General features: G+C 69.1%; 48 protein-coding genes and 1 tRNA gene. 32 read left to right on the forward strand and 17 right to left on the reverse strand.

What is annotated here, in order from left to right:
- Positions 1-48: 48 nt before the first annotated feature.
- Positions 49-672, forward strand: coding sequence for a bifunctional 4-hydroxy-2-oxoglutarate aldolase/2-dehydro-3-deoxy-phosphogluconate aldolase (gene eda, locus OU415_RS24655; RefSeq protein ID WP_270951555.1), 624 nt, complete (start codon positions 49-51; stop codon positions 670-672).
- A 94-nt stretch (positions 673-766) separates the two neighbouring features.
- Here eda and OU415_RS24660 read toward each other — a convergent pair whose 3' ends face one another.
- Positions 767-1,039 (reverse strand): hypothetical protein, encoded by a 273-nt coding sequence (locus OU415_RS24660; RefSeq protein WP_270951556.1) that lies wholly within the window; start codon positions 1,037-1,039, stop codon positions 767-769.
- Between the two features lie 18 nt (positions 1,040-1,057).
- Positions 1,058-1,303 (reverse strand): zinc finger protein, encoded by a 246-nt coding sequence (locus OU415_RS24665; RefSeq protein ID WP_270951557.1) that lies wholly within the window; start codon positions 1,301-1,303, stop codon positions 1,058-1,060.
- 92 nt (positions 1,304-1,395) lie between these two features.
- On the opposite strand from OU415_RS24665, the gene OU415_RS24670 reads away from it, so the two are divergent.
- Entirely contained in the window at positions 1,396-2,232 is an 837-nt protein-coding gene (locus OU415_RS24670) for a helix-turn-helix domain-containing protein (protein ID WP_270951558.1), read from the forward strand.
- Positions 2,229-2,426 carry a DUF397 domain-containing protein gene (locus OU415_RS24675; RefSeq protein WP_270951559.1) on the forward strand — a complete coding sequence of 66 codons (198 nt, stop codon included), beginning with the start codon at positions 2,229-2,231 and terminating at the stop codon, positions 2,424-2,426. Before OU415_RS24670 ends, OU415_RS24675 begins: the two co-directional genes overlap by 4 nt.
- 78 nt (positions 2,427-2,504) lie before the next feature.
- Here the strand turns inward: OU415_RS24675 and OU415_RS24680 are convergent, their stop codons facing one another.
- Both OU415_RS24680 and OU415_RS24685 read right to left on the reverse strand, forming a co-directional pair.
- Complete coding sequence (locus tag OU415_RS24680) at positions 2,505-3,275, reverse strand: ABC transporter permease (protein WP_270951560.1); 771 nt, start codon at positions 3,273-3,275, stop codon at positions 2,505-2,507.
- The gene (locus OU415_RS24685; protein ID WP_270951561.1) at positions 3,272-4,255 is read right to left on the reverse strand and encodes an ABC transporter ATP-binding protein; all 984 of its coding nucleotides are present in this window, start codon (positions 4,253-4,255) and stop codon (positions 3,272-3,274) included. The genes OU415_RS24680 and OU415_RS24685 overlap by 4 nt, the downstream gene beginning before the upstream one ends.
- A 340-nt stretch (positions 4,256-4,595) precedes the next feature.
- Between OU415_RS24685 and OU415_RS24690 the strand changes: the two genes are divergently transcribed.
- From OU415_RS24690 to OU415_RS24700, 3 genes are all read left to right on the forward strand, one after another.
- A complete protein-coding gene (locus OU415_RS24690) occupies positions 4,596-5,024 on the forward strand; it encodes a MarR family winged helix-turn-helix transcriptional regulator (protein ID WP_270951610.1) in 429 nt (142 codons plus the stop codon).
- Positions 5,025-5,070: 46 nt separating this feature from the next.
- Positions 5,071-5,155, forward strand: a tRNA-Ser gene (locus tag OU415_RS24695).
- A gap of 70 nt (positions 5,156-5,225) precedes the next feature.
- The gene (locus OU415_RS24700) at positions 5,226-5,651 is read left to right on the forward strand and encodes a hypothetical protein (protein ID WP_270951562.1); all 426 of its coding nucleotides are present in this window, start codon (positions 5,226-5,228) and stop codon (positions 5,649-5,651) included.
- A gap of 93 nt (positions 5,652-5,744) precedes the next feature.
- Here the strand turns inward: OU415_RS24700 and OU415_RS24705 are convergent, their stop codons facing one another.
- On the reverse strand, positions 5,745-5,993 hold the full coding sequence (locus OU415_RS24705) for an SCO4226 family nickel-binding protein (RefSeq protein ID WP_270951563.1): 249 nt from the start codon (positions 5,991-5,993) through the stop codon (positions 5,745-5,747).
- Between the two features lie 175 nt (positions 5,994-6,168).
- On the opposite strand from OU415_RS24705, the gene OU415_RS24710 reads away from it, so the two are divergent.
- From OU415_RS24710 to OU415_RS24720, 3 genes are all read left to right on the forward strand, one after another.
- A complete protein-coding gene (locus OU415_RS24710) occupies positions 6,169-7,056 on the forward strand; it encodes an LLM class F420-dependent oxidoreductase (RefSeq protein ID WP_270951564.1) in 888 nt (295 codons plus the stop codon).
- Between the two features lie 94 nt (positions 7,057-7,150).
- Positions 7,151-7,438 (forward strand): putative quinol monooxygenase, encoded by a 288-nt coding sequence (locus tag OU415_RS24715; RefSeq protein ID WP_270951565.1) that lies wholly within the window; start codon positions 7,151-7,153, stop codon positions 7,436-7,438.
- Positions 7,439-7,483: 45 nt separating this feature from the next.
- The gene (locus OU415_RS24720; protein ID WP_270951566.1) at positions 7,484-8,341 is read left to right on the forward strand and encodes a M15 family metallopeptidase; all 858 of its coding nucleotides are present in this window, start codon (positions 7,484-7,486) and stop codon (positions 8,339-8,341) included.
- 9 nt (positions 8,342-8,350) lie between these two features.
- Here the strand turns inward: OU415_RS24720 and OU415_RS24725 are convergent, their stop codons facing one another.
- Entirely contained in the window at positions 8,351-9,031 is a 681-nt protein-coding gene (locus tag OU415_RS24725; protein ID WP_270951567.1) for a DUF899 family protein, read from the reverse strand.
- A gap of 145 nt (positions 9,032-9,176) precedes the next feature.
- Between OU415_RS24725 and OU415_RS24730 the strand changes: the two genes are divergently transcribed.
- Together OU415_RS24730 and OU415_RS24735 are read left to right on the forward strand one after the other, a co-directional pair.
- Positions 9,177-10,016 (forward strand): alpha/beta fold hydrolase, encoded by an 840-nt coding sequence (locus OU415_RS24730; RefSeq protein WP_270951568.1) that lies wholly within the window; start codon positions 9,177-9,179, stop codon positions 10,014-10,016.
- An 87-nt stretch (positions 10,017-10,103) separates the two neighbouring features.
- A complete protein-coding gene (locus OU415_RS24735) occupies positions 10,104-10,727 on the forward strand; it encodes a hypothetical protein (RefSeq protein WP_270951569.1) in 624 nt (207 codons plus the stop codon).
- 12 nt (positions 10,728-10,739) lie between these two features.
- Here the strand turns inward: OU415_RS24735 and OU415_RS24740 are convergent, their stop codons facing one another.
- Positions 10,740-11,351, reverse strand: a complete 612-nt coding sequence (locus OU415_RS24740; protein ID WP_270951570.1) for a cysteine hydrolase — start codon at positions 11,349-11,351, stop codon at positions 10,740-10,742.
- A 71-nt stretch (positions 11,352-11,422) separates the two neighbouring features.
- On the opposite strand from OU415_RS24740, the gene OU415_RS24745 reads away from it, so the two are divergent.
- On the forward strand, positions 11,423-11,782 hold the full coding sequence (locus tag OU415_RS24745) for a VOC family protein (RefSeq protein WP_270951571.1): 360 nt from the start codon (positions 11,423-11,425) through the stop codon (positions 11,780-11,782).
- A gap of 122 nt (positions 11,783-11,904) precedes the next feature.
- Positions 11,905-12,444: a DUF4352 domain-containing protein gene (locus tag OU415_RS24750; RefSeq protein WP_270951572.1), complete on the forward strand. Its 540-nt coding sequence runs from the start codon at positions 11,905-11,907 to the stop codon at positions 12,442-12,444.
- Positions 12,445-12,585: 141 nt separating this feature from the next.
- Here the strand turns inward: OU415_RS24750 and OU415_RS24755 are convergent, their stop codons facing one another.
- A complete protein-coding gene (locus OU415_RS24755; protein WP_408641909.1) occupies positions 12,586-13,791 on the reverse strand; it encodes an endonuclease/exonuclease/phosphatase family protein in 1,206 nt (401 codons plus the stop codon).
- Between the two features lie 142 nt (positions 13,792-13,933).
- Complete coding sequence (locus OU415_RS24760; RefSeq protein WP_270951574.1) at positions 13,934-15,409, reverse strand: M28 family metallopeptidase; 1,476 nt, start codon at positions 15,407-15,409, stop codon at positions 13,934-13,936.
- 212 nt (positions 15,410-15,621) lie between these two features.
- On the opposite strand from OU415_RS24760, the gene OU415_RS24765 reads away from it, so the two are divergent.
- Positions 15,622-16,599 carry an NAD(P)H-quinone oxidoreductase gene (locus OU415_RS24765; protein ID WP_270951575.1) on the forward strand — a complete coding sequence of 326 codons (978 nt, stop codon included), beginning with the start codon at positions 15,622-15,624 and terminating at the stop codon, positions 16,597-16,599.
- 160 nt (positions 16,600-16,759) lie between these two features.
- On the opposite strand, the gene OU415_RS24770 is transcribed toward OU415_RS24765, so the two are convergent.
- Positions 16,760-17,959: a cysteine desulfurase-like protein gene (locus OU415_RS24770; RefSeq protein WP_270951576.1), complete on the reverse strand. Its 1,200-nt coding sequence runs from the start codon at positions 17,957-17,959 to the stop codon at positions 16,760-16,762.
- A 211-nt stretch (positions 17,960-18,170) separates the two neighbouring features.
- Between OU415_RS24770 and OU415_RS24775 the strand changes: the two genes are divergently transcribed.
- The 6 genes from OU415_RS24775 to OU415_RS24800 all read left to right on the forward strand — a co-directional run bounded on the left by OU415_RS24775 (position 18,171) and on the right by OU415_RS24800 (position 25,450).
- The gene (locus tag OU415_RS24775) at positions 18,171-18,704 is read left to right on the forward strand and encodes a bacterial proteasome activator family protein (protein ID WP_270951577.1); all 534 of its coding nucleotides are present in this window, start codon (positions 18,171-18,173) and stop codon (positions 18,702-18,704) included.
- Positions 18,705-18,875: 171 nt separating this feature from the next.
- On the forward strand, positions 18,876-19,739 hold the full coding sequence (wzm, locus tag OU415_RS24780; RefSeq protein ID WP_270951578.1) for a galactan export ABC transporter permease subunit Wzm/RfbD: 864 nt from the start codon (positions 18,876-18,878) through the stop codon (positions 19,737-19,739).
- 13 nt (positions 19,740-19,752) lie between these two features.
- On the forward strand, positions 19,753-20,571 hold the full coding sequence (wzt, locus tag OU415_RS24785) for a galactan export ABC transporter ATP-binding subunit Wzt/RfbE (protein ID WP_270951579.1): 819 nt from the start codon (positions 19,753-19,755) through the stop codon (positions 20,569-20,571).
- Positions 20,568-21,482: a galactofuranosyltransferase GlfT1 gene (gene glfT1 / locus OU415_RS24790; RefSeq protein WP_270951580.1), complete on the forward strand. Its 915-nt coding sequence runs from the start codon at positions 20,568-20,570 to the stop codon at positions 21,480-21,482. The genes wzt and glfT1 overlap by 4 nt, the downstream gene beginning before the upstream one ends.
- A gap of 226 nt (positions 21,483-21,708) precedes the next feature.
- Complete coding sequence (locus tag OU415_RS24795; protein WP_270951581.1) at positions 21,709-25,014, forward strand: arabinosyltransferase domain-containing protein; 3,306 nt, start codon at positions 21,709-21,711, stop codon at positions 25,012-25,014.
- 166 nt (positions 25,015-25,180) lie between these two features.
- Positions 25,181-25,450 carry a hypothetical protein gene (locus tag OU415_RS24800; protein WP_270951582.1) on the forward strand — a complete coding sequence of 90 codons (270 nt, stop codon included), beginning with the start codon at positions 25,181-25,183 and terminating at the stop codon, positions 25,448-25,450.
- Here OU415_RS24800 and OU415_RS24805 read toward each other — a convergent pair whose 3' ends face one another.
- Entirely contained in the window at positions 25,451-25,939 is a 489-nt protein-coding gene (locus OU415_RS24805) for an LppP/LprE family lipoprotein (RefSeq protein WP_270951583.1), read from the reverse strand. It abuts the gene before it with no gap.
- 228 nt (positions 25,940-26,167) lie between these two features.
- Positions 26,168-26,608: a GtrA family protein gene (locus tag OU415_RS24810; protein ID WP_270951584.1), complete on the reverse strand. Its 441-nt coding sequence runs from the start codon at positions 26,606-26,608 to the stop codon at positions 26,168-26,170.
- A 200-nt stretch (positions 26,609-26,808) separates the two neighbouring features.
- On the opposite strand from OU415_RS24810, the gene OU415_RS24815 reads away from it, so the two are divergent.
- The 10 genes from OU415_RS24815 to OU415_RS24860 all read left to right on the forward strand — a co-directional run bounded on the left by OU415_RS24815 (position 26,809) and on the right by OU415_RS24860 (position 41,383).
- Positions 26,809-28,173, forward strand: coding sequence for an FAD-binding oxidoreductase (locus tag OU415_RS24815; protein ID WP_270951586.1), 1,365 nt, complete (start codon positions 26,809-26,811; stop codon positions 28,171-28,173).
- An 8-nt stretch (positions 28,174-28,181) separates the two neighbouring features.
- A complete protein-coding gene (locus OU415_RS24820) occupies positions 28,182-29,534 on the forward strand; it encodes an FAD-binding oxidoreductase (protein ID WP_270951588.1) in 1,353 nt (450 codons plus the stop codon).
- Complete coding sequence (locus tag OU415_RS24825; protein WP_270951590.1) at positions 29,531-30,292, forward strand: decaprenylphospho-beta-D-erythro-pentofuranosid-2-ulose 2-reductase; 762 nt, start codon at positions 29,531-29,533, stop codon at positions 30,290-30,292. The genes OU415_RS24820 and OU415_RS24825 overlap by 4 nt, the downstream gene beginning before the upstream one ends.
- A 375-nt stretch (positions 30,293-30,667) precedes the next feature.
- Positions 30,668-31,228, forward strand: a complete 561-nt coding sequence (locus tag OU415_RS24830; protein WP_270951592.1) for a DUF4232 domain-containing protein — start codon at positions 30,668-30,670, stop codon at positions 31,226-31,228.
- 150 nt (positions 31,229-31,378) lie between these two features.
- Complete coding sequence (locus tag OU415_RS24835; protein ID WP_270951594.1) at positions 31,379-32,014, forward strand: DUF4232 domain-containing protein; 636 nt, start codon at positions 31,379-31,381, stop codon at positions 32,012-32,014.
- Positions 32,015-32,260: 246 nt separating this feature from the next.
- Positions 32,261-35,398: an arabinosyltransferase domain-containing protein gene (locus OU415_RS24840; RefSeq protein ID WP_270951596.1), complete on the forward strand. Its 3,138-nt coding sequence runs from the start codon at positions 32,261-32,263 to the stop codon at positions 35,396-35,398.
- Between the two features lie 214 nt (positions 35,399-35,612).
- On the forward strand, positions 35,613-38,705 hold the full coding sequence (locus tag OU415_RS24845; RefSeq protein WP_270951597.1) for an arabinosyltransferase domain-containing protein: 3,093 nt from the start codon (positions 35,613-35,615) through the stop codon (positions 38,703-38,705).
- 2 nt (positions 38,706-38,707) lie between these two features.
- Entirely contained in the window at positions 38,708-39,724 is a 1,017-nt protein-coding gene (locus tag OU415_RS24850; RefSeq protein WP_270951598.1) for a glycosyltransferase family 2 protein, read from the forward strand.
- Positions 39,711-40,118, forward strand: a complete 408-nt coding sequence (locus OU415_RS24855) for a GtrA family protein (RefSeq protein WP_270951599.1) — start codon at positions 39,711-39,713, stop codon at positions 40,116-40,118. The genes OU415_RS24850 and OU415_RS24855 overlap by 14 nt, the downstream gene beginning before the upstream one ends.
- Positions 40,115-41,383 (forward strand): NAD(P)/FAD-dependent oxidoreductase, encoded by a 1,269-nt coding sequence (locus tag OU415_RS24860; protein WP_270951601.1) that lies wholly within the window; start codon positions 40,115-40,117, stop codon positions 41,381-41,383. The genes OU415_RS24855 and OU415_RS24860 overlap by 4 nt, the downstream gene beginning before the upstream one ends.
- A 50-nt stretch (positions 41,384-41,433) precedes the next feature.
- Here the strand turns inward: OU415_RS24860 and OU415_RS24865 are convergent, their stop codons facing one another.
- The 5 genes from OU415_RS24865 to glf all read right to left on the reverse strand — a co-directional run bounded on the left by OU415_RS24865 (position 41,434) and on the right by glf (position 48,182).
- Positions 41,434-43,002 (reverse strand): alkaline phosphatase D family protein, encoded by a 1,569-nt coding sequence (locus tag OU415_RS24865; protein WP_270951603.1) that lies wholly within the window; start codon positions 43,000-43,002, stop codon positions 41,434-41,436.
- A 152-nt stretch (positions 43,003-43,154) separates the two neighbouring features.
- Positions 43,155-44,114, reverse strand: a complete 960-nt coding sequence (locus OU415_RS24870; RefSeq protein ID WP_408641911.1) for a decaprenyl-phosphate phosphoribosyltransferase — start codon at positions 44,112-44,114, stop codon at positions 43,155-43,157.
- Positions 44,115-44,373: 259 nt separating this feature from the next.
- Complete coding sequence (locus OU415_RS24875; RefSeq protein WP_408641908.1) at positions 44,374-44,955, reverse strand: phosphatase PAP2 family protein; 582 nt, start codon at positions 44,953-44,955, stop codon at positions 44,374-44,376.
- Positions 44,956-44,977: 22 nt separating this feature from the next.
- A complete protein-coding gene (locus OU415_RS24880) occupies positions 44,978-46,939 on the reverse strand; it encodes a glycosyltransferase (RefSeq protein WP_270951605.1) in 1,962 nt (653 codons plus the stop codon).
- A gap of 1 nt (position 46,940) precedes the next feature.
- Complete coding sequence (gene glf / locus OU415_RS24885; RefSeq protein WP_270951607.1) at positions 46,941-48,182, reverse strand: UDP-galactopyranose mutase; 1,242 nt, start codon at positions 48,180-48,182, stop codon at positions 46,941-46,943.
- Between the two features lie 255 nt (positions 48,183-48,437).
- Here glf and OU415_RS24890 point away from each other — a divergent pair, with 255 nt between their 5' ends.
- Positions 48,438-49,685, forward strand: coding sequence for a glycosyltransferase 87 family protein (locus tag OU415_RS24890; RefSeq protein WP_270951608.1), 1,248 nt, complete (start codon positions 48,438-48,440; stop codon positions 49,683-49,685).
- Positions 49,686-49,955: 270 nt separating this feature from the next.
- Positions 49,956-50,978: a peptidoglycan recognition protein family protein gene (locus tag OU415_RS24895; protein ID WP_270951609.1), complete on the forward strand. Its 1,023-nt coding sequence runs from the start codon at positions 49,956-49,958 to the stop codon at positions 50,976-50,978.
- Positions 50,979-51,006 lie beyond the last annotated feature (28 nt).

Here is a 51,006-nt window from a genome sequence, read left to right on the forward strand (position 1 = left end):
GCGCCACCACGAGCCTCCGGCAAGCATCGAGAACGGATGAAATGCCTGATGAACACTGCAGCTGACGTGCTGGAACTCTCCCCGGTGGTGCCGGTCGTGGCGCTGGACGACGTCGAGCACGCCGTTCCGCTGGCCGAAGCGCTGCTGCGCGGCGGGATCCGGACCATCGAGGTCACCCTGCGCACCGCCGCCGGGCTGCCCGCGATCGAGCGGATCGCCGCCGAGGTCCCCGAGATGGTCGCCGGGGCGGGCACCATCACCGAGCTCGGGCAGGCGAAGCAGGCCGCCGACGCCGGGGCGCGCTACCTGGTCACCCCGGGCACCACCGACCGGCTGCTCGACGACGTCGACGCCTCCGGCGTGCCCTACCTGGCCGGGGCGGGCACGGTGTCCGAGGCGATGCGGCTGGCCGAGCGCGGGGTGAACGCGATGAAGTTCTTCCCCGCCGAGCCCAGCGGCGGCGTGCCGTTCCTCAAGGCGATCGCCGGGCCGCTGCCGCAGCTGCGGTTCTGCCCGACCGGCGGGATCAGCCCGCAGACCGCGCCGAACTACCTGGCCCTGCCGAACGTGGGGTGCGTCGGCGGCTCGTGGCTCGCTCCGAAGGACCTGCTCGCCGCGGGCGACTGGGCGAAGGTCGAGCAGCTGGCCCGCGAGGCCGCGGCCCTGGGTTGATCTGCCGTGGGGGGGGGGGGGGGGGCGCCCCCCCCGCCCGTCCGGCTCGCCGCCGCAGGTCGGGGGCATCGGCGGCGAACCGGGATTCAGGTGGTCAGAGGCGGCGGAGTCCGTCCAGCACGCGCTGCTGGAGCTCCTGCGGCGGCCCTGGACAGTCCGATGTGGACTCGGCTGGTTCTCGGAGCCGATGCCTGCCACCGCTTTCCCGTTGCCGGCGCTCGGCTTCCACGTGCGCAACGAGCTGCCACACGGTCAGCGCACCCTCACCGCCACCGGCGTGCTGCGGACGACGCGGCCGCCAGGTCAGGACCAGGTAACAGGCGAGGATCGCCGAGACGGAGCCGATCTGCGGCATCAGGTCCAGCATGTCGAGTCCTTCCGGAGTTCAGCGAGCGGTATCGGCGATCTGCCGCGCGGCGGAGTTGCATTCGGCGCAGGTGCCCCAGAGCCAGGCGACCTCGGAGTTGTCAGCGACGAGCTCGCTCCCGCACAACGTCAGAACCCCGGTCCCGCTCGGGTAGGCCAGCGCCCCATCAGGCCGCGCATCGGTACTCGCATGCCGCGCTCCACCAGCAGGAACCCAATGAAACGGATACATGGCCACCACCCGAACGAAGATCAGTTCGTGCAACGTCCCACGTATCGTCCCGCGATCATGTGGGACGTTTCAATTACTCGAATGAATGAAACGATCCGAGGAGCACCCCCACTTAGGCTGTGCGCATGGCCAACACCCCACGTGCGCGCGCCTTGTCCCGCCTCATGAAGGAAGCCCAGCGGAAGAGCGGCCTCTCGGTCCGTGAGGTCGCGGAACAGCTCGACTGGAGCAAGTCGCGCGTGTCGCGGGTGGAGAACGTCGCGCAGGGGATCAACGAAACAGACGTCGCCTCACTGCTAGCGGTCCTGGGTGTGACCGGCCACGATCGGGAGCAGCTGCTCCGCATGGTCCGAGAACTCGACGAACCGGTGTGGTGGGAGCTGCACAAGGACTTGCCGGACCAGCTCTCCGCACTGATCGACGCCGAGCAACGCGCCGTGCGCCTGACGACTGTCAGCCCGACAGTCATTCCCGGTCTGCTCCAGACCCGCGCCTATTCACGAGCGCTCTTCGAATCCGATGACCGCTCGCCCTACGAAGTGGAACAGGCGATCTCGCTGCGCCAGACGCGGCAAGGAATCCTGGATCGGACGTCACCGGCGAAGCTGATCGCATACATCGACGAACCCGTTCTGTGGCGGCCCGTCAAGCAGCCGAAAGTGCGTCTCGACCAGTTGCGCCACCTGCTCAAGCTCGGAGCCCAGCCCAACATCGTCGTCCAGGTCATTCCGCTGGATGCGGACTTCCACTTCGCCTTGAACGGCGTATTCACCCTGCTCGAGTTCGATGACGACGAACCTCACGTCTTCACCGAAGCTCCGAATGCTGGCTCTATGGTCACCGGTTCGGATGACGTGGCAGCCTTCCGCAAGGCAGTAGCACGTGTATCCGAAGTCGCGTTGAGCCCAGCGGAATCCGCCGAGCTCATCGCCAAGCATGCCGAAGGGATCGGCGAAGAGTGATCAGCGCAAAGATCGGCCCCTGGCGGAAGTCCAGCCGAAGCACTCAGCAGAGTGCGTGCGTCGAGCTGGCGATCGGCGAGTCGGCCACCTACATCCGCGACACGAAGGACCGCGACGGCGGCACATTACGCGTCCAGCAGACGGCCTGGGCCGGTTTCCTCGGCGAGCTCAAGGCCGGTCGTTTCGACCGGTGACAGCTCCGCCGCTGGTCAGGTCCCGTGAGTCTTTTGGGCTGCTATGGCGGCCCAAAAGACTCACGGGTCCCAGGCGGGCTAGTCGAGGGCTCGGCGGAGGAAAAACTTGATGCCGAGGGCGCCGAAGATCAGGCAGGCCGCTAGGAGGGCTAGGACGCAGATCCACGGTGGCATGTGCGGGACGTCCGGGAGCAGGGCTCCGCGCATCCCCTCGCTGACGTAGGTCAGGGGGTTGATCGCGCAGAGGACCTGGAACCAGCGCAGGTGGTCCAGCTGAGCCCACGGGAACTGGGTCGCTCCGGTGAACATCAGCGGAGCCAGGATCACCGCGAACATGATGTTGATGCGGCGCGGTGGAACAGCAGCGCCCACGGTCATGCCGACCGATGCACCGGCGAACGAGCCCAGCAGCATGCAGAGCAGGGCGAACGCGAGACCGCTGAAGTTCCAGTTGATCTCGCCCAGCATCACCATGCCGATCGGCACCATCAGCACCGCCGCGAACAGGCCGCGCAGCGCGCCGAAGAGCATCTTCTCCACCGCGACCCAGCTGATCGGCAGCGGCGCCAGCAGCCGGTCCTCGATCTCGCGGGAGAAGGAGAAGTCCAGCACCAGCGGGAACGAGGTGTTCTGCAGGGACACCAGGAACGCGTTGAGCGCGATCATGCCGGGCAGCAGGATCTGCGCGTAGCCGGGCTGGGCGTAGCCGAGTTCGCTGAGCACCTTGCCGAAGATGAACAGCAGCGCCACCGGCTGGACCAGCACCTGCGCCAGGAAGCTCGGCAGCTCGCGGCCCGTCACGAACACGTCGCGGGCGAGCACCGCGGTGAAGGCGCGCACCGGACTCATCGCAGTTCCCTCCCGGTGAGGTCGATGAAGACGTCTTCGAGGGTGGCCGCCCCCAACGCCAGGTCGCTGACCGAGATCCGCTGCTCGTGCAGGGTCTGCGCGACCGGCCCGAGCAGCGCGGCCGGCTCGACGCCGACGTAGAGCCGCAGCCGCAGCTCCGCCTCGCCGTCCGCCCCGGTGCTGCTGCCGATCTGCTCGACCCGCTGCACACCGTCCACATCGGACAACAGTGCGGAGATCCGGTCCGGCTCGTAGCCGTTCGGCCGCAGCGTCGCGTCCACCGTGCCGCTGCCCGGCAGCGATTTGATCAGCGCCTCTGGGGTGTCCAGCGTCAGCAGCTTGCCGTGGTCGACAACGCCGACGCGGTCGGACAGCTTCGCCGCCTCGTCCATGTCGTGCGTGGTGAGCACGACGGTCACGCCTTCGGCCCGCAGGTCGTTGATCCGGTCGTGCACGAACAGCCGGGCCTGCGGGTCCAGGCCGGTGGACGGCTCGTCCAAGAACAGCACCTCGGGCTTGTGGATCAGCGCGCGGGCGATCATCAACCGCTGCGCCTGCCCGCCGGAGAGGTCGTCGACGCGCGCCTTGGCCTTGTCGCCCAGGCCCATCCGGTCCAGCAGCTCGTCGGCGAGGCGATGTCGTTCCGCGCGCGAGATCCCGTGGTAGGCGGCGTGCCAGATCAGGTTCTGCCGGGAGTTGAGCGAGCGGTCCAGGTTGACCCGCTGCGGCACCACCGCCACCTTGCTGCGCGCGGCCACCGGGTCGGCGGCCACGTCCACTCCGGCGACGCGGGCGGTGCCGCTGGTCAGCAGCACCCTGGTGGTCAGGATGCCGACCGTGGTGGTCTTGCCCGCGCCGTTCGGCCCGAGCAGCCCGAAGATCTCCCCGGCGTGCACCTGGAAGCTGAGCCCGTCGACCGCGTTGGTCCGGCTCTTCGGGTACCGCTTGACCAGATCGGTCACTTCAACCGCTGTGGTCACATCCGCCTTCTTCCGCACCACGTCCACTGAGGACACGAGCCGCTACGACGTCCGGTTCGACCATGAGCAGCCCGACCATCCGCCGGCCGACTGGGATCGCGCCAGCGGAAGAGGGTCAGGTTGAGCACTGCGTGCCCCGTGCTGGAGCAGTCGCCGACCGGTCAAGCCCACCAGCCTGGTCAGCGGCATCAGCTGCGGATCTTGCTCCGCGAAGCCGGGCACACCGCGATGATATCCGCGCCGAACGATGGGACGTCAAACAATTTTCGAAGCACCCCGGAGCAGTCGGTAGCCTGATCAAGTGACAGACCAGGACATCCGATGGCTGAACGACCGCGAAATGGCAGCTTGGCGCGCCTACATCGTGGGCAGCGCACTGCTCGAGCACCACCTGAACAAGGACTTGCAGCTCAGCCACAACCTGTCGATCGCCGACTACGAGATCCTGGTCCGGCTGTCCGAACGCCCCGACCAGCGGATGCGCATGAGCGAGCTGGCCAACGACGTGGCCCACTCCAAGAGCCGCATGTCGCACCAGATCCGCCGCCTGGAGAAGGCCGGCCTGGTCCGCCGCGACGAATGCCCGGACGACGGCCGCGGCGTCCTGGCGGTCCTGACCGAAGAGGGCGCGGCGAAGCTCCGCGAAGCAGCCCCGAGGCACGTGGCGAGCGTCCGCGAACACCTGGTCGACATCCTGGACGAGCAGGAGCAGGAGGTCATGGCCCGGATCTTCGACCGCCTGACGACCCACCTGGGCGGAATCAAGTAGCGGCCCGCCTGCACCCCGCGCCCGCCCGGTTGGCTACGCTGCGCCTGGAAGCGTGGCAGAGCGGCCGAATGCACTCGCCTTGAAAGCGAGCGTCGCGAGAGCGACCGGGGGTTCGAATCCCCCCGCTTCCGCTCAATGACCAGCACGAACAGGACCCGTTGGGGATCTTCCCCGCCGGGTCCTGTTGGTCGTGGGAGCAGTGTGCGAACCCGCGAGTTGGTGCGGATCGCTGAGATCGAGCAGCTGCTGCCTGCACCATGGACAGCCATGGAGGTACGGGAGTTCGACGATCGCAAGGTGTGCAGCAGCGCGGACCAGCCCACGTTCATGGTCGAGCTGTGGTCGTGGGAAGTCGGTGAGCGCAATCCCCTTCGCGGGCTTGCATGCTGCACCTACACGCTGACCTCCTGCGATGTGCTGGAGGCACTGGCCTGGTGCCGTGAAAAGCAGCCGAACCCGGGTTGCTTCGTGCTCCACGCCGCGACCTGGACCAACCACGGCTACCTGGAAACGCTGTGGCTCGCCGGTGAAGCTCCGCAATCGACTGGCACCGAGCAGGCCAGCGCTACCGCCACCTTCGAGGCGCTCCCGTCGCTTCCGAGATCTGGTCGAAGGCCGAACGGCTAGAACCGCCGGGCCCTGTTGCGCCTGGTCTCAGTTTTGGTCTCAGCTGGGCCTTCTTCGGCTTCTCCCGGAGCCCCTCCCCCACATGTGAGCAGTTCAGGCCTGCAGGGGGACCCGGTACACCTCGTCCGTCGGGTGCCCGGCCCGTTGGTGGACCTTCTTGACGGCCTCCTCGTTCGGCGCTTCGGACAGGCAGAAGACGACGCCGCTGTCGGGATCGGCCCAAGCATGCTTGAAGTCGACGTTCTCCTCGGACTGGATCGCCAGATCCGCGCGATGGGCTTCAGCGAGCTGTTCCGAGGTCAACCCGGCCATGTCGTGATGCACATCCATGAATTCCGGCATCGGTGGCTCCCTTCAAGGTGGCTGCCAACGGGCAACTCGGGACCGACATCTCGATGGTCCTACTCCGCACCTCTCACCGCTGTTCGACCTTCCGCGGCGAATCCTGCGAGCCCCCCATCACCGACATGGGCTGATGCGGGCGCCTGCGGCTGGTTGCGCGGATAGCCTCGGCGGCATGGCTCAGATCAATTTCAGCTCGAGGGTCGGCGTTTGGTGGACCAGCGACACCTGGTCGATCCGCGACGTGCGCGCCCGCGCCCGCGAGATCGAGGAACTCGGCTACGGCTCGCTGTTCTACGGCGAGGCGTTCGGCAAGGAGTCGTTCACCCAGGCCGGTGCGCTGCTGGGCGCCACGGAGCGGCTCGTGGTCGGAACCGGCATCGCCAACATCCACGCCCGGGACGCCAGCGCCGCCGAATCCGGCTCCCGCACGCTCAGCGCGCTGTACCCCGGGCGGTTCGTGCTCGGCCTCGGAGTCAGCCACGGCCCGCTGGTGGAGCACCACGCAGGTACCTACGCCAAGCCCTTGGCCACCATGCGCGAATACCTGCGCCGCATGGACGAGATGCCGGAGCAGGTCGAGCCCGGTGCGCAGCGCCCGGCCCGGCTGCTGGCCGCGCTCGGGCCGAAGATGATCGAGCTGTCCGGCACCGCCGGCGACGGCGCGCACCCCTACCTGGTCACCCCGGAGCAGACCGCTCGCACCCGGGAACTGCTCGGGCCGGACAAGTGGGTGGTCAGCGAGCAAGCGGTGGCGCTGACCACCGACCGGGAGACCGGGCTGCGCCGAGCGCACCAGCACCTGCACATGTACTCGCAGCTGCCGAACTACCGGAAGTCCTGGCTGCGGCAAGGTTTCGACGAGTCCGACCTGGTCATCGGCGGTTCGGACAAGCTGGCCGAGCACATGGTCGCGATCGGCGACGCCGAGGCGATCGCCGCGCACGTCCGGCGGCACCTCGACGCGGGCGCCGATCACGTGGTGATCCAGGTCCTCGGCGACAACAGCGCCGACGACCCGCTGCCCGCGCTGCGCGAGATCGCCCCCGCGCTGGGGCTGTGAGCGCTCCGGGGGTCTTCTTCGGCTGATCGTGCGATGAGTTCGGGGGCTTCGGGTGGTCTACCTGGTGACGACGTCCTGTTCAGGAGGGATAGCTATGTGGATCATCGCCGGCCACCTCAAGGTCGATGCCGACCAGCGGGATGCTTGGGTTGCCGCACACCACGACCTGCTCACCCGGGCACGTCGAGCGCCCGGGTGCCTCGACGTCGCGATCACCGCCGATCCGGTGGACCCGGAGCGCGTCAACAACTTCGAGCGCTGGGAGTCCTGGGATGCGATCGAGGCGTGGCGGAAGGTCGCGGCGGCTCCCGACACGGGCGTGGAGATGCGGGACGTCGAAGTGATGGCCTACGAGGTCGCCGGTCAGCGGCCTCCCTTCTGAACGCTCGCACAGCGGCGGTGGCGGGACCGGGGCTAGCGTGGCGGGATGACCCGTGGTTCCCGGCGGCTCGCCTCTGCGGTGGCGTTCGTGCTGGTAGCGGCGGCGTGCGGTACGAGCGCGCCGCCCGCTCCGGCACCACCGGCGCCACCACCCAGCCCGCCCGCGACCACGGCGTCCAGCCCGACGCCCACGCCGCAGGTCGAGCACGCGCCGGCTGGTTTCGTGCGGCTGCGCGACGTCGATCCCTCGATCATCGAGGAGGTCCGCTACGCCACGCCGCACAACTTCACCGGCGATCCGGTACCCGGCTACGACGAGCCGATGTGCGTCGTGACGCAGCCGCTCGCCGAGGCGCTCCACGCGGCGCAGCAACAGCTCGCACCTCGCGGCTACACCCTCAAGGTCTACGACTGCTACCGGCCGCGACGCGCCGACGAGCGCTTCGTCGCGTGGGCGGAGGACGTCGGCGACCAGCGCATGAAGGCCGAGTTCTACCCGGGGCTGGACAAGTCGCGGTTGTTCGCCGACGGCTACATCGCCGCGAGGTCCGGTCACAGCCGGGGCAGCTCGGTCGACCTGACGCTCGTGCGGCTACCTGCCCGCCCCCAGCGCCCCTACGTGCCCGGTGAGCCGCTGACCTCGTGCACCGCCCCGGCCGCGCAGCGGTTCCCGGACAACAGCGTCGACATGGACACCGGTTACGACTGCTTCGACAACCTGGCGCACACCGACGCCCCAGGCGTGACCGGCGAAGCCGCGGCCAACCGGAACCTGCTGCGCGACGTGCTCACCTCGGTCGGCCTGAAGAACTACGCGAACGAGTGGTGGCACTACAACCTGCCGCACGAACCGTTCCCGGACCAGTACTTCGACTTCCCGGTGAACAGCGCGGCCTTCCGCTGAACGACCGCGCTAGTAGTCGAGGGAGGCGTACCAGTCGCCGCGACCTCTAGGGGTCAGGTCGAGGATGTGCCACACCGGGCTCAGCAGGTCTATGCCGCGTTCGTCGACCTCTTCGGACATGCGGGGGTGCGCCGAGTAGAAGTGGCGCACCTCGCCGCCGCCGTCGCGGGTGAACACCGACACCGTCGAGTCCTGGTTGCCCTCCTCGTCCTCGCTGCCCAGGTCGCGCTTGAAGGTGCTCTTCGCGGCGCTGAGGAGGCGCAGGTTCGTCCACCCGCGGTTGCGCGCGTGTTCGCGGAGCGCGGGCAGGTCGGCTGCGGCGACGATCGCGAGATCGGCGTTCTGCTCGACGTGGTGGGCGATTCCGTTGAACCCGTCGATCCACATGGTGCACATCGGGCACGGTTCGGTCTGCGCCTTCCCGTACATGAGGTGGTAGACGACGAGATCGCGATCGGGTCCGGTGAACAGCTCGCCCAGCCGCACCTCGCGCACCGGCTCATCACCGGCGTGCAGGTCGGCGGGGCCCTCCTCGAACACGTAGTCGTCGACGACGGGGCCCAGCGGTAGCCGGCGGCGCAGGTCGGCGACCCGCTCGCGATGCCGCATCAGCTCCATCTCGGCCTGGCGCAGCTCCTCGCGGGCGTGCACGTACTCGGCCGTCTCCCCGGTGAGATTGGTCTGGCGCATCGCTCTCCCCCCAAACGTGGCCCTGCCCCATCGTCTGCTCGCGCCCCGGGGCCCGCCAGGCTGAACCGGACTCAAAAGTGATTGCAAATCACAATCAGTCGATCTAGCATGGGTGTGATTGCAATTTGCAATCAGTGGAGGGGCCATGGACGTCCTCGAACTCGACGGTGTCGAGCTGGCGGTCGATCGCCGCGGACCCGACGGCGCGCCGGCGCTGCTGCTCATCGCAGGTGGTGGCCAGTCGATGGACTGGTGGACGCCCGAGTTCTGCGACCAGCTCGGCGCCGGAGAACTGCAGGTCATCCGGTACGACCACCGCGACACCGGCCAGTCGAGCACGTCCGCGCCGGGCCAGCCCGACTACACCGGCGACGACCTGGCCACCGATCCGCTGCGCATCCTCGACACTCTCGGCATCGCAGACGCGCACCTGGTGGGCATGTCGATGGGTGGCGGTATCGCGCAGAGCACCGCGGTGCGCGCCCCCTCGCGGGTGCGGTCCCTGACGCTCGTCGAAACCAGCCCCGCAGGCGGCGACCACGGCGAGCTGCCACCGCCGACCCCCGAACTCGCCGCGACCTGGGCAGAACCCGAGCCGGAGATCGACTGGTCCGACGAGGCCGCGGTCATCGACTACCGCGTCGACGTCGAGCGCCCCTTCGCCGGCCCGCTCGGGCTCGACGAGGCACGCGTGCGCGCCCTGGCGACGCGGGAAGTGCGCCGCAGCCGCAACATGGCGTCGACGATGGCGAACCACTTCATCGCCGAACCCGGAAACCCGGTGGACCCGGCCGAAATCCGCGTGCCGACCCTCGTCCTGCACAGCATCGACGACCCGCTTTTCCCCTTCCCCCACGGAGAAGCACTGGCCCGCGCAATCCCAGGCGCCCGGCTCCTGCGCCTGGAGGGAGTGGGCCACGAAATCCCACCACCTGCGGTGTGGAACGTGGTCATCCCAGCACTGCGCAAGCACCTGACGGCCTGACGAAGCGCCCACCCGTATCCCGGTGCGGCATAACGGGTTCGGACTTCCTCCCAGCGCGTGGGTTGACGAGCGGGCACACTCCGAGTGATGAGCTTCCGCGATCAAGTCCCGACCCACGAGCAGATCGATGCACTCGACGAAGAGTTGCAGGTCAGTGCTGGAACCACCTATGGCGTTGAGGTTTCGGCTGTGCTCGATTGGCTGCGCGAGGAGCGGCCGAACGGCGGAGCGCACCTGGCGCGCTTCCGGTTCGGTCCGCACCCGGTGTTCGACTGGTTCGCCACCCGCAACCGATTGCCCGAGTTGAACTGCATGCTCGACCACCCGGCTGTTCGCAGCGCTCTGCCGGAGGCGTTCCAACGGCCGTTCCCGCTCCCTGAAGCCGTGGAGCGCCGCCTGAAGGGCTGGAACCCCGGGGTGGCGATTCAGCTCAGCAGGGAGTGGGCTTGGAGCTTGTACGCAGGCGGTATGTACACATCCGTCGATCTGACCTTGTCCGCAGGTGAGCGGGACCAGCGAGCCCACCGGGCCATCAACGCGGCGGAAGCGTTGTACGCGGCCTTGTTCGGCGATCGGTACGCCACCGTCAACGTTTACAAGACGCCAGACCCGTGGTCCGCGTGGTTCCCCGGCCTGTTCAACATCACATGGGTGGCCTACGACCTGGACCAACGAGCATTGCTGCTGCTGTGCTTGACCGACATGGACTGACGGCGCTGGAAGTCAGGCCGGGGTTTCTCCGCCGGAGAGCCAGTGGAGGGCTTCGGTTGCGGTGGGGCAGCCTGCCGTGGTCAGGGCGAGGTTGGCCAGGGAGGCTTCGTGGGTTTGTTCGTCGGCTGCCGCTGCGCAGTCGCGGACCACCTGGACGTGGAAGCCGAGATCTGTTGCGTGGCGGGCTGTTTGCTCCACCGTCAGGTTCGTGGCGACTCCCGTGATGAGGAGGGAGTCGATGCCGCGGTCCCGGAGTCGCGCGGGCAGGTCGTTTCCGGCCAGACCGGAGAGCTTCTGGTTGTCCACCACCAGGTTCGGCTGGTCCGCCATCTGCTCGATCAGGGCTGCGCCCGGGGCGGCCGGGCGGAACGACTCCTGGGATTCGCCCACTGCCTGCATGAATCCGGTGTTGCGGACCAGTTCTCCCTCGTCCTCCGGGATGGTGAAGCGGGTGAACACCAGGGTCGCTCCCGCTTCGGCCGCGGCGGCGTGGAACCTCGTCGCCCGTGCGACGACACCGCTGCGGGCGACCGGCTCGGCCAGCATGGGGCCGAAGAAGCCCTCGGGCTCGATCACGTTGACCTGCCAGTGGAGTGCCAGCACGGCACAACTGCGCGCGTCCATCCGCCCGATTCTGCCCCAGCCCGATCCCGCTCGGCACGCGATTGTCAGGACTGCCGGGCACACTCCTCGGCATGTCCGCTCAGACCCACCACGCACTCGACTACATCGAGATCGGCGTCGACGACTTCGCCGCCGCAAAGGCCTTCTACGGCAGCGCTTTCGGCTGGACGTTCACCGACTACGGGCCCGGTCCGGCCTACGTCGGCATCAACGGCTCCGGCGGTGAAGTCGGCGGCTTCCGGCTGACCGATGAGGTTTCCGCTGGTGGGCCGCTGGTCCTGTTGTACTCGGACGACCTCGACGCGAGCGCTCAGGCGGTTCGCGACGCGGGCGGGTCCGTCGTGCGGGGACCCTACGAGTTCCCCGGCGGGCGGCGCTTCCACTTCCACGACCCGGCCGGGAACGAGCTCGGCGTCTGGTCCGCCGGGTGAGCGGCGCCCGGAGAACAATGTTCTCCTGGTTGCTTGAAATGGTTTTGGGATTTGTTCTTGGTGCGGTTCGGAATTCGCTGGCATCATTCGTCGAGTTCGTTTTCTCGACCTGATGAGGAAAAGTGAAGAAGTTCATCGCGCCGGTGGTCGGATTGATCCTGCTGGGCCTGGCCGGATGTGGCGCTTCCAGCGAGCCGACCGCTCCGGAACCGAACGCCCAGACCTCACCTGAGCAGGGAGAACCCCAGGCCGGAACGATCGAGGTCGGCGGCAAGGACGTCGCTTTCGGCGAAACCGCGGGCATCAGCAACGAGAACGGCGGGACGTACGCCATCACCGCCGGTCCGCTGCAGGACCTCGCCGAATTCTCGATTCCGCCGGAGGGGAAGTACGTTTCCGTCGACGTCGACGCGAAATTGATCAGCGGGACCGGCGGTGCCGTCGCTTCCGTCGATTTCATGCTGGTCGACGGGGCGGGCACCGAGTACCCGAGCGCTGCGCCGAACGGGGAGAGCCTGGACGGCGTGCTCTTCGCGACGCTCCTGACGCAGGGCGATGCTGACAGCGGGAAGGTGTTCTTCGACGTCCCCGCCGATGCCGCCGGCCTGAAGCTGGTCTACCAGCCGCTCACCGCCACCGAGCCGAGCGGCAGCTGGACCTGATCCCCGTTCTGCCTGGAACTGCGTGCAGTTCCAGGCAGAACCGTCAGCCGACGTGGGCGGCGATGGCGTGCAGGACCTTGCGGATCTCGGTGTTCTCCTCGATCGTGCCCGAACCTGCCTGCGGCAGACGGGTTTCCCGGATCACGGGACGACGTCGAGCCAGACGAGGTGGTGGTCCGAGGCGTCGTTGAGTCGGGACAGCTCGTCGTCCGAGGTCGGCCAGAACACCTCGGCGCGCAGCGGGACCAGCGGCGCGGACGGCAGGACGTAGTCGATCCGGAGGTTGCCCGGCGACTCGTCGTTGAAGTCGCCAGTGTCGAGGAACGGGTCACCGCGGTGGTTCTCGTTCGCGCCGCCCTGGGTTCCGCTCGCCTCGACCGCTCCGGCGCTGCCCGGCCGCGGGTCGATCACGCGCGGGGCCTGGAGCAGCTGGCGGATTCCGTTGCTGTCGCCGTCGAGCGGGTCGGAGTTCTGGTCGCCGGCGACGACGAACTGGGAACCGGGCGCCAGACCGCCGCGGATGCCCTGGTCGTCGTAGATGTAGTCGCCGCGCTTCGGCGTCACGTAGTCCGCCCAGAACCGGATCTCGTCCTGGTTGCGCAGGACGTTGCGCTTCTCCGGGCCGTCGAAGGCGGGCGGCGTCGGGTGCGAGGTGAGGAAGTGCACCGTGCGGCCGTCGACGTCGATCGGCAGGTCCCAGTGCGACTTCGAGGACAGGCGGACCTGTTCGAGCTCCTCCGGCGAGAACCAGTCCGCGGGTTCCGGGGTCGCCGGGTCGTCCGGCAGGCGCGCGCCCGGCATGTCCGCCCAGCGGAACTGCTGGAACGTGCGGGCCGGGCCGATCGGGTACTTCGACAGCACGACCATGCCGTACTGGCCGGGGAACGCGCCGAAGCCGTGGGCGTCGCCCGGGCCGCCGACGGCGCCGTCGTTGTCGAGGTCCATCCCGGACGGCACGCCGGTGTTGACCGGGGCGGTGTAGGCGTAGGGGTAGTCGATCGGGTCGGCGCCGTGCTGCCCGCGGGCGAGGTAGTTGGTGCGGAAGGCGCCGACCGCCGCGCCGCCCTCGACGTAGTCGAACTCGTTGAGCAGCAGCACGTCCGGGCGGGTCCGCTGCACCACCTCGGCCACCTCCTGCGCCTGCGGATCGTCCGGTGTGGACAGATCCGCCAGCAGCTCGCCCTCGGCGGAGCGGTTGAGCGAGGCGTTGAACGTCGCGAACCGCACCGGTTCGGCCGCGTTCGCGGTCGGGGTCACCAGTCCGACGGCAACCGCCGCCGCCACCAACGCGGCACGCTTCACGACATTCCTCCTCGTGCGATCAGCGGAACCGACCGCAGTTTCCATTGAAACTGCGGTCACCGGACTGCAGTTTCAATTGAAACTGCGGTCGGAGCACCAACGCCGGGCGCAACTCCGGTTGAACTTTCCGGTCCACCAACCGAGAACGTGCGGGGCCCCCGGAAGGCACCCCGCACGTTTCAGGTGGTCAGGCCAGGTTGTGGCCGTGGCCGACCTTCGGGCCGGCGCTCTGGACCGTCAGAGCGCTCTGCTGGGCGCGCAGCTTCGCGCGCTCCTCGCGGCTCTGCACACCGTTGACGCCCTCGGTGCTCTGCGAGTACGCCTGCACGACGTTGGCCATGCCCTTGGTCATCCGCTCCAGGGCAACGCGGTCGATGTTGGACAGGTTGTCGCCCGCGCCGTGGTAGTTCGGGTCGAACGCGACGCCCGCGGTGCCGCCCCACTTGGCGGCCTGCTCCTCGGTCTTGAGGTCCTCCACGCCGGTGTGCATGCCACCGGACGGGATGCCCACCGCGATGAACTCGCCGTAGTCGGAACGTCCGTTGAACTCGCTCGGCTCGGACTCGACGCCCTGCGCCGCCATCGCCGCGATGAAGTCGTTCTTGATCTGGCCCGAACCCACCGGACCCGAGGGACCACCGGTGGAGCCGTCACCGTCGTAGACGAAGTAACCGGCGTTCGGCGAGCCGATCATGTCGAAGTTCATGTACAGCGCGATGTCGAGCTGCTCTTCCTGGCTCAAGCTCTGCACGTACTTCGTCGAGCCGACCAGGCCGGACTCCTCCGCGCCCCACCAGGCGAACCGCACCGCGTTCTGGTTGCCCTTCGGGCTGCCGCCCAGCTTCAGCGCGGTCTCCAGCAGACCGGCGCTGCCGGAACCGTTGTCGTTGATGCCGGGGCCTTCCGGCACGCCGTCCAGGTGCGCCCCGGCCATCACCACGTTGTCGGCGCGCCCGGTCTTGGTCTGCGCCACCACGTTCCGGGTGGTCACGGACTCGAAGCGGGCCTGCACGTCGAGCTTCACCTCGGCACCGGCCTGACCGGCCAGCGCCTGGCCGACCTGCTGGGTGACGCCGGCGGTGGGGATGCGCCCCGCGTCCGCGTCGCCGAGGGTGCCGTTGAGCGGGCCTTCGACGTTGTTGTAGATGATCGCGCCCACCGCACCGGCCTCGGAGGCGATCCGCTGCTTGTCCGCGAAGGAGCAGGCGCCGCGCGAGATCAGCACGACCGTGCCCGCGACGTTGGCGCCGTCGTAGTCGGTGGCCTCGCAACCGGGGGTTTCGTCGACCGGCGCGACCGCCAGCGGCGCGGTCAAACCGCCCTGCGGGGTCGCCGGGGAGTACTCCAGCGCGTCACCCTCGACCGGCTGACCCGCGACCGCCAGGCTGAACGAGTCCTTGAAGTACGCCTCGTAGGTGAATTCCGGGGTCGTCACGTCGAATCCGGCGCGCTTCAGCTTGTCGACGACGTAGTCGACGCTGGCCTCGTAGCCGGGCTGACCGGACGCGCGGTTCCCGCCGTTCTGGTCGGCGATCCGCTGCAGCGCGATCAGGTGCCTGTTCACAGCGTTGCCATCGATCGACGAGCCGAGGTCCGGTGGGGCCGCGCTGACCGGGGTGACAGCGAGCATCGTCGCCGCGCAGCTCGCGGCCAGAACGGTCATCGCACGCTTTGATGTGATGGTTCGCAAACTCATCATGCTCCCCGTTTCGGGTGGTTTTCGTGGCGATAGCCTTGAGAAGATCACGCAACGAAGTCAAGGACTTACCGAGAAGCGTTAAGAACCAGGGATTATTTCCCGTTTTTCCCGCATTGTGCGACTCGTCCGATCGACCTGCACCGCCGGTTCACCCGACCCGGACTACCGTCGCGGACATGTACGCGATCGCGATCCGCGAGCCGGGCGACCCGGACGTTCTGGAATGGACCGAACACCCCGACCCGCGCCCGGGACCGGGCGAAGTGCTCATCGACGTCGTCGCCAGCGCGGTCAACCGCGCCGACCTGAGCCAGCGGGAGGGCAACTACCCGCCGCCGAAGGGCGCCAGCGAGATCCTCGGCCTGGAATGCTCCGGCACCATCGCCGAACTGGGCGAAGGAGTCGAGGGCTGGCAGGTCGGCGACGAGGTCTGCGCGCTGCTCGCCGGCGGTGGTTACGCCGAACGCGTTGCGGTGCCCGCCGAACAGGTGCTGCCCAAGCCCGCCGGGGTCGACCTGGTCGACGCGGCCGGGCTGCCCGAGGTGTGCTGCACCGTGTGGTCCAACGTGATCATGGAGGCCGGACTCCGAAGTGGACAGCTGCTGCTGGTGCACGGCGGCGCGGGCGGCATCGGGACCTGCGCGATCCAGATCGGCCGGGCGCTCGGCGCGCGGGTCGCGGCGACCGCGGGATCGGCGGAGAGCCGGAAGCTGTGCGCCGAGCTCGGCGCGGACCCGGAGATCAGCTACCGCGACGAGGACTTCGTCGCGGCCGTGAAGGAGCTCGGCGGCGCCGACGTCATCCTCGACAACATGGGCGCGTCCTACTTGGACCGGAACCTGTCCGCGCTGGCGCCGGACGGGCACCTGGCGATCATCGGCATGCAGGGCGGCCGGAAGGCCGAGCTGGACCTGGGCAAGATGCTGGTCAAGCGGCTGCACCTGTCGGTGCTGGGATTGCGCGGACGTCCGGTGGCGGGCCCTCACGGCAAGGCCGCGGTCGTCACCGACGTGCGGGAACGCCTGTGGCCGCTGGTCGAAGCGGGCCGGGTCCGGACCCCGGTCCACGACCGGATCCCGCTGCGCGAAGCGGCGCGTGCCCACGCGATCCTCGAAGCGGGCGACGTCCGCGGCAAGATCCTCCTCGTCCGCTGACCACTCGTGAGCGGCGATGGTGGCTCTTACCACCATCGCCGCTCACGAGACCTGTTCGAGTGACGACCTGTGGACAACTCGCCTCACCTGTGGAGAACTTCCGCGATTTCAATGGAAATCGGAGGTTCGATTTCCATTGAAATTGCGGGAGATCACCTGGTCAGGTGAGTTCGGCTACGGCTCGGACGAGCTGGTCGACTTCGGCGGCGTTGGTGTAGTGGGCGAGGCCCACTCGGACCGCGCCGCCGACTTCGGCCACGCCGAGGACCGCGAAGACGCCGTGGGTTCCGGGGTCGGCGAAGGCGCAGACGCCGCGCTCCGCGAGGTGCTCGACCGCGTCTTCGGCCTTCACACCGGACACCGTGAACGCCATGGACGGGACCCGGCGCATCGCGTCGCCGATGAGCATCACGTGGTTCAGCTTGCGGAGGCCGTTGGTGAGGTTCGCCAGGAGTCCCGCCTGGTACGACTTCACCGAACCCAGCGAGGTCAGCAGCCGTTCCCGGCGCGGGCCCACCGCCGAGTCGTCGAGCGCGGCCAGGTAGTCCACCGACGCCACCAGCCCGGCCAGCAGCGGGTAGGCAGGCGGGCCGAGCTCCATGCGCTCCGCGCCGCGCGCACCGGGTTCCAGCGCCACCGACGGGAGCTGGTCGAGCATCGCCGCGTTCTTGAACACCAGCGCACCCACCGGCGGACCGCCCCACGCGGAGGCGTTCACCGCCACCACGTCGGCCCCCATCGAGGTGATGTCCAGCGGCACGAACGGCGCCGCCGCCGAGGCGTCCACCACGACCAGCGCGCCGTGCTCGGCCGCCGCGTCCGCGGCCTGCCGCACGTCCGGCCGGGTGCCGACCGCGCCGGAAGCGGCGGTGATCGCCACGACCTTCGTGCGCGGGGTGACCAGTTCCTCGTACTGCCAGGTGGGCAGCTCGCAGGTCTCGATGTCGACCTCGGCCCAGCGGACCGTGCCACCGGAGCGCTGCGCCGCGCGCTGCCAGGGCGCGACGTTGGCCGGGTGGTCGAGTCGGGAGACGACCACGTCGTCACCGATCATCCACCCGTCGCCGAGCGCATCGGCCAATCTCTGCAGCAGCACAGCGGAGTTCGGACCCAGCACCACACCTGCCGGGTTCGCACCGACAAGGTCGGCAATGGAACGACGGGCGGCTTCCACGATCGCCTCGGCGCGCTGCGAGGCGGGGAAGATCCCGCCCGGACCGGATACCGGCGCCCGCAGCGCCGTCGACGCCGCAGTCGCCACTTGTTCAGGAACCTGCATGCCTGCCGGGGCGTCCAGGTGCACCCACCCGTCGCCGAGCGCGGGGAACAGCCCGCGAACCGCCGCGACGTCGAACGCCATGCAGCACACGTTACGTACGGGACGGGCGGTACCGGCTGCCGGGTGGCCGATATCGCATCAAAACCGGTCCCCGGACTCGACGCCGAACGCGGAACCCCGGACACTGCGAGCGCGCGCCCGGTGACGTGGTGCGTTCGGTCTGTGGTGGACCGAACAGGACGGACCGGTCACCGCTCACGCGAAGCGTTCCACGACCCGCCAGGATGGAGACATGACGCGCGAAGACAGCGAGGGCAGGCCGCAGGTGTTCGTGGTCGGCGAGGACGGCAAGCCGATCGGCGCCATCGCCGAAGGCGAGCAGCCCGAGCGCGGCGAGGACATCAACGAGCTGGTCGAGCAGCCCGCCAAGGTGATGCGCATCGGCACCATGATCAAGCAGCTGCTGGAGGAGGTCCGGGCGGCACCGCTGGACGAGGCCAGCCGCAGCCGCCTCAAGGAGATCCACCAGTCCTCCATCCGCGAGCTGGAGCAGGGCCTGGCCCCGGAGCTCATCGAGGAGCTGGAGCGGCTGTCGCTGCCGTTCGCCCAGGAGAGCACGCCGTCCGAGTCGGAGCTGCGGATCGCCCAGGCCCAGCTGGTCGGCTGGCTGGAGGGCCTGTTCCACGGCCTGCAGACCGCGCTGTTCGCCCAGCAGATGGCGGCCCGCGCCCAGCTGGAGCAGATGCGCCGCGGCCTGCCGCCGGGCACCACCACCGCCGGCGACGCCGACCCCGGTCACCCCCGCGGCACCGGTCAGTACCTGTGAGCACTCGGGGGCCGCAGTTTCAATTGAAACTGCGGTCCCCCGTGCCTGCGGTTCGCAGTTTCAATTGAAACTGCGGCCCCGGGGCGGACGGCGGAGGGTATTCCACCGGTTGCACGGTCGAGTGATGCCCTGGCCCGGAGCAGCCACCATCGATCGGTACTCTGGCTCACTGTGCAGTCCACGAGCACGGTAGACCGCCCAGAAGCTCCGCCCGAGACTTCGTCGCAGACCTGGCGGAAAGCCTTCAAGGACATCAGCGACGCCTACAGCCAGCGACAGCTGTGGGCGCACCTCGGCTGGCAGGACATCAAGCAGCGCTATCGGCGCTCGGTGATCGGCCCGCTGTGGATCACCATCAGCATGGCCGTCACCGTCATGGCGCTCGGCCTGCTGTACTCGCAGTTGTTCGAGACGAAGCTGGAAGACCACCTGCCGTACCTGGCGGTCGGGTTCATCATCTGGGGCTTCATCTCCAACTGCGTCAACGAGGGCTCCGAGGTCTTCATCTCGAACGAGGGGCTGATCAAGCAGCTCCCCGCGCCGGTCTCGATCCACGTGCTGCGGTTGCTGTGGCGGCAGGTGCTGTTCTTCCTGCACAACCTCGCCGTCTACTTCGTGCTGCTGATGATCTTCCCGAAGCCGCTGTCCCTCACGGTGCTGCTGGCCATCCCGGCGTTCGCGCTGATCGCGATCAACGGTGCGTGGGTGATCATCGTGGTGGGCACCATCTCGACCCGGTTCCGGGACATCCCGCCGGTCACGCAGAGCATCGTGCAGCTGATGTTCTTCATGACGCCGATCGTGTGGAACTACGACCAGTTCAAGACGAACCCGAACCCCGCGATCGCCGAACGCGCCCGGTTGGCCGAGATCAACCCGTTCATGCACTTCTTGGAGATCATCCGGCAGCCGATGCTGGGCAGCCCGATCGTGTGGCACCACTGGCTGATCGTCGGTGTGTTCACCGTCGTGGGGTGGGCAGTGGCCCTGGTCGTGCTGCGCAACTACCGCTCCCGCATCTCCTACTGGGTCTGAGTGAGGTCGAACTGTGGTCAGCATCGACGTCTGGAACGCTGCGGTCGACTTCCCGATCTTCGACGCGAAGTCCCGCTCGTTGAAGAAGGCCGTGCTCGGCAAGGCCGGCGGCAAGATCGGCACCGACAGCCGGGTGCCGATCATCGAGGCGCTGCACGACATCAACCTGTCGCTGCGGCACGGTGACCGGGTGGCCCTGGTCGGCCACAACGGTGCCGGCAAGTCCACCCTGCTGCGCCTGCTCAGCGGCATCTACGAGCCGACCCGGGGCAGCTCGCGGGTGGTCGGCAAGGTCGCGCCGGTGTTCGACCTCGGCGTCGGCATGGACCCGGAGATCTCCGGGTACGAGAACATCATCATCCGCGGTCTGTTCCTCGGCATGAGCCGCAAGGAGATGGAGAAGCGGATCGACGACATCGCCGAGTTCACCGAGCTCGGCGACTACCTGGCGATGCCGCTGCGCACCTACTCCACCGGTATGCGGGTGCGGTTGGCGCTCGGCGTGGTGACCTCGATCGACCCCGAGATCCTGATCCTGGACGAGGGCATCGGCGCGGTCGACGCGGAGTTCCTGGAGAAGGCCCGGGACCGGCTCAACGACCTGGTCAAGCGGTCCGGCATCCTGGTGTTCGCCTCGCACTCCGACGAGTTCCTGATCGAGCTGTGCAGCTCCGCCATCTGGATGGACAAGGGCGGCATGCGCGAACAGGGCTCGCTGCGCGAGGTCCTGACGCACTACAAGGGTTACGACCCCTTCGAGTACCTCAGCGAGGAAACCCTGGCCCGGATCGGCGAATCCGCGGCCACGATCGGGAGCAAAGAAGGCGCATGAGCACCGACTCCGCACAGCAGCTGCCTGCCGGGTCCGTAGTCGCGGTGATCGTCACCAGGCACCGTCGCGAGCTGCTGGCCGAGTCCTTGAAGGTCATCGCGAGCCAAACGCGGTTGCCGGACCACCTGGTGGTGGTCGACAACGGGCCGGACCAGTCCGCCGAGGACGTGGTGGCCGACTGCTCGATCCCGTCGACCTACATCGCCTCGCAGCGCAACCTGGGCGGCGCCGGCGGCTTCGCGCTGGGCATGCTGACCGCGCTGTCGCTGGGCGCCGAGTGGGTGTGGCTGGGCGATGACGACGGCCGTCCGGCCGACGAGCACGCGCTGGAGACGCTGCTGGACGTCGCCACCAAGCGGCGGCTGGCCGCGGTGTCGCCGGTGGTCGTCAACATCGACACCCCGGACAAGCTGGCGTTCCCGATGCGCCGCGGTCTGACCTGGAAGCGGCGGGTCAGCGAGCTCGGCGAGGGCGATTTCCTGCCCGGCATCGCGTCGCTGTTCAACGGCGCGCTGTTCCGCGCTTCGACGCTGGACGTGGTGGGCGTGCCGGACTACCGGCTGTTCTTCCGCGGCGACGAGGTGGAGATCCACCGGCGGGTGGTGCGCTCCGGGCTGCCGTTCGGCACCACGCTCCGGACGCGCTTCCTGCACCCGGACGGCTCGGCGGAGTTCAAGCCGATGCTGGGCGGCCGGTTCCACGCGCAGGACCCGTCGGACGCGAACAAGCGCTACTACACCTACCGCAACCGCGGCTACCTGATGTCGCAGCCGGGGATGCGCAAGATCGGGGCGCTGGAGATCGCCCGGTTCGGCCTGTACTTCGTGGGGCAGAAGCGCGACCCGAAGGCCTTCAAGGAGTGGCTGCGGCTGGTCCGCCAGGGCCAGCGGGAGCAGTTCTTCCGCCGTTGATCGTCGTCTCGTGAGCGCGCAGCGGGGTTCGGGCCCGGCTGCGCGCTCACGACGTTCCTGAACGAGTTGCGGCGCAACGGAAAACTGTCACCGACCGGTCACGAAACACTGAGAGTGACCTGAGAGCAACCTGAGTTCGCAGCTCACGGCGTTACCCGGGGTGGTGTTCTGCACACCCGCCGAGTGCCGCGGCAAGCCCCGGACCAGCAACTACTATTCTCCACCCGTGCTCAGTGACCAGGAGGAAAACCGCCGAACGGACGATGATCCGGCGCGCGCCGAGGTGAACACGCGGCAACCGTCCGCGAAGCGGCTCAAGCTGTTCGCGACGATCTTCGGACTGCTCGGCACGGTGCTCGCCCTGTCGGTGCCGTTCCTCCCGGTCAACTACGAGATCACCACGCTGAAGTGGCCGACGGCGGAAGGCACCAAGTCGGTGTCCGCACCGCTGGTGAGCTACTCGCCGGTGTGGCTGAAGGCCGACGTGCCGTGCGCCTCGGCGCGCAGCCTCGACCAGCGCACCAACGGCCCCGGCACCCTGCTGAGCACCAATCCGCCGTCCTCCGACTACGGCAACCTGACCGGCTTAGTCCTCCAGGTCGACAACGGCCACCTGACGCTGCTCAACAAGGGCCAGCAGGTCGGCACCGCGCCGCTGCCCGACGGCGACTGCACGATCGCGCTGAAGTCCGACGCCTACGAGACCACCGCCACCGCGGGCGGCGAGTCGCTGGCGGACCTGCACGGCGACCAGCGCCCGCAGCTGACCGGCATCTACTCCGGTCTCAACGACGGCATCGACAACGTGCACGGCCTGTCGTTCGAGGCCCGCGTCGACAACCGCTACGAGAGCCAGCCGACCACCCTCAAGATCGTCGTGATCGCGCTGGCCGTGGTGGCGTTCATCGGTTCCCTGGTCTGCCTGCGGCGGCTGGACGTGCGCGCCGGGCGGCGGCCCCCGAAGTGGGCCCCGGCCAAGTGGTGGAAGCCGACGTTCCGGGACGTCTCGGTGATCGGCTCGCTCGTCGTCTGGTGGGCCATCGGCGCCATGACCTCCGACGACGGCTACATCCTGACGATCGCGCGGGCGCGCGAGAGCTTCGGCTACGTCAGCAACTACTTCCGCTGGTTCGGCGTGCCGGAAGCGCCGTTCGGCTGGTTCTACGAGCTCTACGCGCTGTGGGTGCAGATCTCCACCGCGACGCCGTGGGTGCGCCTGCCCGCGCTGCTGATGGGCATCGTGTCCTGGCTGCTGATCAGCCGCGAGGTGCTGCCCCGGCTCGGCCAGCAGGTCCGGCGCTCCAACGCCGCCGGCTGGGCCGCCGCCGCGGTGTTCCTGGCGTTCTGGCTGCCCTACAACAACGGCCTGCGCCCGGAGCCGGTCGTGGTGCTGTTCTCGCTGCTGGCGCTGTGCGCCGTCGAGCGCGCCGTGGCCACCGGGCGGCTGATGCCCGCCGCGCTGGGCCTGGTCGTCGCCGCGCTGTCGGTGGGCGCGAACCCGCACGGCATGGTGTCCGTGCTGCCGTTCATCGCCGCGCTCAAGCCGCTGTTCCGGCTGGTGCGCAAGCGGGCCCAGGAGTTCGGCTGGCTACCGGTGCTGGCGCCGATCGCCGCGTCCGGGTTCATCATCCTGACGCTGGTGTTCTCCGACCAGACGTACAAGTCGGTCATGGACGCCACCGAGCTGCGCACCGACCTCGGCCCGAGCCAGAGCTGGTACGAGGAGCTCAGCCGCTACAACCTGCTGTTCAGCGCGACGCCGGACGGCTCGATGACGCGGCGCTTCCCGGTGCTGCTGGTGATCCTGTGCCTGGTCACCTGCGCGGTCGTGCTGCTGCGCCGCAGCCGGATCCGGGGTGCGGCGCTGGGCCCGAGCCGGCGGCTGCTGGCCATCACCGCGATGTCCTTCGGCGTGCTGGTGCTCACCCCCACCAAGTGGTCCCACCACTTCGGCATCTTCGCCGCGTTCGGCGGCGCGCTGGCCGCGCTGACGGCGTTGGCGACCAGCAGCACGGTGCTGCGGTCCAAGCGCAACCGCGCGGTGTTCGTCGCGATGCTGATGGTGATCCTGGCGTTCGCGGCCACCGGCCCCAACGCCTGGTGGTACGTCTCGGGCTGGGGCGTGCCCTGGTTCAACATGCCGCCGCAGCTCGCCGGCTACAAGCTGAGCACGATCTTCCTGGGGATCGCGGCGATCGCGCTGATCGTGGCGTTCATCGAGCACCTGCGCATCGACGAGAACAACCCCAAGGTCGTCGACGAGAGCTTCGGGCGCGAGGAGAAGCGCAGCCGCGCGCTGCGGCTGGGCACCGCGCCGCTGTCGATCGTGTGCGCGCTGCTGGTGCTGTTCGAGCTGGCCAACTTCGGCAAGGTCATCCAGAAGCAGTGGGGCAGCTACAGCATGGGCTCCGACAACGTGAAGCAGATCGTCGGTTCCAGCTGCGGCCTGTCGGACTACGTCTACGTGGAGACCAACCCGCAGTCCGGCATGCTGCGCGTGTCCCCCGAGCAGCCGAGCAAGGGCGCGCCGTCGCAGGACGTGCGCATCCCGATCCCGCCGACCCGGCTGGAGGGCAAGGAGGACATCGACCAGTACATGCGGGCCAAGATGGTCGGCTTCAACCGGCCGGGCCTGCCCGCGGGCGACGGCACCGACCCGGAGGAACCCGACTGGAAGCCGCCGCACCAGTTCGGCAACGACCGGGCGCCGGTGTGGGGCAGCTACGACCCGGCCGGCACCGGCACCGGTGAGCTGCGCACCCAGTGGTACGACCTGCCGGAGCGCGCGCAGACCGGCGAGGTGCCGGTGGTGATCTCGCTGGCCGGCAACGAGTTCGGCGCGAACTCGATCGCGCTGGAGTTCGGCCACGACACCCCGGACGGGTTCCTGGTCACCGCCCGCAAGTTCGTGGTGCAGCCGGGCGGCCCGGGCTGGCGCGACTTCCGCTACACGGTCGGCGGCCTGTCCGAGGGCGCCACCAAGATGCGCATCGTGGCCACCGACAACTCGCTGGGCCCGAACGGCTGGATCGCGGTCAGCGCGCCCCGCGCGCCGCAGCTGGTGAACATGACCGACTTCGTCGGCGACCAGCCGACGTTCGTGGAGTGGACCGGCGCGCTGGTGCACCCGTGCCTGCAGCTGCCGGGCGTGCACAACGGTGTGGCGGAGATCCCGAAGTTCCGGGTGTCGGCCGGCGCCGAGGTGCGCGAGATCGGCCAGGGCTGGTCGTCGCCGGACGCGGGCGGGCCGTTCGGCTGGCTCAACGTGGCGACCAGCATGCGCGAGCTGCCGACGTACCTGAAGAACAACATCCACCGGGACTGGGGCTCGCTGTACGCGGTGGACCCGTACGAGCCGGACGCCCTGCCCGCCCAGGCGGCGATGGACGTGCACACCGAAACGCACTGGGGCAACTGGACGCCGGGCCCGCTGTCGAAGACGGTCCACCTGCCGGGCGACGTCCCGAGCAGCGACGACCGCAACGACGTCAAGGCGTTCGAGGCTCCGGAGGAGCAGGAACCCGACCAGTGACGGCTGGGGGCTCCCGGGTTCGGGAGCCCCTCACCGGTACGCCGTGGGCGAAATGCGCTGGTCGGTCCTCCGCTGAGGGTGAAACCGGGTGTTGCGGCCGGGATCGGCGTGGTGCTCTGGGATCCGGGTCCTCGACCGTCGGGGACCACTGCGATTGGGGGTTCCCATGCCCGAACTGCGACCCGGCCTGGTGCTGCACCTCGCGGGCGTGAGCCAGCCGCTGCACATCGCGCTCGACCAGTCCGAGGCGGACGTGCTGCGCGACGTGCTCGCCGACCTGATGGCCAACGGCGAGACCAAGGCGCTCACCACCGCCGACGGCGGCAGCTTCGCGGTGAACTTCGCGCACGTGGCCACGGCGCACGTCGAGACGACGCGCTCCGACGCCAACGCCTACGGTGCCCCGGCCCGGGGCACCGGCTTCCGCCGCAACTGATCAGAAGTCGCCGGGGCGGTTCGGGTCGAAGCCGACCGGCGGATCGGCCTGGAGCTGGCCGCCGACCAGCCGGATCGTGTGCCGGGTCGGCGTGCCGCTCGGGCAGCAGCCCGGATCGTCGGCGTTGTAGACGGGGAACTCGACCCGGACCGCCGTGCCGTCCTGGGAGACGATGCTCACCAGGCCGACCTCCATCTTCTGCGCCAGCCGCTGCCCGTCGAAGAAGAACACGGCCTGGCAGCGGCCGTTCGCGCTGCCCGTGCACATCGCGTGGATGGCCCGGACCGGTCCGGCGAGCTCGCCCTCCGGCGGGGTCGGGGTGAAGCCGTCCGCCTCGATCTCGGCCATCGCGGCGGCGAGGTCGAACTCCTCGGCCTCCTTCGTCGACGGCGCCTGCGTCGTCGGCGCGGGCGGCGCCGGCTCAGGCGCCTGACCGCAGCCGGCGAGCAACACGACGAGCAGGGACAGCAGTCCCGCGGAACGACGCACCAGAACCTCCGAAACCCGCGGGCATCCCACCGGCCCGCTTCGTCCGGTTCGACGCGCGCCCCGGCCCACCCGTTCCCGCAAACCCGGCCCCGGGCACCAAAAAAGCTCCGTCTCCGCTGGTCAGGCCCCGTGAGTACTTTGGGGGGCTATAGCAACCCAAAGTACTCACGGTCTTTGACCAGGGGAAACGGAGCTTTCGCGCAGGCTTTGGCAGCGGTGCCGAGCCGGTCAGTCCCGGAAGACGACCCACTTGAGCATCACGAAGTTGATCAGGGTTCCGAGGCCCTGGGCGACGATCCAGCAGACCGCGTAGCGCAGCTGCGGGTCGAAGTCGGGCAGCGTCAGGTACAGCAGCTGGTTGGTGCCGACGTTGACGAAGAACGTCGCGGTGTAGACGACCGCGAAGCCGAGCGCCTTCGCCTTGGCGTTGCCGGTGCTCGCCCCGCTGAAGGTGAACTTCCGGTTGATCAGGTACGAGGCGGTGGTGCCGAGGATGAACGACACCGCCTTGGAGGTCCAGTTCGGCCAACCGAACGACAGCAGGAGCGCGTAGACCCCCGCGTCGATGATGGCGCAGAAGCCACCAATAGCGACGAATCGGATAAGCTGATTCACAACGCCTAGGCGCTTGGGCTCCGTCTGGTCCGTCTGGGCTTCGGCCACGGCCACTGGTTCACCTCGGGAATCGACGACAGGTCGTTCGGTGCCCAGGGCTTCTTCGCTCGGGCGCACCCGGCTGGACGCCGAAGACGCGGGAGTCCGGAACTCCGCGAACGTCCCGACGAGTGTAGCGATGACGCATCGCACATCACCGGAGACCGCGCGCACCCGCGGCGGTCGGTCGCCGTTGCGCGGATAGACTCGGCTGGGTGGGATCGGCAAACGACGAGCTTCAGACGCTGACGGGCTGGGGGCGCACGGCGCCGACCCAGGCGCACGTGGTGAGCACCCCGGACGTCGAGACGATCGCCCGAGCGGTCCTCGAGGCAGGTGAGCGCGGGGTCATCGCCCGCGGCCTGGGCCGCAGCTACGGCGACCCGGCGCAGAACGCCGGCGGCACCGTCATCGACATGACCGCCCTCGACCGGGTGCACCAGATCGACGTGGACGACGCCACGGTGGTCGTGGACGCCGGGGTCTCGCTGGACACCCTGATGCGCAGGCTGCTGCCGCACGGGTTGTGGATCCCGGTGCTGCCGGGCACCCGGCAGGTCACCGTCGGCGGTGCGATCGGCGCCGACATCCACGGCAAGAACCACCACTCGCAGGGCTCCTTCGGCAGCCACGTGCTGTCCCTGGACCTGCTCACCGCCGACGGCGAGGTCCGCACGCTGACCCCGGACGGCGAGGGCTCCGAGCTGTTCTGGGCCACGGTCGGCGGGATGGGCCTGACCGGCATCGTGCTCAAGGCGACGATCAAGCTCAAGCGCGTCGAGACCTCGTACTTCCTGGTCGACAACGTGCAGACCAAGAACCTCGACGAGCTGCTCGAGCACTTCACCGACGGCTCGGACGACAACTACGTCTACTCCGTCGCCTGGTTCGACTCGCTGGCCCGCGGCGACAAGATGGGGCGCGCACTGCTCACCCGCGGCAACTCGGCCAAGCTCGAGGACCTGCCGAAGAAGCTGCGCAAGGACCCGCTGAAGTTCAACGCGCCGCAGCTGATGACCACCCCGCCGATCTTCCCGAACGGCCTGGTGAACAAGTTCACCATCACCGCGTTCAACGAGGTCTGGTACCGCAAGGCGCCGACGAAGTTCGGCGCGGTGCAGAACATCACCCAGTTCTTCCACCCGCTCGACCTGGTCGGCGAGTGGAACCGGATCTACGGCCCGAACGGCTTCCTGCAGTACCAGTTCATGGTGCCGTTCGGCCAGGAGGCGACGTTCCGCCGCTCGATCGACAAGATCAGCGCCTCCGGCCACGCCTCGTTCCTGAACGTGCTCAAGACGTTCGGCGAGGGCAACCAGGCGCCGATGTCGTTCCCCCGCAAGGGCTGGACGCTCACCGTCGACATCCCCGTCACGCCGGGCCTGGACCGGCTGTGCCGGGAGCTGGACGACATGGTCCTGGAAGCAGGCGGCCGCCTGTACTTGGCCAAGGAATCCCGCACCTCGGCGGAGATGATCGAGCAGATGTACCCGCGCATCGAGGAATGGCGCAAGATCCGCGCCGCGGTCGACCCGGAGGGCGTCTTCCGCTCCGACCTGTCCCGGAGGCTTCACCTGTGACCCCAGCAATGGAAACCAAGGACCTGATGGGCTGGGCGCGCACCGCTCCTTCGCGGGCGCGCGTGCTCAGCACCACGGACCTCGACGCGATCGCGGAAGCGGTCCGCACCGCCGACGAGCGCGGCGTCATCGCCCGCGGCCTGGGCCGCAGCTACGGCGACGTGGCGCAGAACGCCGGCGGTGTGGTCGTCGACATGACGCGGCTGAACCGGATCCACGAGATCAACCCGGACACCGCGATCGTCGACGTCGACGCCGGTGTCAGCCTGGACCAGCTGATGAAGGCGGCGCTGCCGTACGGCCTGTGGGTCCCGGTGCTGCCGGGCACCCGCCAGGTCACCATCGGCGGCGCGATCGCCAACGACATCCACGGCAAGAACCACCACAGCGCGGGCAGCTTCGGCAACCACGTGGTGGAGATGGACCTGCTCACCGCCGACGGCCAGGTGCGCAAGCTGACCCCGGAGGGCCCCGAGCAGGAGCTGTTCTGGGCCACCGTCGCCGGCATCGGCCTGACCGGCCTGATCCTCCGGGCGAAGATCAAGATGACCCGGACCGAGACCGCGTACTTCCTCGCCGACGTGGACCGCACGGCGAACCTCGACGAGACGATCGAGCTGTTCAGCGACGGTTCCGACGAGAAGTACACCTACTCCTCGGCGTGGTTCGACACGATCTCCACCGGGCCGAAGCTGGGCCGCGCCGCGTTCGGCCGCGGCTCGCTGGCCACCGTCGACCAGCTGCCGCCGAAGCTGCGCGCGAACCCGCTGAAGTTCGACGCCCCGCAGCTGCTGACGCTGCCGGACGTGTTCCCGCCGCGGCTGGCCAACAAGCTGTCGTTCAGCGCGATCGGCGAGCTGTACTACCGCAAGACCCCGAAGCGCGGCCGGGACCTGATCCAGAACCTGACCGCCTTCTACCACCCGCTCGACATGATCGGCGAGTGGAACCGGGCCTACGGCTCCCAGGGCTTCCTGCAGTACCAGTTCTCCCTGCCCTACGGCAAGGAGGAGGACCTCAAGCGGATCACCCGCAAGGTCGCGCACTCCGGGCACGTCTCGTTCCTCAACGTCATCAAGAAGATGGGCGAGGGCAACCGGGCGCCGCTGTCCTACCCGCACCCGGGTTGGCTGGTGTGCCTGGACTTCCCGATCGTCAGCGGGCTGGGCCGGTTCTGCACCGAGCTCGACGAGGACGTCCTCGCCCTGGGCGGTCGGCTGTACACCGCGAAGGACTCGCGGACCCTGGCGTCGACCTTCCACCAGATGTACCCGCGGGTGGACGAGTTCCGGAAGATCCGCCAGACCGTTGACCCCGAAGGCATTTTCGCTTCAGACATGAGCCGGAGGCTTGAGCTGTGATCGACGCAGTTGGAAACCCCCAGTCCCTGCTGGTGCTCGGCGGCACCTCCGACATCGCGCTGGCGACGGCGAAGAAGTACGCCGAAGCCCGCCCGCTGCGGATCATCCTCGCCGACCGCCCCGAGGAGCAGGAGCGCCTGAACGCGGCCGCCGAGTCGCTGCGCAAGACCGGCAGCACGGTGTCGATCCTGACCTTCGACGCCCGCAAGCCCGAGACCCACGCCGAGGTCATCGACAAGGCGTTCGCCGACGGCGACGTCGACGTCACGCTGATCGCCTTCGGCATCCAGGGCGACAACGAGAAGGGCTGGACCGACGTCGAGGCGGCCCGCGCGGTGGCCGACATCAACTACACCGCCCCGGTGTCGCTGGGCGTGCTGCTGGCCGATCGGCTGCGCAAGCAGGGCCACGGCAACCTCGCGGTGATGTCCTCCCCGGCCGGTGAGCGGGCGCGGCGGTCGAACTTCGTCTACGGCTCGTCGAAGGCCGGTCTGGACGTGTTCTTCTCGGGCCTGGGCTACGCGCTGGAGGAGCACGGCGTCAAGGTGACCGTCGTGCGGCCGAACTTCACGCACACCAAGCTGACCGAGGGCATGAAGGCCGCGCCGATGGCGAACACCCCGGAGAGCGTCGCGAAGGCGATCGTGGACGGCGTCCGCAAGGGCAGCCCGGTGGTGTACGCCCCCGCGCAGTTCCGGTTCGTGATGACGATCCTGCGGCACGTGCCGCGCGCCATCTTCCGCAAGCTGCCGATCTGATCTGCTTCCCGAACGGGGTCACCGGGATCGTCCCGGTGGCCCCGTTCGTCGTTCCGGGCCCGGTAACGTTTTGGTCTTCCGGGCAACGTTGTGGGGTCCTGGAGCGATCAGCTGTGTGACGGCGCTGTTGCGCTGCCCGATCTTCCCGACGCGCTCCGCGCTGGGGGAAGCGCGGATGCCTGGAGAAGTGGGGTTCACCGGGCGCCCGCGTCCGTGGGCCCTCCACCTGCCCTGCTGTACGGAGGGCCCACGGAACGTCCGTTCGCCATTGCGCTGTGATGCGCATCACTCTCCCCGCATGGGAACTGCGACCGCCACCGCACGTCTTCCGAACGAGAAGCAGCTGACGGCACATGTTCAGGGGAGCTGGGGAAAATGCGCTTGCACACCACCGGAAAAGCACTGCTCGCGGCAGCGGTCTGCGTCGTCTCGCTCAGCGCGTGCGGGAACGCGCAGCAGTCGTCGAATTCGCTCCAGGTCGACAACGCGGCCAACGAGAGCAGCGGCCAGGGGCGCTCCGGCGGCCCCGCGGACTGCGCGGCGGACCAGCTGAAGCCGTCGTTCGTGCTCTCCACGACCGGTTCCGCCGCCGGCTACGTCTCGGTCACCAACGAGGGCTCCGAGCCGTGCGTGCTGGACAGCGACTACCCGACCATCGAATTCCTCAACCGGGACGCCCAGCCCGTCGAGGACGTCACCTACCTGCAGGGCGAGCCCGGCACCCATCCGCTCACGCTCGCGCCTGGCGAGGTCGCCGCCGCGGAGCTCGACTGGAAGGACATGGGCGACGACTGCGTGGCCCGCGTCTGGGCGATGGGCCTGAAGGTTCGGCCGGACGACCCGGCCGAGTCGGTCGACCCGATGCTCAACGACAAGCCCTGGGTGTTCGACCTGTGCGGCAACGAGGTCACCGCCGACGGCTGGCGGCGGGGCTGACCGCTCCGGCGCGCGCTGTTAGTCCGAGTTGAAAAAGGACGAACAGCGCCGTGATCCAGATCACCGATCAGTTCTTGGAACTGCGGCTGCGGCTGCGCGTCTATGGGTTCAGGAAGTGATTGAACCCACATGTTCGGGGGATTCGGAGAAATGCACTTACGCACCATCGGGAAGACCATCGCCGCAGCGACGATCTGCGTTGCTTCGCTCAGCGCCTGCGACCTTCCGCAGTCGCAGTCCCAGCAAGCACCGCAAACGCAGCAGAGCAGCAACACGTCCGGCGAAACTCCCAGCGAGCAGAGCGAATCGACGAGTTCCCCGGAATCATCCGAATCCGCGGAAACGAGCAGTTCGACCGATTCCGGCGATGACGTCTCCGCTTGCGATGTGGAGCGGATGAACACGTCGTTCCGGCTCGCCACGACGGGTTCGGTCGACGGTTATCTCGAGGTCACCAACGATGGCGGAAATCCCTGCACCCTGAAGAGCTCTTACCCGACGGTGGAATTCACCGGCCGGGACGGCACCGGTATCTCGGACGTCACCTACAAGCAGGGCTCGGGCGGCTCCGGCTCGGTCACGCTGCAGCCCGGCGAGACCGCCAGTTCGGACGTCGAGTGGCAGGCCAGCGGTGACCAGTGCGTCGCGCGGGTGTGGGCGCTGAACCTGTCGCTGCAACCGGGCGAGAAGCCGAAGTCGGTGGACCCGGTGCTCAACGACCAGCCGGGCCAGGTGTTCGACCTGTGCGGCCACGAGGTCACCGTCAGCGGCTGGCAGAAGGGCTGACCCAGCAGCGGATTCCGAAGAGGACCCCTGCCATCTCCGGCAGGGGTCCTCTTCGTTTTCCCGGCGTGCGGCGGACCTGCCGAAATGTGCTTTTCCCGCCGGAAGGGCAACCTCTTGCGTTGTGCCGATCGTCAATCGGCTGGACGAATTTCGGCGCGCGAAAGCGGTGATCGCGCAGTGCGTTCGCCAGGATGGCGGACGCACCGTTCAACGCCAGGAGGACCGTTGGAGCACCCGAGCAGCTCTGTGCAACTCGAGCCACCCGCCGAGACCAGGCCGGCCGCCGCGCCGACCGAGTCCCGGTTCGGGCGGTGGTTGGCGCACCTGCTCGCGCTCTGCGTCGGCGTCGTCGGCCTGGTCTGCGCGTTATCGCTGCCGTTCGCCCCGGTGTGGGTGGACCGCACCGAAGTGCACTGGCCCGGCCCGGAAGCCGAGACCACGACGGCGCTCTTCGCGCCGTACCGACCGGCGTCGTTCGAGGCGTCCGTGCCGTGCTCGACGATGCGCAACGCCCTCGACCGGCCGGGGCGGACCACCGTCCTCACCACACTGCCGCCGGGCAGCGACCGCGAAGGCCTGGTGCTGACCGCTGAGGACGGCAAGCCGAAGCTGCTGCTCGACCAGAAGCAGGTCGAGCTGCCGCCGAACGCCTGCCGGTTGGAGATCAGCGCCGACGCGCAGCGCTCGCTGGTGACCGTCGACGGCAGGCAGCCGATCGCGCTGCCCGGCCTCGCGGCGCCGGAGGTCTTCACCTTCGCCACCGACCTCGATCCCGGGCAGCTGACCGGGGTTTCGGTCACCGCCCGCACCTTCTCGTGGTTCGACACCTCGCCCACCGAGCTCAAGAGCGCGCTGATCACCGGCGCGCTGGTGCTCTCGCTCGTCTCGCTGCTCCTGCTCCTCGTGCACGCGCCACCGGTGTTCCGTTCCGTGCGAGTGGCGCTCACGCCGCTGCCGGTGGACGTCGGCGTCGCGGCCGTGCTGGCGTGCTGGCTCGTCATCGGCCCGCTGACCGACGACGACGGCTTCGCGATGATGACCGTCCGCAACTACGGCGACGCCGGGGACATCGGCAACTACTACCGCTGGTTCAACGCGTCGGAAACACCGTTCACCCTGGTCCAGCACCTGATGCGGTGGTGGTCGGCGGACGACCTGTCCCCGGTCTGGCTCCGGGTGCCCAGCGCGGTGGCCGGACTGCTGACCTGGTTCGCGGTCAGCCGCGGGATCGTCGCGCCGGTGTGCCGCGGCGCCCGGCGGTTCCCGCTGCACCTGGTCGCGGCGGTGTTCTTCCTGGCCTGCTGGCTGCCGTTCGGCCTGGGCATCCGCCCCGAAGCGTTCCTCGCGCTGGGCACGTCCGCGCTGGTCGCGGCGCTGCTGAAGCTGGACCGGACGCGGTCCCCGCAGCTGTGGCTCGGGATCGCGGCCCTGATCGCCGGGCTGACCGCGGCCGTCACGCCGACCGGCATCAGCGCGCTGCTGATCGTGCTGGTGTTCGCGCCGCGCATCTGGCGGGTGCTGGTCCAGCCCGGCGTCCTGCCGCGCTGGATCCTGGCGCCGACCCGCGCGGCGCTGGCCGCGTGCCTGGCGGCGACGGGTCTGGTGGCGATGTTCGCCGATTCGACGTGGCGCGGAGTCGTGGCGGCGACCGGGATCCACAACGAGTTCGGGCCGAGCCTGGGCTGGTACCAGGAGATCAACCGGTACTCGGCGCTGCTGGGCACCTGGATCTGGGGCACCTCGGCGAAGCGGATGGCGGTGTTCCTGGTGATCACCGCCGCGCTGCTGGCCGGGGCGTGCGCGATGCGGCAGGTCCACCGGTGGACGAGGGTCGGCGATCTGCCGGTGCTGCTCGGTTCGGTCGTCGCGGTGCTGGCCGCGCTGTGGTTGACGCCGTCGAAGTGGACCCACCACTTCGGATCGCTGGCCGGGGTCGGTGCGGCGCTGCTCGCGGTGGTCGCGGTCGTGCTGGTGCGGGTCGGCAAGCTCCAGCACGCCAAGCGGGAGTCGCTGCTGCTCGGCGTGTTCGGCGCTCTCGCGGCGGCGGTGGCCGCGGCGCTGTCGTTCATGGGCCCCAACATCTGGCCGATGCAGTCCGATTTCGCCATGCCCTGGTCGGATTCCCCGGTGCGGCCGGACGTTCCGCTCGACAGCCCGGCGTTCTGGCTGGCCGGAGCCGTCCTCGTCGGACTGGTCGTGTTCAGCGTTGTGCGCCTCCGGGCCAAGGTGCGGGCCCGGCCGACGAACAGTCTCATGTGGACGCTCATGCCCGCTTCGCTGCTGAGCGGTGCGGCGTTGGCGTCGGTGCTGGTGCTGCTCGGCTCGTTCGCCGCGGCACCGCAGGTCATGGGCGACCGGTTCTCCGTGGCGCGGATGAACTGGCAGAGCCCCAACTGCGGGCTGGAGGACGAGGCCCAGGCCCTGCCCATCGCCGAGCAGATGTGGCCGCTGGTCGGGGAAGCCGAGCTGGACGGGTTCAGCGCGGGCGGTGCCCCGCCGCAGGAAGCGGATGTGCGCAACGCGGGATCGGGCCGGCCGCTGGAGGTGACACCGCCGGAAACCGAGCCCGAGCGCGGCCCGCGCGACGAGGTGCAGGCGACGTCGGCCAGCGAGTACTCGTGGACGAGCCTGAACGGCGGACCGCAGAACACCGGTTCGCTGATCAGCCCGTGGTTCGGCATGCCGCAGCTGACCAGCAAGCAGGCCCTGTCGCTGTGGATCGCCGGACGTCCCGAGCAGGGCAACTCGCTGAAGCTGGAGTTCGCCGCGGCGGACCGATCGCTGGGGGTCCGCGAGCTGCGCGACCCGCCGCCGACCGACCTGCCGTTCAACGACCCGCGCCACGGGAGGCCGCTCGACTGGCGGAACTTCCGCGACTGGCGGATGCACAACATCGACGGCCGCGACATCCCGCGCGGCGCGGACCGCGTCCGGATCCTCGCCGAGGACCGCACGACCGACGAGCAGGGCTGGCTGTCGGTGAGCGGCCCGGTGGTGCGCGACGTCGTGCCGCTGCGCCAGGCGCTCGACGTGCAGAAGCCCGCGCTGATCGACTGGACGATGAGCTTCGTGTTCCCCTGCCGCAGCGACTACCCGCAGGTGGCGGGCGGTGTCGCGAGCAGTCCGCGGCTGATGGTGACGCCGCCGTCGGGCGACTGGGGCATGGCCGTCGACCCGGACTGGGGCGGGGTCTTCGCCGGCGCGACGATGCTGTCCCGCCGCATCGAGATCCCCACCCGCCTCCGCGACGCCCCCGGCACGGCCTGGGGCCGCCTCTTCGCGGTCCACTACGGCACCCAACGGGACGACTACACGACGACCCGCACCCGAGAAGTCATCGGCGGGGCCGACGGCGACCACCCGTACCCCTTCAAACCCCACTGACCCCACACCCGGTCACGACGACCACCCGCAAGTGGCCCGGGTGGGACCGCAGTTTCAATTGAAACTGTGGTCCGTCGTGCCTGGGATGTGCAGTTTCAATTGAAACTGCGGATCTCGGAACCACCGGGTGACCCCCATTCAGGTGCTGCGGGATCGGGTGAACTGGCTGAAACTAGTTCGCATTGCGCATCCAGCCAGTTGACCGGGGGACATCGTGGCGGACCAGGGCGGCCTGAAAGCAGAGCTCGATCCCCCGCTGCCCGCACCGGCCCCGCGAAAACGTCGCCCGTCCGGGGGATTCGGACTGCTCATCGGGGTGATGGGCGTGCTGGTGGCGCTCGCCGTGCCGTTAGCACCGGTGATCACCCAGCAGGTCGCGGTGACCTGGCCGAAAGCCGGGCAGCTGCCGGAGAGCACGCTGGCGTTCGTGGTGCCGTACCACCCGGCCGAGGTCCACGTCCAGGTCCCGTGCCCGGTGGTCCGCGCTGGTCAGCAGCGCGACACCCCGACGACGCTGGTCGCCAGCCGACCGCCAGGTCAACCCACCGAGGGTTTCGCGGTCACCACCGCCGCCGACCACGTGATCGTCCTGGTCGGCGGCCGCGAAGCGCTCCGCGCGCCGATCTCGGCCGCCTGCGACGTCGCCATCGACGCCGACACCTCGGGCAGCCGGGCACGGATCGGCGACCGGACGGTCGATCTCCCCGGCGTCCTGGTCCGGGACGTCGTCGCGTTCGCCACCGACCTCGCGCCCGACCAAGCGGCCGGCCTCCAGGTCCGGCTGACCACCGCGAACTGGTTCGAGAACTCCCCCACCGCGCTCAAAAAACTCCTGATCGCAGCCCAAATCGCCCTCGTCCTCCTGGCTTTCACCGCCCTCCTCGCCCACGACCGGTCCCGCCGCCGTTCCGCAAATTCCATTGAAATCGGACCTCCAATTTCCATTGAATTTGCGGAACCCCGCACCCGGGAGCCTCGGAGGGGATCCAGGATTCCGGGGTACCTCGTCGATCTCGGGGTGATCGCGGTCCTCGGCGGCTGGTGGGTGCTGGGACCGACCACACCGGACGACTCGTTCGCCGCGATGACCGTGCGGAACGGCCTGCTGACCGGCGACATCGGCAACTACTACCGCTGGGAGAACGCCTCCGAAGCCCCGTTCACGCTGGTCCAGCACCTGCTCGAACCCGTCGCCGCGTGGAACGCCAACCCGCTGGCGATGCGCATCCCGAGCGTGATCGCGGCGCTGCTGACCTGGTTCCTGCTCAGCCGCGGCATCCTCGGCGCAGCCCTCCCGCAACACGCCCGCCGCAGCCCGGTCCGGCTGCTGGCGGCGGTGAGCTTCCTGGCCTGGTGGCTGCCGTTCGGCCTGGGCGTCCGCCCGGAACCCTTCGAGGCGCTGGGCCTGGCCGCAGTGCTGGCCTGCGTCCTCCAAGCAGTGCGGCGAGACCGGGTCGCCCCGCTCGGACTCGCCGCGCTGGCCGCCGGGCTCTCGGTCGCGGTGAACCCGATGGGCATCACCGCGCTCGTCCCCTTCGCGGTGCTCGCCCCGCAGCTGAAACGCCTGCTCAGCGCACAGATCGCGGCCCTGCTCTGCGGTATCGCCGCCGTCGGCGTGGTGGCGATGTTCGCCGACCAGTCGCTGTTCGGCGTCCGCAAGGCCACCGAGCTGCACTCCTACTACGGCCCGGACGTGCCCTGGTTCGAGGAGATCCTGCGCTACCAGTACCTGCTGGGCTTCGACCTGCAAGGCGACATCGCCCGACGCGCACCGATCCTGCTGACCGCCGTCGTCGCGGTCTTCAGCGGACTGCTGCTGGTGCGCGGCGCGCGCCGCCTGCCCGGCATGGCGCTGGCGCACGCGCTGCCGCTGTGCCTGCTGCTGAGCATCACCCTGATGATCGCGACACCCTCCAAATGGACGCATTACTTCGGCGCGCTTGCCGCAGTCGGAGCCGCTACCCTGACCGCAGGTGCGGTCCTGATCACATCCGCCGCCCGGCACTTCGCCCGCGACCGGGTGGTGCTGGTGGCGGGTGCGTTGTGCTCCGCCCTCGCCGCGCTCGCCGCGGCGCTGACGTTCGCTGGAAAGAACAACTGGTTCTTGCACTCCCAGTACGGAGTGCCATGGGGAGAGCAGCCGGTGCGGCCGCTGGACAGTCCCGCGTCGTGGCTGTTCGCGGTGGTCGTGCTGCTGGCGGTGTCCGTCCTACTCGGACGCACCAACGCGGAACGGCCCAGGCGGCTGCTCATTCGAATTCCCGCGCTGCTAGGCGTGGGCGCGGTGGGGGTGACGGTGGCGGTCGTGCTCGGTTCGTTCGTCGTCGCGCCCATCCGGCAGACCGGCGCCTACTCCATCGGCGGTCAGGGCCTGGCCGCGCTGACCGGCGGCAGCTGCGGCATCGCGGACCACGTGGTCGCGACCCCGGACGTCCCGGGCGGCGCGCTGGTCCCGCAGGGTCCCGCCGAGACCAGCGGCTTCACCGCCGGAACCGGGTACGCGCAGGAGTTCGCCCCGCCCGGTGGAGTCCGCGATCTCTGGGGCAGCCTCGACGGCGGGCAGATCTCCACCGGCGAGCTCACCACCGGCTGGTTCGAGCTGCCCGAACTCGAGCCGGACCAGGAGCTCGCGGTCGCGATCGCCGGGCGAAGCGGCGACGGCAACCGGGTGGTGCTGGAGTTCGGCTCCCCCCGCGGCGTCCTCGGCGAGCGCGTCCTGGACGACACCTGGCTCGACGCGGACGAGCGCCCGGCCTACCCGACCGACCACGTGGTGGAGGACCGCCCGCAGGACCACCCCGCGTGGCGCGACCTGCCCGTTCCCGCCCGGGAGATCCCGGCCGGAGCGACCGCGGTGCGGATCCGGGCCGTGGACGGCACCACCGATCCGAGCGGCTGGCTCGCGGTCGCCGGGCCGCGCGTGCGGGACGTCGTGCCGCTGCCGGAGTACCTGCGGGGGAAGGCCCCGATCCTGGTGGACTGGTCGATGACCTGGAACGCGCCGTGCCTGCAGGACATGCCGCGGATGGCCGGTGGGCTCGTCGAACCGCCCGCGTACCTGGTCACGCCGCCCAGCGGCACGGGCTTCGGCGGCACCGCCGCGTACACCCGCAGCATCGGCGGATCCTTCGCCGGCGTGGGCGAAGTCGGTAACCGGAAAGAAGTGCCGACCCGACTACTCGGTGTCGAGAAAACCCCTGAGTACGCCGAATGGGGACACCTGATCGAGGTGGATTACCCGATGCCAGGCAACGAATACGACGTCCGGGGCGTTCCTGTTCCACGGTGGGGTTGGCGAGGGGAGTGACCATGGCCGACACGATGCGCCAGCAGGTCCGAATTCCGGTGCCGCAGCAGGAACCGCGCAGCAGCGGCGACCCGGGCGGTCCTGCGCTGGTCTCCTACGTGCTGCCGGTGTTCAACGAGGTAGACGGCATCCGGCGCTTCCACGAGGAGCTCACCGCGGCCACGGCCACCCGGCCCGAGTTCGACTACGAGTTCATCTACGTCAACGACGGATCCAGCGACGGCTCGCTGGAAGCCCTGCAGGACATCGCCAAGAACGATCCGCGGGCGCGGGTGGTGGACTTCGCGCGCAACTACGGCCACCAGATCGCCATCACCGCCGGGCTCGACCACGCCGCAGGCGACGCGGTGATCGTGATGGACACCGACCTGCAGGACCCGCCGCGGGTCAGCCTGGAGCTGATCGACGCCTGGCAGGACGGCGCGGAGATCGTGTCCGCGCGCCGCCGCACCCGCCAGGACACGCCGTTCAAGCGCGCCACCGCCGCCGGCTACTACCGGGTGCTGCGGCGCTGCGCGGAGGTCGACATCCCGGTGGACACCGGCGACTTCCGGCTGCTCAACCGGCGCGCCGCCGAGGAGCTGCGCGGTTTCCGGGAACGCAGCCGGTTCATCCGCGGCATGGTCGCCTCGATGGGGTTCCAGCAGCACGAGGTGCTGTTCGACCGGGACGAGCGGCTCGCGGGCGAGACCAAGTACCCGATGCGCAAGATGCTGCGGCTGGCCGCCGACGGCGTCACCGGGTTCTCCACCGTCCCGCTCAAGATGATCACCCGGATGGGGTTCATCACCTTGGGTCTGGCGCTGCTCGGCATCATCTACGCGGTGACGCTACGGCTGTTCTTCCCCGCGGTGACGGTCTCCGGGTGGACCATGCTGATGGTCGCCATGCTGTTCCTCGGCGGGCTGCAGATGCTCTCGCTCGGGGTGATCGGCAGCTACGTCGGCCGCATCTACAGCGAGGTGCAGCAACGCCCGCTCTACATCGTGCGGGATGTGATCCGGCATGACGCGGACTGAGCAGCTGGCGCGGCGAGAGCCGCTGATCAGCCGGTCGCTGCTGCGCTACGCGATGATCGGCGCCAGCGGCGTGCTGCTGGACTACTTGCTGTTCCTGTTGCTGTACAACACCTTCGGCCTGCACGAGCAGGTCGCCAACGCGATCAGCACGACCGCCGGGATCACCAACAACTTCGTGCTCAACGCGCTGTTCAACTTCCGCAAGCGGGACCGGATCCTGGTGCGCTTCCTGCGGTTCTACGCCGTCGGCCTGGCCGGGATCGGCCTGACCTTCGTGCTGCTGCAGGTCTTCTCCGGCTGGCTCGGCATCGACCCGAACCTGGTCAAGGCCGCGTCCCTGCCGATCGTCCTGATCGTCCAGTACACCATCAACAAGAAGTGGAGCTTCGGATGAGAGTCGGCATCGTCGGTGCTGGTGCGACCGGGTTGACCGCGGCCTACGACGCGGTCAAGGCCGGGCACGACGTGACGGTGCTGGAGGCCTCCGCCGAACTCGGCGGACTGGCCGCGTCGATCGAGGTCGGCGGCACCCCGCTGGAACGCTTCTACCACCACAGCTTCCGCACCGACCGGGCGATGATCGGGCTGATCGAGGAGCTCGGGCTCGGCCACCTGCTGTGGTTCCACCGCCCCACCACCGGCGTGTACGCCGACGGTCAGCTGCACGACTTCGGCACCCCGCAGGAGATGCTGCGGTTCCCGGGTTTCTCGCTGCTGGACAAGTTCCGCTTCGGCGCGTCAGCAGCGGCGCTGAAGGCGGTGCGCAACGGTCAGCGGTTCAACTCGGTGCGCGCGCTGGAGTGGATGCGCCGCTGGGCCGGTCGGCGGGTGACCGAGAGCATCTGGGAACCGCTGCTGGTGGGCAAGTTCGGCATCCACGCCGAGCAGATCTCGATGGCCTGGCTGTGGGCCAGGATCCACTACCGCACCTTCGAACTCGGTTACGTGCACGGCGGATTCGAGCAGGTCTACCGCGCGCTGCTGGACGCGGTGACCGAGCGCGGCGGCAAGGTCGAGTTCGGCAAACCGGTGGCCACCATCCGCCAGCCCGGCGCGACGGTCCTGGTCGGCACCGGCGACGGCAGCAGCTACGAGTTCGACCGGGTCATCGTCACGGTCCCGCAGCCGGTGTTCGCCGAAGCGGCCGGGATCGAGCACGACGACGTGCTGTGGCGCAACCAGTACCTGGGCGCGACGTGCTTCATCCTGGAGTGCGACCGCAGCGTGATCCCGCACTACTGGCTGAACGTCAACGACACGGCGTTCCCGTTCCTGGCCGTCGTGGAGCACACGAACATGGTCGATCCCAGCGAGTACGGCGGTCGCCACATCGTCTACGTCGGCAACTACGTGCCCCGCGACGACTGGCGCTTCACCACCGACCCCGCCGAACTCCTGGAGCGCTACGTCCCCTGGCTGCGCAAGCTGAACCCGGACTTCGACCGCTCCTGGATCCAGAACTGGCACTTCTCCAAGGCGCCCTTCGCCCAACCGATCGTGACCCCCCGCTACCGCTCCCTGATCCCGGGCCACCGGACGAAGATGCCCGGCGTCACCCTGGCGACGATGTCCCAGATCTACCCCCAGGACCGGGGCCAGTCCTACGCGATCGCCATGGCCCACGAAGTGACCGACCACCTCGGCCTCAGCAACCGGTGATGGTCCACTGTGGATAGCGGCGCGCAGCGCTGGCTGCGCGCCGCTTCCGGTCAGGCCTTGTTGAGGCCTGGTTTGCCGTCTTCGATGATGAAGGAGGCCAGGGTTTCCACCGGTGCTCCCGGTTTCGACACGTACGGGAGGACCTTGTAGTCCGCTCGCAGGCCTTCCGGGGTGATCTCGGTGTTGATGTAGCCGCGCTGGTTGCTGTACAGGCGAACGTGCGGGTTCTCGCGGAGGTAGGCCTTTTCCTTGTCGGTCAGGTTCGGGGAACCGTCGCCGCCGCTGGTGATCGACGTGGTGGTGAGCTCGGTGCCCACGATCCTGTCGCCGTCGTGGATCTCGTTGGCCCAGTGCGTGTGCACGTCACCGGTGAGGACCACGGGGTTGCGGACCTTGGCGCGCTGCCAGCCCTGGACGACCCGCTCGCGGGAACCGACGTAGCCGTCCCAGGCGTCCGGGTTGTAGCCCTTCTCCTCGCCGTTGAGGTAATCGATCTCGGCGAACATGACCTGCTGGCCCAGCACGTCCCAGCGGGCGTTCGACTGCTGGAGGCCCGTGAGCAGCCAGCGCTCCTGCTCGGCGCCGGTGAGGCTGCGCTTCGGGTTCAGGCGCTCCGGGTCCTGGGTCGGGAACTTGTCGCCGCCCACCTGGTCGTCCCGGTACTGGCGGGTGTCGAGCATGTGGAAGTTGACCAGCCGGCCCCACTGGATCCGCCGGTGCAGGCGCAGGTCGATGCCCTGCGGCACCTGCGCGCGGCGCAGCGGCATGTTCTCGTAGTACGCCTGGAAGGCGGCCTTGCGGCGCTCCAGGAAGTTCGGCTGCGGCTTCTCCGGCTTCTCGTAGACCTCGTCGGCCCAGTTGTTGTCGACCTCGTGGTCGTCCCAGACCACGACCCACGGGGCGGCCGCGTGCGCGTGCTGGAGGTCCGCGTCGGTCTTGTACTGGGCGTGCCGCTGCCGGTAGTTCGCCAGCGTCTCGGTCTCCGGCCCGGCGTGGTCGCGCGGGTTGCCGCTCGGCGCGACGTAGTCCCCGGCCTTGTACTCGTACTGGTAGTCGCCCAGGTGCAGGATCAGGTCCGGGTGCTCGTCGCCGAGGTGCCGGTAGGCGGTGAAGAACCCGTGCTCGTACTGCGCGCACGACGCGAACGCCATGGACAGGCTGGTCAGCGCGTTGGGCAGCGGCGCGGTGCGGGTGCGGCCGGTCGGCGACAGCGAGCCCTCGGCGCGGAAGCGGTAGAAGTAGTCGCGGTCCGGGCGCAACCCGGCCAGCTCGACGTGCACGCTGTGCCCCAGCTCCGGCGCGGCCTGCGCCTCGCCGCGCTGCACGACGCGCGTGAACCGCTCGTCCTCGGCGACCTCCCACTGCACCGGGAGGGTCTTGCCCGGCATCCCGCCCATGCCGTCCTCGGCGAGCGGATCGGCGGCCAGGCGGGTCCACAGCACGACCCCGTCCGGCGCCGGATCACCGGACGCGACGCCCAGCGTGAAGACCTCGCCGCGCCGAGCAGCACCAGCACCGGGCAGCGCGGCGGCCGGGAACGAAGCAGCGGTGGTCAGCGCAGCGGCGCCGGCGAGCGTTCCGCCTAACAGCACGCTGCGCCGCGAGATGGATTCGGGCACGAAGACCTCCAAGTTCGGGAAACGAGATCAACTCTCATCCCGAACGGTGAAGACCCCCTGCCCTCCCGGTGATCACCAGATGAACAAGCCGATCTCCCGGTGAACGCATCAGCGCCCCCGGTCCGGGGACCGGGGGCGCTGATGGGGTCGGATCAGAGGTAGAAGGCCAGGAAGAGGCAGCCGGCCAGGATCACGCCGAGGACCATCAGGACCTTGTCCTTCAGGACCACTTCCTCCGGCTCGCCCGCGATGCCCTTGTCGATGTCCACCGCGTAGCGCAGGATCGCCACGACCATCGGCACGATCGAGATCAGGCCCCAGCGGGAGTTCTCGAACTCCCGGATGTCGTAGGCCCACAGGGCGTAGGCCATGATCGTGATCGCGGCCGCGATGGCCCACACGAACCGCAGGTAGGACGGCGAGTACGCCTTCAGCGACTTGCGGATCTTCGCGCCGGTCTCCATCGCCAGCTTCACCTCGGCGTAGCGCTTGCCCGCCACCATGAACAGCGAGCCGAACGCGACGATCAGGTAGAACCACTGCGTGATGACCAGGCCGGCGGCGGCACCACCGGCGATGGCGCGCAGCAGGAAGCCGGACGCGACGATGCACAGGTCGATCACCGGCTGGTGCTTCAGGCCGAAGCAGTAGCCCAGCTGCACCGCGATGTAGACCGCCATCACGGCCAGCAGCGACATGCTGGTCAGACCGGAGATCAGCAGCGATCCGCCGAGCAGCAGCACGCACACCGCGTAGGCGATCGGCACCGGGATCAGCCCGGCCGCGATCGGGCGGTTGCGCTTGGTCGGGTGCTGGCGGTCCGCCTCGACGTCGATCGCGTCGTTGACGAAGTAGATGCCGGAGGCGGCCATCGAGAACACGATGAACGCCAGCACGGCGTGCCAGAGCACGGCCGGGTCCAGGATCTGGCCCGCCGCGAACGGCACGGCCAGCACCAGGACGTTCTTCACCCACTGCTTGGGGCGCAGCTCCTTGATCAGGCCGGTGACCAGGCCCGCCGTGGTGCCCGCCTTCGCGGTGACCTTCGCGTGGTAGGCGTCCGAGGACTTGTCCTTGATGTCGTCGGACTTCTTCGCCGCCGGCTCGAGCACCTCGTCGCCGAACTCGGCGCCGATGGTGCCCTCGCCGTCGGTCTCCACCTCGATGCGCTCGGCCTGCGCGGTCTTCTCGTCCGGCTCGACCGCAGCGTCGGTGCCGGTCGTCTCGCCCGTCTTGCCGGCACCGTTCAGCAGCGCGTCGCCTACGTGGGCACCGTTGCTGCCGCCGGCCTCGGCCGACGCATCGGTCTTGCCGGTGTCCGCCTCGGCCGACGCATCGGTCTTGCCGGTGTCGGCCTCGGTTTCGTTCTTGTCAGCCACGGTTCCTCCGCCGTCTCGTGAATCGCCGCACGCCCCACGCCACGGCACCGCCGAGCGCAGAACCGGCGACCACATCGCTCGGATAATGAACCCCCAGGACGAGGCGGCTGACCATCATCGGCGGCACGACCACCGGGGTCAGCTTCTTGCCCGTCAACCCGCCGTAGAGCACCGCAGCGGCCGCCGTGGACGTCGCGTGCGAGGACGGGAAGCTCAGCTTGCTCGGCGTGCCGACCAGCACCTGGACGCCGGGGTCGGACGGCCGACGCCGGCGCACCACGCGCTTGACTGCGATCGACGCCGCGTGCGCGGCGGCGACACCGGCGGCCGCGGTGAGCCACTCACCGCGGCGCGGGCGGTCCACCAGCGCGCCGATGGCGCCGATGGCCAGCCAGCCGCCGGCGTGCTCGCCGAACAGCGACATCGCCCGAGCGGTCTTGACCACGGCTGGCTTGGCCAGCGCGCCCTGCACCTTGCGCAGCGCGACGGTTTCGGGTGTGACCGTCGCCGGTGCTTCGTCGGCGGATGCGGCGACGTCCCCTTCTGGGTTGGTCGCCGTCGTCAGCTCTGCCACATCGTCTCCGGGTGGATCGGGGTCACTTCTGGTCGAAGGCCTGTTTCCAGGACTCCGCGCTGGTCAGCTCGGGCAACGCTGCCCGGTAGACGGCGCACAGCCGGGACCACTCCTGGCCCAGCCGCTTGTAGTTGGCCATCGCGCGCATGCCCAGCCGGCGGAACTCCTCCGGGTCGCGGCGCCGGAACGCCACCCCGCTGCCGTCGGCGTTGGACACGGTCGCGCTGTCCAGGTTGCCCAGCAGGAACCAGCGAGCGCTGGCCGCGGGCACGTTCAGCTGCGGACGCTCGCCGGCGTCCTTGGCCGGTTCCTTGAGGTTGTGCAGCAGCGCCTTGGACGCGCGCGCCGCGATCACCGCCGGGTTCACCGGCGGCTTGAGCAGGCCTTCGGCCATGATCGGGTTCGCCGAGGGCGGCGGGAACTCGCGAGCCGACGGCAACGTCTTGGCGTCGTCGTAGTCCTTGCGCAGCTCCCGGACCTCCGGCAGCGCCGTGCGGAGGCTCTCGAACAGGCCCTCCGGGCCCGCCATGAAGTCCTCCAGCGCCTTCTGCTGCACCGCGACCGTGGAGTACTCCATCGACAGCAGGTGCCGGAGGGTGAGCTTCAGCCCCTGCTTGATGATGTTGTTCTTGACCTCGTCCGGGCTGTGCAGCGCGGCCAGGATCAGGCGGTTGCGGGTGTGGAAGTACGCCGTCCAGTCGGTGGCGTCGTTCTTGTCCGTCCACGGCATGTGCCAGATCGCCGCGCCCGGCAACGTCACCGTCGGGTACCCGCGCTCACCAGCGCGCAGCGAGTACTCGGAGTCGTCGTGCTTGATGAACAGCGGCAGCGGCAGGCCGGTGCGCTCGATCACCTCGCGCGGGAACAGGCACATCCACCAGCCGTTGTAGGTGGAGTGGATGCGCTGGTGCAGCTTCTTGGTCTTGCGCAGCGGCTTCTTCGCGAAGTCGTGGTCGGTGACCGCGCCCGGCGCGGCCCGCCAGATGCCCTGGCCGAGGTCGACGACCTCGCCCATGGTGTGCAGCCGCGAGCGGGCCTGCAGGTTCAGCATCTGGCCGCCGACGATCACCGGGTGCGAGGCGGCGCGGGCGAACGCGTTCGCGCGCAGGACGCCGTCCGGCTCCAGGGCGATGTCGTCGTCGATGACCATGACCTGCTCGGCGTCCGAGTTGTAGATGCCCTCGTACATGACGCGGCCGAAGCCGCCCGAGCCGCCGATGTTGTCCTGCTCGATCACGTGCAGCTTGTCGCCGATCCGGCGAGCCGCCTCGTCGAAGCCCTCGGTGTCGCGGATCTTCTGCGGGCCCTGGTCGGCCACCACGACGCGCTGCACGACCTCCATGACCTGCGGGTCCTCGCCCAGCGTCTGCAGGGCGAGCACGCAGTCGGCGGGCCGCATCGTGGTGGTGCCCACGACGACCTGCTGCTTGGGCAGCGGGACGTCGGTGGTCCAGGCCGCCTCGTCGATCTCCAGCGGCACGTCGTTGGTGAACAGGTCGAACCAGATCCACCCGCCGTCCTCGAACGGCGTCAGCGACACCCGGAACTCCAGGGACGTCCAGTCCTGGCTGTCCACCGGGGTGCCCTGCAGGTGGACGCTGTCGCCGTTGGCCTTCGAGCGGTAGACGTCGAGCCGACCGGCCCCCTTGACCTTCAGCCGCAGCACGACCTCGTCGACCTTGGTCCAACGCTTCCAGTAGCTGGCCGGGAACGCGTTGAAGTAGGAGGCCAGGGAGATCTTGCGGTGCGCGGGCACCAGCAGCCGGCGCCGCGACACGACGGTGGCGGCGCTGTCCAGCGACGCCGGCTCGTCGATGTACAGCGGGCGGACGTCCAGCGGGTCCTCGCTGCGCGGGAACACCACGCGCTGCAGGACCTGCTGGGACGACACGTCAGCGGTACCGGAGCGCATCGACGTCACGTCGCTGAGCTTGCTCTCCCCCGCAGCGGGAGAACGGTCCTCTCGGGGGGTCCGGTCGGTCACGTCAGTCCTCCAGCGAGCCGTCCAGCGAACGGCCCTCGGTGAAGTATGGAGCGATCTTGTTGTCGAACACGCTCAGCGCCGAGCCGATGGCCATGTGCATGTCCAGGTACTTGTAGGTGCCCAACCGCCCGCCGAAGATGACCTTGCGCTCCTTGGCCTCCTTCTTGGCCAGCTCGCGGTAGGCCTCCAGCTTGCGCCGGTCCTCCGGGGTGTTGATCGGGTAGTACGGCTCGTCCCCGCTCTCCGCGGACCGGGAGTACTCGCGGACGATGACCGACTTGTCCTTCGGGTAGTAGTCCCGCTCCGGGTGGAAGTGCCGGAACTCGTGGATCCGGGTGTACGGGATCTCCTCGTCGGCGTAGTTCATCACCGACGTGCCCTGGAAGTCACCGGTCTGCACGACCTCGGTCTCGAAGTCCAGGGTGCGCCAGCCCAGCTCGCCCTCGACGTAGTCGAAGTAGCGGTCCAGCGCGCCGGTGAACACCACCGGGACGTCCGTCGGCAGCTCGTCGCGCACCTCGAAGAAGTCGGTGCTCAGCCGGACGTCGATGTTGTCGTGCTCGGCCATCTTCTCCAGCCACGCGGTGTAGCCGTCGACCGGCAGGCCCTCGTAGCTGTCGTTGAAGTACCGGTTGTTGAAGTTGTAGCGGACCGGCAGGCGGCTGATGATCGCCGCGGGCAGTTCCTTGGGGTCGGTCTGCCACTGCTTGGCGGTGTAACCGCGCACGAACGCCTCGTACAGCGGGCGTCCGATCAGCGAGATGGCCTTCTCCTCGAGGTTCTGCGCGTCCGCAGTCTCGATCTCGGACGCCTGCTCGGCGACCAGCGCCTTCGCCTCGTCCGGGGTGAACCCGCGACCGAAGAACTGGCCCAGCAGGCCCAAGTTCATCGGGAACGAGTAAATCTGGCCCTTGTGCGTGGTGAACACGCGGTGCTGGTAATCCGTGAACTCGGTGAACTGGTTCACGTAGTCCCACACGCGCTTGTTCGAGGTGTGGAAGAGGTGCGCGCCGTAGCGGTGCACCTCGATGCCTGTTTCGGGCTCCGCCTCCGAGTAGGCGTTGCCCCCGATGTGGTCACGACGGTCCAGCACCAGCACCCGCTTGTCCAGCTGGGTGGCGGCGCGCTCTGCGATCGTGAGGCCGAAGAATCCGGAACCAACAACGATCAGGTCATAGCCTGCGAAGCTCACAGCCGTCGAGGGTAGCGGGGGCGAACCACCGGCCCGAAACCGCGTTGACATTATCCGCTACACATCGCTACGCGCCGTGTCGATATCACCGCAAATGGCAGTTTCCACGCATTCGCGCAACCTGCGAATACTCACCCCGAGTGAACGGCGCGATACGGTTCGCATCTATTCGCCATTGTTATTACCCGTCAGGCGACCCGCCCGGCGTGTCGTGTCCCGAGTAGGATCGTCGCCTGCGTCGACGCGCCCCCGCTCCCCTGCGGATCGCGAGTGCGGGCGCCGGATTCTGGGGTGGTGAACATCGGGGTGGCACGTGCTCGTGACGGGCGGCACCTGCTGGTCGCGGCGATCGCGATCGAGATCCTGGCGATCTGGTTCGTGCACTGGATCGACACGCGCGGTTACATCGACACCGAGATCTACCAGCTCGGCGCCCGCGCCTGGCTGCGCGGCTACGACGTCTACGGCGGCGACCTGACGCCGGAGTCACCGGACTCGGCCACCCTGCCGTTCATCTACCCGCCCTTCGCGGTGCTGCTGTTCGTGCCGCTGACCTGGCTGTCGACCGAGGCCGCGGTCGTCGTGGTGTCGGTGCTCTCGCACCTGGCGATCCTGGTCACCGCGTACTCGCTGGCCCGCTCGTCGAGCTACCTCGCGCCGCGGGCCGGGCAGGTGGCGGTGGCCACGGCGGTGCTGCTGCCGTGGTTCACGCTGATCGAGCCCACCCGGGAGACGCTGAACTACGGGCAGATCAACCTGGTGCTGATGGGGCTGGTGGCGGCCGACTGCCTGCTGCCGCGCACCCGCTGGCCGCGCGGGCTGCTGGTCGGCATCGCGGCGGCGATCAAGCTGACGCCGCTGGGCTTCCTGCTGCTGTTCCTGCTGCGCCGGGACTACCGGGCGATGGCCGTGACCGGGGCGACCTTCGCCGCGACGGTGCTGGTCGGGCTGATCGCCGCGCCGAAGGACTCGGCGGACTGGTGGCTGGACTCGATGTTCTCCACCGGCGACTCCCTCGGCACCGTCTACGCGGGCAACCTGACGCTGCGCAGCCTGCTGGCCAAGCAGTCGCTGACCGGGTTCACACTGAACTCGCTGTGGGTGCTGGGCTCGTTGGTGCTGCTCGTGCTGGCCGTGCTCGGCATCCGGTACGCGCTGCGGACGTCCAACGTCGCGCTGGCGGTGTGCCTGAACGCGATCTGGATCGTGCTGGTGTCGCCGATCTCCTGGTCGCACCACTGGGTGTGGGCCGGGCCGACGCTGGCGCTGCTGTTCGCCATGTCGCTGCGGAACCGGTGGTACGGCGTGACGATCACGGTGGTGCTGTGCGCGCTGACGGTGCTGTCCGGTCCGCAGTGGTACCTGCCGAACACCGGCGACAAAGAGCTGGACTGGACGTTCTCGCAGCAGATCGTCGGCAACGCCTACACGCTGATCGGCATCGGGTTCCTGGTCGCCGCGGCCGTGGCGCACGTCCGGTTCCGGCCGGGCTCCGCCCGCGCGCCGGAACCCGTCGACGCGGCCCCGACTCCCGCACCGCAGCACGTCCGCTGACACGTACCGGCGTGTCGTCACCCGACACACCGACACCTGTGGACAAGTCGTCCGCCCTGTGCAGAACTTCCGCGATTTCAATGGAAATCGGACCTCTGATTTCCATTGAAATCGTGGAGATCCCCGGGTCGGGTCCACAGGGGACGGCGGGTGGTCACCCGGACAGAGCAGTTGACCAGCGGCTGATCGGAGCCGCCCGCATACTCGCTTCGGTCCACGAAGCGGTTCCGGCATCCGGCCGGTGCCGACGCGCGGAAGCGAGGTACTGCGATGCGTCTCCGGCTGGGTCTTCCGATCGCGCTGCTGCTGGCCGCGACCGCACTTCCCGCTGCCAGCGCCGCCACCCCGGAGTCGAGCACCCGGATTCCGCTGCGCGACGCGCCGCTGGACCGCTCCGAAACGCGCGAAGTGCGCACCCCGGCACCCTTCGACCTGGTCGGAGTCGCCTGGCGCGGGCCGGCACCGGACCGCGTCGAGGTGCGGACCCGCGGTGCCGGCGAGTGGAGCGAGTGGACCCGGCTGGATCCGGACGCCGGCGGTAGCGAACCGCTGTGGGCCGGGCGCGCCGACACCGCGCAGGTGCGCGCCAGCCGAGGCGGTGCCGACGTGACCGGCGAGCTGGAGCTCGTCGCCATCGACCCCGGCACGCGACCCGCCGCAGCGCCGGGAACGCGGATCGCCGGGGCGCCGCCGGTCGTCTCGCGGGCGCAGTGGGGCGCCGACGAGAGCCTGATGACCTGGCCGATCGAGCGCACCCGGACCAAGGCCGTGACCGTGCACCACACCGCGGGCACCAACGACTACAGCTGCGCGCAGTCCGCCGACCTCGTGCGGGCGATCTACCGCTACCACGCGGTCGAGCTGAAGTGGGGCGACATCGGCTACCACGCGCTGGTGGACAAGTGCGGCACCGTCTTCGAGGGACGCGCGGGTGGTCTGAGCGGTGACGTCATCGGCGGGCACGCGCGGGGCTTCAACCGCGAGACGTTCGGCGTGTCGATGCTCGGCAACTACGACCGGGCGAAGCCGAGCAGCAAGACCGTCGAGTCGGTCTCCGAGATCAGCGCCTGGAAGCTCGGCACCGCCGGGGTGCGGGCCGACGGCCAGACCCAGCTGACGGCCGAACCGGCGGACAACTCGCAGCACCCGGCCGGTGCCGTGGTCACGCTGCCGACGATCTTCGGGCACCGGGACGTCAGCAAAACGGCCTGCCCGGGCAAGAACGGCTACGCGGAGCTCGGACCCATCCGGGCCCGCGCCGCCGTCCTCCAGCAGCGCGCCGACCGTCCATGATCATTTACAGTTTCAATTGAAACTGCGG

It is taken from the genome of Saccharopolyspora oryzae (assembly GCF_027853915.1).
Classification (GTDB): Bacteria; Actinomycetota; Actinomycetes; order Mycobacteriales; family Pseudonocardiaceae; genus Saccharopolyspora; species Saccharopolyspora oryzae.

Bases quoted from the DNA above. Each gene is read 5' to 3' on its own strand.
- OU415_RS24705 (WP_270951563.1), bottom strand. From the start codon at position 5,993: ATGCCGGAATTCATGGATGTGCATCACGACATGGCCGGGTTGACCTCG.
- OU415_RS24770 (WP_270951576.1), bottom strand. From the start codon at position 17,959: ATGGCGTTCGACGTCGCGGCGGTTCGCGGGCTGTTCCCCGCGCTCGGC.
- OU415_RS24680 (WP_270951560.1), bottom strand. From the start codon at position 3,275: ATGAGTCCGGTGCGCGCCTTCACCGCGGTGCTCGCCCGCGACGTGTTC.
- OU415_RS24735 (WP_270951569.1), top strand. From the start codon at position 10,104: ATGAGCTTCCGCGATCAAGTCCCGACCCACGAGCAGATCGATGCACTC.
- OU415_RS24895 (WP_270951609.1), top strand. From the start codon at position 49,956: ATGCGTCTCCGGCTGGGTCTTCCGATCGCGCTGCTGCTGGCCGCGACC.
- OU415_RS24760 (WP_270951574.1), bottom strand. From the start codon at position 15,409: ATGACCGTTCTGGCCGCGAGCTGCGCGGCGACGATGCTCGCTGTCACC.
- OU415_RS24800 (WP_270951582.1), top strand. From the start codon at position 25,181: ATGCCCGAACTGCGACCCGGCCTGGTGCTGCACCTCGCGGGCGTGAGC.
- eda (WP_270951555.1), top strand. From the start codon at position 49: ATGAACACTGCAGCTGACGTGCTGGAACTCTCCCCGGTGGTGCCGGTC.
- OU415_RS24755 (WP_408641909.1), bottom strand. From the start codon at position 13,791: ATGGAAACTGCGGTCGGTTCCGCTGATCGCACGAGGAGGAATGTCGTG.
- OU415_RS24835 (WP_270951594.1), top strand. From the start codon at position 31,379: ATGCACTTACGCACCATCGGGAAGACCATCGCCGCAGCGACGATCTGC.
- OU415_RS24710 (WP_270951564.1), top strand. From the start codon at position 6,169: ATGGCTCAGATCAATTTCAGCTCGAGGGTCGGCGTTTGGTGGACCAGC.
- glf (WP_270951607.1), bottom strand. From the start codon at position 48,182: ATGTCAACGCGGTTTCGGGCCGGTGGTTCGCCCCCGCTACCCTCGACG.
- OU415_RS24765 (WP_270951575.1), top strand. From the start codon at position 15,622: ATGTACGCGATCGCGATCCGCGAGCCGGGCGACCCGGACGTTCTGGAA.
- OU415_RS24725 (WP_270951567.1), bottom strand. From the start codon at position 9,031: ATGCGCCAGACCAATCTCACCGGGGAGACGGCCGAGTACGTGCACGCC.
- OU415_RS24720 (WP_270951566.1), top strand. From the start codon at position 7,484: ATGACCCGTGGTTCCCGGCGGCTCGCCTCTGCGGTGGCGTTCGTGCTG.
- OU415_RS24820 (WP_270951588.1), top strand. From the start codon at position 28,182: ATGGAAACCAAGGACCTGATGGGCTGGGCGCGCACCGCTCCTTCGCGG.
- OU415_RS24850 (WP_270951598.1), top strand. From the start codon at position 38,708: ATGGCCGACACGATGCGCCAGCAGGTCCGAATTCCGGTGCCGCAGCAG.
- glfT1 (WP_270951580.1), top strand. From the start codon at position 20,568: ATGAGCACCGACTCCGCACAGCAGCTGCCTGCCGGGTCCGTAGTCGCG.
- OU415_RS24855 (WP_270951599.1), top strand. From the start codon at position 39,711: ATGACGCGGACTGAGCAGCTGGCGCGGCGAGAGCCGCTGATCAGCCGG.
- OU415_RS24670 (WP_270951558.1), top strand. From the start codon at position 1,396: ATGGCCAACACCCCACGTGCGCGCGCCTTGTCCCGCCTCATGAAGGAA.
- OU415_RS24740 (WP_270951570.1), bottom strand. From the start codon at position 11,351: ATGGACGCGCGCAGTTGTGCCGTGCTGGCACTCCACTGGCAGGTCAAC.
- OU415_RS24730 (WP_270951568.1), top strand. From the start codon at position 9,177: ATGGACGTCCTCGAACTCGACGGTGTCGAGCTGGCGGTCGATCGCCGC.
- OU415_RS24860 (WP_270951601.1), top strand. From the start codon at position 40,115: ATGAGAGTCGGCATCGTCGGTGCTGGTGCGACCGGGTTGACCGCGGCC.
- OU415_RS24660 (WP_270951556.1), bottom strand. From the start codon at position 1,039: ATGCTGGACCTGATGCCGCAGATCGGCTCCGTCTCGGCGATCCTCGCC.
- OU415_RS24830 (WP_270951592.1), top strand. From the start codon at position 30,668: ATGCGCTTGCACACCACCGGAAAAGCACTGCTCGCGGCAGCGGTCTGC.
- OU415_RS24745 (WP_270951571.1), top strand. From the start codon at position 11,423: ATGTCCGCTCAGACCCACCACGCACTCGACTACATCGAGATCGGCGTC.
- OU415_RS24715 (WP_270951565.1), top strand. From the start codon at position 7,151: ATGTGGATCATCGCCGGCCACCTCAAGGTCGATGCCGACCAGCGGGAT.
- OU415_RS24775 (WP_270951577.1), top strand. From the start codon at position 18,171: ATGACGCGCGAAGACAGCGAGGGCAGGCCGCAGGTGTTCGTGGTCGGC.
- OU415_RS24690 (WP_270951610.1), top strand. From the start codon at position 4,596: ATGGCAGCTTGGCGCGCCTACATCGTGGGCAGCGCACTGCTCGAGCAC.